Here is a 54,926-nt window from a genome sequence, read left to right as displayed (position 1 = left end):
GTTCCGCCACAATGATATCGAGGCGCTCGAAAAGCGGCTCAGGCGCCTGCCCGCCGATGCGGGCAAGCTCGTCGTGCTCGAGGGCGTCTATTCGATGCTGGGCGACATCGCCCCGCTCAGGGAAATGATCCGCGTTTCCAAGGAAGCGGGCGCGATGGTGCTCGTCGACGAGGCGCATTCGATGGGCTTTATGGGGCCCAATGGGCGTGGCGTGGCGGAAGACCAGGGCGTGCTCGACGATGTCGATTTCGTCATCGGGACCTTCTCCAAGAGCGTCGGCACCGTTGGCGGCTTCTGCGTGTCTAACCACCCCAAGTTCGAAATCCTGCGGCTTGTCTGCCGCCCCTATGTCTTCACGGCCTCGCTGCCGCCCAGCGTCGTCGCGACCGCGGCGACCTCGATCCGCAAACTGATGCACGGCGGCAACAAGCGCGCGCACCTCTGGGAAAATTCCAAGCGGCTGCACAAGGGGCTGAAGGAGCTCGGCTTCCAGCTCGGCACCGAAGAGCCACAATCGGCGATCATCGCGGTGATCATGCCCGATCTCGAGCGCGGCGCCGCGATGTGGGAAGCGCTGCTCGCCGAGGGGCTTTATGTAAACCTCGCGCGCCCGCCCGCGACGCCGGCGAACATGACGCTGCTGCGCTGCTCGCTCTGTGCCGAGCATTCGGCGGAGCAGGTGGAGCAGATCCTGGGCATGTTCGCGGCAGCAGGCCGTAACGTCGGCGTAATCGCCTAGGCTTTCTGGTGTTTCCATGACCGCAGGGATTTGTTAATTCTTCACGCATGGCGGTCGAGGAAACCGACTTCGGGGGTGAAGAAAGCACACAGTCTGGCTGGCAACGCTGGCTGGGCTGGATCAGCGCGGGCATCGTCGTATCGATCCTCGTCGCGCTGATCGCGATGCTCGCGCTGTCGAGCCGCCAGCGTGACACCGCGCTCGAACAGCAGCAGCGCAGCTTCGAGGTGATGATCGCAGTGCGCGCGATCGAGGGGCAGATGGCGCAATCCGAGGCGACTCTCGGCCGCGCGGTGATCGCCTCCGACAAGGACGTCGCGCGCCAGTTCTATGACAATTGGCGCCGCACCGGCAGCATGATCACGCGGCTGCAGCGCATCACGCGCGGGCATCCGCAGCAGGCGGCGCTCGTGCGCGATCTTCAGTCGCTCTACAAGACGCGCAGCGAAGAGCTCGAGGAAGCTGCGCTACGGCTCAACTACGATCAGAAGCAGAACGCGCTGTCGGTCTATTTCAATGCGGGCAAGTCCGAGACGCTGGATCGGACCAAGGCAATCTTCCGCGAGATCGTCGCCAACGAACAGGCGCTGCTTGCCGCGCGAACCGGCCAGGCCAAGGGCTTCATGGCGCGATCCAACAAGCTGGCGGCGACGCTCTCGGTTCTCGGTCTGCTGCTTGTCGTCGGTGCGATCGGGCTCGGCTGGACCGCGATCGAGGCGATGACGCAGCGCCGCCGTGCGCGCCGCGCAGCGGATGTCGAGATGCAGCGCGCCGAGCTGCTGGAGGCGGCGGTCGCCGAACGCACGACCGAGCTGCGCCTCGCCAACCAACGGTTGCTCGCCGAGGCGAGCGAACGCGCTCACGCCGAGGCGCAGCTGCGCCAGATCCAGAAGATGGAGGCCGTCGGCCAGCTCACCGGCGGCATCGCGCACGACTTCAACAACATGCTCGCGGTCGTGGTCGGCGGGCTCGAACTCGCCAAGCGCAAGCTGCACGACCATGCGAGCGATGCCGAGCGACATCTCGACAATGCGATGGAAGGCGCCAATCGCGCAGCCGCGCTGACGCGCCGGCTGCTCGCCTTCGCGCGTGCCGAGCCGCTGCTGCCCCAGGCGGTCAATCCCGACTCGCTGGTGCGCGGTATGAACGACCTGATGGATCGCACGCTCGGCGAGCGCATCCGGCTCGAGGTCGAAAGCGTCGCCAAGCCGTGGAGCATCTGGGTCGATCGCCACCAGCTCGAAAACGCGATCCTCAACCTTGCGGTCAACGCGCGCGATGCGATGGAGGGCGAAGGCAAGCTGACCATCCGCACCTCCAACACCTCGCTCGTCGCCGATGAGATCGGAGAGTCGCTGCCCGGCGACTATGTCCGCGTCGACGTCACCGACACCGGCTGCGGCATGCCGAAGGAGGTGCTTGATCGCGTGTTCGAGCCCTTCTTCACCACCAAGCCCGTTGGCAAGGGCACCGGCCTCGGCCTCAGCCAGATCTTCGGCTTCGTCCGCCAGTCCGGCGGCGAGATCAGCATCGCGTCGGCCGAAGGGCTCGGCACCACCGTCTCGCTCTATCTCCCGCGCCATCATAGCGCGCAGGACGAGGATATGGGGCACCCGCAGCCCGAAGCGGCAGCCGCGCCGGCGCCCCAGCCCTCGCTCGCCAGCCGTACCGCGCTTGTCGTGGAGGACGATGCACGCGTGCTCGCGGCAACATCAGGCGCGCTCCAGGAGCTCGGCGTGACGACGATCTGCGCCGCGTCGGCCGAAGAGGCGATCGCGATCCTCGAACGCGACAGCGCGATCGACATCATCGTCAGCGACGTGATCATGCCGGGCATGACCGGCCCCGAATTCGTCGCCAAGGTCGCGCCGCTCTACCCCGGCGTCGCGATCCTGTTCGTGACGGGCTATGCCGATGTCGACGATGCCGAGGCCTTTGGCGGCCACGCGGTGCTGAGAAAGCCCTTCACGATCAGCGCGCTCGAAAACGCGATCGAGGGTGCGCTGAGCTCTGCGCCTAGCGCACGACCCCGCGCGACAACAGTCGTGGCAGCAGGATAAGCGCGCCGAGTATCGGAAAGCGCCGCTGCCAGGGGCGGATCTCGATCGCGGTGCCGGCATGGCGATTGATCTTCCACGCCAGATAGTCGATCCCGCCCGCAAAGGTCAGGCTCGCCTTGGCGAGCCGCAGCAGTGTCAGCAGCTTGCCGTTGCGGCGAAGGGCACGCCAGCGCCGATCGAGATCGGGCAGCTTCGCCGGGGGCGCAGCCGCCAGCGCCGCCGACAGCCGCGCATAATGTTCGGGATCGAAATCGACGATCGAGCCCGAACGGTCGCTCCGCTCGGCGCGCAGCTCCGCGCCATAGGTGAGCGCAAAACCACGCCGCCACATATCGAGCGGGTCGTTCGACGCCGTGCCGGGCGTCAGCGCCGCTAGCGTCACGGGGGCAGTGGCGATGGCGCGGATCACAGCCTCGCGCGCCGCTTTGTCCGCCACCCAGACCAGCCGCGAAGGCTGCGCGAAACGCGCCCACACCGATGCGCTGCTCGCCTCGGGCCGGCACAGCGCGGCGAAGTCGGCTTCGCTGAGCACCGCATATTTGGCGGCGAGCCCTTCATGCGCGAAGGGAAAGACATTGGGCGGGATCAGCCGGTTGGCCCTCGCCAGCCAGCTTCTGCCATAGGCCTCGCGATAGTCGGAGACGATCAGATAGAAATCGAGCATCTGCCCGTCGAGTTCGGCGGTACGCAGGCACGATCCGTAGAACAGTACCGCGCGCGACGCCGCGCCGTACTGCGCCGCGATCGCCTGCGCCATCGCCACGACGCGCGGGTCGGCCGGCACCGTAAGCTCGGCCGCGATCAGCGCTTCGAGGTTGGTCACGCCGCGAGGCGCAGGAAGGGCACGGGCGCGGTCGAGGTCAGCACGATCGGGTGATCGCGCTCGGCGCGGAAGGTCTCGCCGTCGAGGATGACGCTCGAGCCCTCACCCTCGATGCGGACGAGGTCGCCGCGCTCGAAATGGACGCCGCTCAGCTTGTCGCGTCCCAGCCGTCCGAAGATCGCCCCGTAAAGCGCGCGGATCAGCGCGGGGAAGGTCAGCTCGACCGCCATGAACTTCATCCGGCCTGGCACATGCGCCCCGCTATCGGCGCGCGTCGCCAGCAGCATCTTTTCAAGTGTGGTGACGATGAACACCGAGAAATAGCCGAGCGGCTGCCCCTCGCGGACGAGCGAGATGCGCACCGGACTGGGCCTGGGCGGCAGGAAACGGCTACGGATACCGAACAGCGCGGACACGAGCACCGCGAGCGCGGTCAGCACATGGCTCATCCCGTTGGGCAGGCCGAGCGGATAGATCTTGGTGCGGCAATAGAGGATCGAATCGGCAAGCCCCGCGCCGCCGAGGAACATACCGAGCGTCGACCGGCCTTCCGCGCTGCCGTCCGACAGCGCGATGAGCTCGCGTGCGACGATATGATCCGAAAGATCGGCCTTGCTCAGCTCGATCACGCGCTCGAGCGCCTCGAGCGGATCGCCCGCCGCGCCGAGATCGAGCGCGATCAGGTTGGTCTTGCCATTGGGCAGCACCGCGACGGGCGGGGGCGAATCCCCGAAATGGCCGCCATGATAGAGTTCGGTCAGCGCCGCCTGGACGGTGCCATCACCGCCGTTGATGACCAGGATCTTGGGTTTCACGCGCGCGATGGTGCGCAGTGCTTCGCCGATCTGGCTGACGCTCTCGACCTCATAGTGGAAAATGTCGGGCCGCCCCGCGCAAAAGCTCCGCACACGCGGCAGCAGCGAGCGGTTGCCCGTTGAGCGCGGATTGGAGAGGAGCGCGACGCAGGCCATGGCGATCCTATGCACCCACCGGTTTGAACGAAAGGCCCTGAACATAGTTCAGCGTGATCGGGACGAGACGCGCGCCATTGCTCACCGCGAAGACCACCTTGGCCATGTCTGGCTTGCGCTTGAACGCGAGGTCGCCGATCGAGACGCTGGGATTGCCCGAAAAGCCGCCGCCATCGGCGCGGCTGGTCTTGCCGTTGCCGTCGAGATCGTGCCGCACCGAGATCGCATAGCGCCCTGCCTTGGGCACGGGCACGCAGATGTCCATCGCGCCGCTGCGCGTGGCGGGCACGTCGACGCGCTCGATATACTGCTTCTTTTCGAGGAAGGTCGCCTTGTTGTCGGCGTAGAGCTGCACCCGGATCACGCCGGTGCGTGCCTTGAGGCCGCTCACGCGCGCGATCACCGCGGGTCCGCCATTCTGGCACGACGCCGCATGCGGCCCGAGCGTCGTCGCCTGGGCGGCTGCAAGAGGGATTGCAAAGGGCATCGCGGCCGTCACAAGGCCGGTGATCGCGACACCGGAAAGTTTCAACATGACCTCATCACTCCTGGACGCTATATCCATGCCCGTTGCTGGACATGGACGGCCCTGTTCGCCCCCGTGTCCTCCTAAAGATCGGCTGCGTTTGCGGCCAAATCATGGTCATGGGACGACTGAATTCTGAAAATGCTCACGTCCACCGACCGTTATCTCGCCAGGCTGATCGCCCTCCCGCTGTTCGGCACGCTGGTGATCGCCGCGATGCTGCTCGTGCTCGACAAGATGCTCCGGCTGTTCGATTTCGTCGCCTCGGAAGGCGGCCCGGTCAGCGTGGTATGGCGGATGCTCGCAAACCTCATCCCCGAATATCTCTCGCTGGGCATCCCGATCGGGCTGATGCTCGGCATCCTGCTCGCCTTCCGCAAGATCGCGACCTCGTCCGAACTCGACGTCTTCCGCGCGGTGGGCATGAGCTATGGCCGCCTGCTGCGCGTGCCCTATATGTACGCGATCGCGCTCGCGCTGGTGAACCTCGCGATCGTCGGCTTCGTCCAGCCCTATGCACGCTATGCCTATGAAGGATTGCGCTTCGAACTGCGCTCGGGTGCGCTCGGCGCCTCGATTAAGGTCGGCGAGTTCACGCGACTGGGATCGAAGATAACGCTCAGGATCGAGCAGAGCCGCAAGCAGGGCCGCGAGCTTTCGGGCATTTTCGTGCGCGCCGAGAACCGCAACCAGCAATCGGTGTCCGCCACCGCCAAATCGGGGCAGTTCCTCGCCACCGACGATCCCGACACGATCATCCTGCGCCTCACCAACGGCGTGCTCATCCACGACGCGCCCAATTTCAGGACGCCGCGCGTGCTTGGCTTCTCGAGCCATGACCTGCCGATCGACCTTCCGAAGATCGAAGCATTTCGCGGCCGCGGCGGTGCCGATCGCGAGCTGACGATCCCCGAGCTGGTCCGCGTCGGCCAGGATGCAAAGGCATCGCAGGAACTCCGCAACGAATCGCGCGCCAACTTCCACTTCCGCATGGTCGAGGTGGCGATGATGCTGCTGCTGCCGCTGCTCGCGGTGGCGCTCGCGGTGCCGCCCAAGCGATCGACCTCGGCGCTGGGCGTCTTCCTGTCGATCGCGATGGTCGTCACCTATCACAAGATCAACGAATATGGCGAAGGGCTGGGCGCGCTCGGCCTTGTCCACCCGATCATCGCGCTCTGGGTACCCTTCATCCTCTTCGCCGCGCTGATCCTGTGGATGTACCACACGCTCGCGCGCGTCCCCGGGGGCCAGCCGATTGGCACGCTCGAACGCGCCTTCTCGGGGCTTGGCAAGTTCGTCAGGCAATGGTTCCGCTTCGGGCGGCGCAGGCTGGAGGCAGGCGCGTAAATGCAGACCCAGTTTTTTCCGTCGCGTACCATGTCCATCTATATGGGGCGGATGTTCCTCGTCCGCAGTTTCGCGGTTCTCGCGGCGCTGGTGCTCGTCCTCCAGGCGCTCGACCTGCTCGGCGAGGCCGACAAGATCCTCGCCTATCCGGGCAATGGCAATGCCGAGCTGTGGACCTATGTATCGCTGCGCGTGCCGCAGATCATCGCGCGCTTCCTGCCCTTTTCGGTACTGCTTGGCACGCTGATCACGCTGATCACGCTCAACCAGAACAGTGAAGTGATCTCGATGAAAGCGTCGGGGCTTTCGGCGCATCAGGTGCTTGCACCGCTGATCCTTGCCAGCCTGCTCGTCGCGGGCGTGTCCTTCGTCTTCAACGAGCGCATCGTCGCGCGCGCCTCGGACACGCTGGACCGATGGGAAAAGGCCGATTTCGGCCCGCTGCCCAAGGACAAGGCGCTGCAGACCAATGTCTGGGTGCGCGACGGCAACAACCTTGTCCACGTCGCCGAGGTGCGCGGCCGCGGCGCAAACACACGGCTCGACCATGTCACCCTTTATGACCGCGAGAGCGATACGCTGCTGCAGATCATCGAAGCGCCGTCGGGGCAGTTCTCACCGCAGGGCTGGACGCTCACCAACGCCACGCGCTTCAACGTCGCCGCGGGCAAGACCGAACCGATGGGCACGATCACCGTGGGCAGGGACATCCGCCCCGACCAGTTCACGCTGGCGCAGGTCGATCCCGATGGCCTGTCCTTCGTCGGGCTGCGTGAGGCGATCAGCGACCTCGACGCCGCGGGCCGCCCAACCGCCGCGCTCAAGGCCAATTTGTGGCACAAGATCGCGGGGCCACTCTCCTCGGTGCTGATGCCGTTGCTCGGCGCGGTCGCAGCCTTCGGGCTTGCGCGTTCGGGCCAGTTGTTCCTGCGCGCGGTGATCGGCATGGCACTGGGCTTCGCCTATTTCGTCGCCGACAATTTCGGGCTCGCCATGGGTAATCTGGGTGCCTATCCGCCCTGGCTCGCCGCCTGGGGCCCCTTCCTACTGTTCTTCCTGATCGGGGAGACGGTACTGATCCGTACCGAGGAATAAGGCCCTATCCCGGCCCCATTTGTGCCGTATTGCCCCTGCAGTGCGTGCTCCTATATTGCTTGGTCTGTGCTCGGAAAGCGCGGCCGGGCACTAGTGAATCGAGGGTACGCACGTGAAAACCGCTGAAACGGCGCCGACCGGCTTCTGGAAAAAATCGCATCATCTGGACAAGATGACGCTCAAAGAGCTGTTCGTCGCCTACTTCCAATATCCCGCGATCATCGCCTATCTGCTGCTCGCGGCGGTCTCGGTCGGGCTCTGGGCATGGCGTCCCGCGCCGATCGTGCAGACGCTTGCCGCGATCGCGATCGCCATCTTCGTCTACCCGCTCGCCTGGTATCTGCTCCACCGCTGGGTGCTGCACAGCCGGTGGATGTGGAAGCACAAATGGCTCGCTCCCACCTGGAAGCGGATCCATTACGATCACCATCAGGACCCCAATCATCTGGAGATCCTGTTCGGTGCGCTGCACACCACGCTGCCGACGATCGTTATCGCCACCGCGCCGCTCGGCTATCTGATCGGCGGGTTCGGCGGCGCCGCGATCGCGACCGCGACGGGGCTGCTCACCACCTGCTTCTACGAATTCTGCCACTGCATCCAGCATCTGGCGTACAAGCCCAAGAGCAAGTTCATCCTCATGATGAAGCAGCGCCACATGGCGCATCATTTCCATGACGAGACGGGCAATTTCGGCATCACCAACTATTTCTGGGACCGCCTGTTCGGCACGCTCTATGACCGCGTTTCGGAGCGGCAGAAGAGCCCCACCGTGTTCAATCTCGGCTACACCCCGGAGGTTGCGGAGAAATATCCCTATGTCGCCGATCTTTCGGGCGGCGTCGCCACCGGCCATCCGGTCGAGCGGCTCCGGGCCAGGATGAAGCAAGGCTGACACGAAATGCCCCGGTCCTCCGGGGCATTTTTCTTTGGCGCTCTGGACCCCTGATCCCGACGCGGTAAAAGCCCCGCAAGCCAAGGGGGAATTCGAAAGCAACATGACGAGCAGCATCACCATCCGGCCTGTCGAGACCGCGGCGGATCGCAAGGCCTTTGTCGATCTCGCTTTCCGGCTCAATGCGGACAATCCCAACTGGGTAGCCTCCTTGAAGGGCGAGGTTCACGGCCTGATCACGCCCGGCAAGAACCCCTGGTTCGGACATGGCGAGGCGCAGCTCTTCCTTGCCGAGCGCGACGGCCGCGTCGTCGGCCGCATATCCGCGCATATCGACCATCTCGCGCTCACCCAGCCCGTCGAACAGGGCATGGGACCCGGCACGGGCAATTGGGGCATGATGGAGGCCGAGGACGAAGCCGTGTTCCAGGCGCTGGTCGCGCGCGCCGAACAATGGTTGCGCGACAAGGGCATGCATCGTTCGCTCGGCCCCCTGAGCCTCTCGATCTGGGATGAGCCCGGCCTGCTCGTCAGCGGCTTCGACCATCCGCCGACGGTGATGATGGGGCACAACAGCGCCGCCTATCGCGGCTGGGTCGAAGCAGCGGGCTATAAACCCGCCAAATCACTGTTCACCTACGATCTTGACATAGCCCAGGGCTTCCCGCCGCTCGTCCAGCGCATTGTCCAGTCGGGCGAACGCAACAGCCGCATCGTCATCCGCCAGGTCGACAAGAAACACTTCGACCGGGAAGCGGCGCTGATCCTCGGCATCCTCAACGATGCCTGGTCGGACAATTGGGGTTTCGTGCCCCTTACCGACGATGAGATCGCCTATGTCGGGAAGAAGCTGAAGCCTATCGTCCGCGAGGACCTGATCATGGTCGCCGAGGTCGAGGGCGAACCCGTCGCCTTCATGATCGTGCTACCCGACCTCAATGAAGTGCTGAAGCCGCTCAAGGGCTCGCTCCTGCCCCTTGGCTGGGCGAAGCTGCTCTGGTGGCTGCGCAAGCCCAGCGCGCGCACGATGCGCGTGCCGTTGATGGGCGTGGTCAAGAAGCTCCAGTCATCGCGCCTCGCCAGCCAGCTCGCCTTCATGATGATCGAATATATCCGGCGCAACGCGGTCGCGCATTACGGCTCCAGCCGCGGCGAGATCGGCTGGATCCTCGACGACAACCAGGGCATGCGCGCGATCGCCGAGACGATCGAAAGCACGATCAACCGCGAATATGTGATCTACGAAAAGGGGCTGTAAGGGGCGGGCAGCCAGCCCGTCACGCCCAGGCCCCGTCGGCCAGCGAGAGCGCGTGATCGCGCACGCCCACCGGCCACGCCGCAATCAGCGTGCGGAAACGCTCCGCGTCGCCCGCATAGAGCGCGCGGATCGCTTCCTCATAGCCGGGCTTGTCGCCCGCGATCGCCGACAGGAAATGATAGGTCGCATCGCGTGCGCCGCGGGGATCGCGGTCCTGCGCCCTGCGCGCCTCGTCGATCAGCCGCCTGAGCGTCACCGAGGCGCCGCCGCGCTGTGCGCGCAGCCATTCCCAGTGGCGCGGGAGCAAGGTCACCTCGCCCGAAACGACGCCCAGCCTGGGGCGCCCGCGCGACCGTGCGGGCTGGTCGGCGCGCATGTCGAGATCGATCTGCCGGCCCGTGACATCGTCGAAGACGAGCAAGGGCCCCGCGTCGCGATCATTACCGAGCAAACGCAGCGTCTCGCGCACCTCGTCGGGCGCGCCGCTTGCGATCCAGATATCGCCCGAAAAGGCGGTGCAGCTGTCTTCCATGGGCTTCATCCTTTCGGACGCCCATATATTACCCGGGTAAAATAGAGTCAATATTACCCGGGTAATAACGTCTATGCGTCGCGTAGCACCGCCCATGCCGCGGCGTGGTCGCTCGCCTTTTCGCGGCCGCGATGAGCCTTGTCGACATTGGCGTCGACCAGCCGGTCGGCGGCCCGCGGGCTCAAGAGCAGGTGATCGATGCGGAAACCGGCATCGCGCTGCCAGCCGCCCGCCTGATAATCCCAGAAGGTCCAGATGCCGCCGCCCGGATGCCGCGTGCGGATCGCGTCGGTCCAGCCCTGAAAGCACAGCGTACGGTATGCCGCGCGGCTCTCGGGCTGCATCAGCGCGTCGTCCTGCATCGCCTGCGGGTTGAAGATATCGTCGTCATGGGGGATGACGTTATAGTCCCCCGCAAGCACCGCGGGCACCTCCTCGGCGAGCACCGCGCGCGCGCGTTCCTGCAGCCGCTTCATCCAGCGCAGCTTGTAGTCGAACTTGGGCCCCGGCTGGGGATTGCCGTTGGGGAGGTAGATCGACGCGACGCGCAACCCGAGCACATCGGCCTCGATATAGCGGCTGTGGTCGTCCTCGGGCTCGCCGTCGAGACCCTTGCGCACCTCGACCGGATCGACGCCTTTCGCGAGAATCGCGACGCCGTTGAAGCCCTTTTGCCCGTGCCACACCGCGCCATAGCCCGCGCCCCGGATATCGGCCTCGGGAAAGGTCTCGTCCGAACTCTTGAGCTCCTGGAGGCAGACGATGTCGGGGCTCGTCTCGGCGAGCCATTCGAGCAGGCGCGGCAGCCGCGCTTTGATGCCGTTGACGTTGTATGTCGCGATTTTCATGGGGCTGGATTAACGCCTAAACTTGCCTCCGTCATGCTGAACTTGATTCAGCATCCATGAACGCAGACCGCGCAAATCCTGCAAATTTCGTGCTCATGGACCCTGAACCAAGTTCAGGGTCACGCTGTGCGTCAGATCGCGAAGCTCGATCCGCAGCCGCAGCCCGAGGCGGCGTTGGGATTGGTCACGCGGAATGCCGATCCGCCGAGCGATTCGACGTAATCGACCGCCGAGCCGCGCACCAGATCGAGACTGACGGGATCGACGACGAGCTGGACGCCGTCGCGCGACACCGTGATGTCGTCACCCTCTACTTCATCGGCAAGGCCGAAACGGTACTGGAAGCCCGAACAGCCGCCGCCCTCGACCGCAAGCCGCAATATCGCGGGTTTGCCCTGACGCGCGGCGATCGCCGCGACGCGCGCCGCGGCGGAAGGGGTGAGTTCGATGGGAAGAGGTTCGCTCATGCAAACCCAGATAGTAAGCGGTGGGGCCGGCTGCAACGGGTTGCGCGCCGCCCCCAATCCTCTCCGCTTACTCCTTGTCCGGCCCGCCCATCGCAACGCGGGTGGTGCCGGCGTTCTCACGCTGCTGCAGGGCAACGAGATAATCGGACGACTGGAGGAAGGGCATCGGGTTGACCGCGCGCCCGTCCAGGCGAACTTCATAATGGAGGTGGCTGCCCGTCGAGCGGCCGGTCGAGCCCATGCGCCCGATCAGCTGGCCGCGCTTCACGCGCGTGTTGGCCGCAACGAGGATCGCCGACATATGGCCATAACGCGTCTGGATGCCCTGGCCGTGCTCGATCTCGACATAATTGCCATAGCCGCCCAGGCGCTGGGCGCGGCCTACGACGCCGTCGGCAGTGGCGTAGATCGGGGTGCCCATCGGGCCCGGAATGTCGACACCCGCGTGCATCGCGCGGCTGCCGCGGAACGGATCCGAACGGAAACCGAAATTGGAGGTGAAGGTCAGCAGGTCGACGGGACGCTGCGACGGTATAGAGACGCTGCCCTGCGTGCCGACCTGGTCGAGCTTCTTCCACGACAGGAAGAGCGAACGATACTGCGGATCGGCGGCAGACTCGCGTGGCGCGGCGCGTTCAAAAACGCCCCCGGTGGCGGGGGCGGACGCAGCTGCGACGGCAGCATTGGCGCTGGCGGCGGTCTCGGTCTCGGCGTGCGCGGCGGGCGCAGCGACGATCGCGGCAGCAATCGCAAGAATTTCGGGGATGCGCGCACCAGTACGGAACCCGCCCACAGCAAATACGTTCTTGAAATACATACTCACGCCCATGCGACCCCCAGAGATCGGCCTTGTTACGCCGATCGCGACCAGCGTGTGTTCGATGATTCCTGCACCGGGCTTGCCCCACCCTTTGTGATGCCCAGCCTTTCTGAAAAGCCCGGCCGGCTTCTACAAGTCATAAGTAGAAATCTTGCGTTAAACCGGCTGCGGCCCGCGCCGAGTTGTTGAATGGCGGCTTCAGCACACCGCGAAAATGGCGGTTTACCAGTGTTTTCCATTTGTTAACCGGGTCCGAATCGTTGCGTTCGCACGCCCAGCTGAACCAGCGCGTGCCCGCGGAGACATGCCGAATCTCGTCGGTCATGATCCGCTGGAGGATACGCGCCGAGGGCTCGTCGCCGGCACCACGAAAGCGCTCGATCGTCGTCGGTGTGATGTCGAGCCCGCGCGCCTCGAGCACCATCGGGACCACAGCGAGCCGTGCCATCGCGTCGTGCGCGGTCTCCTCGGCCGCCTCCCACAAGCCGTCATGCGCGGGATGCGCGCCGTAATGGCTGCCAAGCGTTCGCAACCGCCGGTCGAGCAGCGCGAAGTGCATCGCCTCGTCGGCGCCGACCTTCATCCAGTCATCGACGAAACCGCGCGGAAATCCGGCGCCAAAGCGTCCCGCCATGTCGAAGGCAAGGTCGATCGCCACGAACTCGATATGCGCCAGCGCATGGAGCAGCGCGATCCGCCCGCGCTCCGAACCGCCCTTGCCGCGCTTGGGCATGCGGTTGGGGGGCAGCAGTTCGGGGCGATCGGGGCGCGCCGGCCGATCAGGCAGCGCCACCGAAAAATCATGCGCCAGCCGGCCCAGCCGCCATTCGCGCGCGGCACGTCGCGCCAACCGCACCTTGTCTGCAGGCTCATCGGCCAGCAGCACGCCGCGGATCGCAGCAGTCAGGCTTTCCATGCTTCAGCCCAGCGCCCTCACCGCCTCGAGCACCTCTTCGGCATGTCCCTTCACCTTCACCTTGCGCCAGATCTGGGCAATCCCGCCCGCTTTGTCGATCAGGAAGGTGGCGCGCTCGATTCCCATATAGCTGCGGCCATACATGCTCTTTTCGACCCAGGTGCCAAAGGCTTCGCACACGCTGCCATCGGCATCGGTCGCGAGCGCGACCTTGAGATCGTACTTGGCGATGAATTTGCCGTGCTTGACGGGCGTGTCCTTCGACACGCCGAGCACCGCCGCGTCCGCCGTCCCGAAATCGCCGATCAACGCGGTGAAGGCCTGCGCCTCTGCGGTGCAGCCCGCCGTGTCGTCCTTGGGGTAGAAATAGAGCACGAGCGGCGCGCCCCGCCAATCGGACAGCTTTCTCGTGCTGCCGTCGGGCATGGTGAGCATCACATCAGGTGCGGCATCGCCGGCGTTCAACATCAATCGACCTCCTCGGTTTCGGAAACGACGCGGTGCCAGCTCTGGCTGACCGCGGCGCGCGCATCGGCATAGGCATCGAGCAGCGCATTCCAGCTTTCCTGCCGGCAGGCGCGCGCCACGAGGCGCTGCGTCGCTTCAGCGGGCTCCTCGCATGAGGGCGACACCAGCCGCAGCGTCACCAGCATGCGCGCTAGCAGCTCATAGGCTTCGGTCAGCGCCTCGGGCAAATGCCCTTGCGCGATCAGCGCGGCAAGCGCGCGGCGAAGCTGGGGGTCAAAACCCATGCGATGGCGCAACTGCGTCGTATGGATGCAGAATTCGAGGTCGACCAGCCCGCCCTCGATCAGCTTGACGTCGAACGGCCCGCAGGCGGGTTTGTGCCTGGCCATCTCGGCGCGCATCGACACCGCATCGGCGAGCAGCTTGGCGGGATCGTGCGGCTGTTCCAGAATGTCTGCGATGCTGGCCGCCAGCGCCGCACGCGCATGCTCCGAGCCGAAAACGGGCCGCGCGCGGCACAGCGCCATATGCTCCCAGGTCCAGGCGCTTTCGCGCTGGTAGCGCTCGAACCCGCTGAGCGACACCGCGAGCGGCCCCTGCGCCCCCGACGGCCTGAGCCGCGTATCGACCTCATAGAGCGGCCCCGAGGCGGTGGGCACCGAGAGCGCGGCGCTGATCCGTTGTGCCAGCCGGTTGTAATACTGGACCGCACCCAGCGGCTTGGCCCCGTCGGACTCGGCCTCGTGGCTGCCCGTAAAGACATAGACGAGGTCGAGGTCCGAGGCATGCGTCAGCGCGCCGCCGCCCAGCCGCCCCAGGCCGATGATCGCCATCTCGCTGTCGGGCACGCGACCATGCGCCGTCTGGAACTCGGCGATCGCGGCCTTGCCCAGCACGTCGATCGCGGCCTCTGCAACGCGCGCATAGCCCCCCGCCACCTCGATCGGGTCGCCCGCGCCCTCGACGATCTGGACACCCAGCGCAAAGCGTCGCTCATTGACCTTCTGCCGCACCGAATCGAGCATCTGCTGGTAATCGGCGCCCCGCTCGCAGCGCGCCAGTTCGGCGGCAAGCTGTTCGACGGGGGGCGCCGGATCGAGCGCGCTCGCATCGATCAGCCCGTCGAGCAGCTCGGGGCGACGCCCCAATTGTTCGGCCAGTGCGGGGGCGTGGCTCAATATGTCGCCCAGCAACCACGCCAGCGCCGGGCGCGCGTCGAGCAGCCGGAACAGGTTTATCGCGCTCGGCAGCTTGTGGATGATGTCGTCGAGCCGGTTGAGTGCCGCGTTGGGATCGGGCGACTTCCCGAGTGCTGCGACCAGCCCCGGCAGCACCGCCTCGAGCGCCGAGCGTGCTGTATCAGTCCTGAGCGCGCGGATCGAGCCGTCGCGCCATTTCTGGATGCGCGAAAGCGCCGCCGGCGGATCGGGAAAGCCCGCTTCGCCCAATTGCCGCTCGAGTTGGTCGGAATCGCCCGGAAGCGCGCGCATTTCCTCGCCGTCATCGTCGAGATGGTCATAGATCCGGCCCACCGTCTCGACCGGCCCCGCGAGCATGTCGACCAGTTCGGCGCCCTCCGCAAGGCCGTGCAGCCGCGCGACATTGTCGAGCGCGGCGGCGTCGCGCGGCAGGCTGTGCGTCTGCTGGTCGTCGACCATTTGCAGCCGGTGCTCGATCGTCCGGTAAAGCCGGTAGGAGCCGGAGAGCACATCCTCGACGTCTCGTTCGATGCGTCCTGACTCGCCAAGCGCGGCAAGCGCGTCGAGCGTCGCGGGCACCCGCAGCGTGGTTTCGCGCCCGCCATAAATGAGCTGGTGGATCTGCGCGAAGAACTCGACCTCTCTTATGCCGCCGCGCCCGCGCTTCAGGTCGTAGCCGGGGCCGAATTTCTGGCCCTGGACGTGATGGTCGCGAATCCGGCGCGAAATGCCGCGGATCTCGGCGATCGCGCCATAATCGAGGCCGCGCCGCCAGACGAAGGGGCGGATCGCGTCGAGGAATTCGGTGCCGAGTGCCTTGTCCCCTGCCGCCGCGCGCGCGCGGATGAAGGCGGCGCGCTCCCACGGGAGCGCGCTCGATTCATAATAAGAGATCGCGGCATTGAGCGGCAGCGCGATGGGCGTTGCCTCGGGAGAGGGGCGCAGCCGCAGGTCCACGCGGAACACATAGCCGTCGGCATCGCGCGTTTGGAGCAGCTCGACAATGCGTCGTCCGATCCGTACCGCGGCTTCCACCGGCTCCTCGCGCGCGCGACGCGGCAGCGTCTCGGGATCGAAGATCAGGATCGGGTCGATATCCGACGAATAGTTGAGTTCGCGGCTGCCGTGCTTGCCCAGCCCCAGCACCGCGAACCCGCGTGGCTCGGCATCTGGCGTTCGCTCGGCGATCGCCGCGGCAATCGCACGATCGAGCGCGCGGTCGGCGAGGTCGGACAGCTCGGCCACGACCTCTTCGAAGCTCAGCACGCCGGCAAGGTCTCCGATCGCGAGCGCCAGCGCCAGTCCCTGGCGCTCGATGCGCAGCGAACGCGCGACATCGGGCTCGGCCACGGCCTTTGCGCGCGCCAGCGTCATTGCCGCGGCGACGCCGTCGGTCCGCAGCACATCCGCCACATCGGCGTTGCGTTCGATCATAAGTCTCAGAAACGGCGCGTGGTTTTCGGCACGCCGCAGCGCTTCGGAAATGGCATGTGTGGCATCCATGCAACTGCCTTACCGATACCGCATGGCAAAAGACACCCGCCACGCAACCAGCCGCGCATCGCGGCGTTATGACCGCATGCACGACAGGAAGAATCAGGACTGCAACGTGAACGAGCGCCCGGTGCTGGTGTCGCGTCCCCGGCGCGCCGACGGCGTGGGAGATGCGTTGCGGGCCGCCTTTCACGAACGGCTGGGTCAAGCACCGGCAGAGATGCGCGCGCTGCTTGACCGGTTGCGTTGAGCCAGCGGCCGCTCAGCGGTCGCGGCTGAGTTCGTCGACCTGCTCCATGATCGTCTCGAGCGCCGAACGGCCGCTGTCGCCGTCCTGCGTATGGCGCGGCGTCAGCACATTTTCTTCCATAATCTGCTCAAGCGCAACGCGACCGCGCGCCACGCGGCTCTTGATCGTGCCGACCGCGACGCCGCAGATTTCCGCGGCTTCCTCATAGGCGAAGCCGCCCGCGCCGACCAGGATCAGCGCCTCGCGCTGCGGTTGCGGGAGCAGCATCAGCGCACGCTGCATGTCCGCGAGCTCGACGTGGCGATCCTGGCTGGCGGGCGCCGCCAGAATCTTGTCGGCGGCAAGGTCGTCCCACTCGCCCTTGAAGCGGGCGCGGCGCATCTGCGAGAGATAAAGATTGCGCAGGATGATGAAGGTCCACGCACGCATGTTGGTGCCCGCCTGAAAGCGCTTACGCGCCGCCCAGGCCTTCATCAGCGTTTCCTGGACGAGGTCGTCGGCAAGGTCGGCATTGCCCGACAGCGACCGGCCAAAGGCGCGCAGATGCGGGATGACCGCGGCCAACTCGGCCTTGAATGCGTCATCGGCCAGCGGCACGTGCGGCACGAAACTCGGATCCGGACCGTCGTCCTCCGGGGCTTCCGACGATGTGTGAGGTAAGTCCTTGCCCATCATGTCCCCAGCCCGGCCAATTCTCCGAATCGCCGCCTTCGCAAGTGCAAAATTAGCACTCCGCCGCGCCAGCGGCCAATGAAATCCCCGGAATGTGCAAGATCAAAGCAGAACGACGAATGCAAACAGCACCACTACCGCCACGAGTGAGATGCCAAGCACATAGCGCGTCACATGGGGCGTCCAGCCAGCGCGCGCATCTTCGGCTTCGATATGGATTTCGTCTTTCCTTGCCATGCGACTGGGACCCTGCATTTTTTCGTAACTTCAACGAAACCAACGCAGAAACCCGGCCGCAGTTCCGCAGGCGTGCGATTGTGGCTCAAGCCGGAACCGTCGCCTGATCGAAAAACAGCGCCTGCGCGATCGCCGCCTTCACGGTCGAGCGCTGGAAGGGCTTGGTGATCAGGAAGGTCGGCTCGGGGCGCTCGCCCGTCAGCAGACGCTCGGGGAAGGCGGTGATGAAGATCACCGGCACGCTGAATTCGCGCAATATGTCCTTGACCGCGTCGATGCCGCTGCTGTCGTCGGCGAGCTGGATATCGGCAAGGACAAGACCCGGGCGACGCGCCTTGGCGAGCGCGACCGCTTCGTCACGCGTTACCGCCACGCCCGTCACATCATGTCCCAGATCGCGCACGATCGTCTCGATATCCATCGCGATGATCGGTTCATCCTCGATGATCAGCACATCGGCGCGTGTCTGGCGCTCGATTTCGGCGAGCGCGTCGGCGACAAGCGTGTCTACCTCCTCGGGCTCGGCATCGATCAGAAAGGCAACATCCTCGGTGGTAAAGCCTTCCATCGAGGTGAGCAGCAGTGCCTGACGCGACAAGGGCGTGATCTGCGCCAGCCGCGCCTGCGCAATCGATTCGGGGCGCCCCGTTTCCGCGGGCACCGCCTCCCCGTCGACATTGCTCGACGACCAGATCGCCTGAAAGGTCCGGTAGAGCCCCAGCCGCGGGTCGACTTCGCGCGGGAACTGCTCGGGGGCGTCGACAATCGCTTCCAAAGTGGCGCGAACATAGGTGTCGCCATGACCCTGACTGCCCGTGAGCGCACGCGCGTAGCGGCGAAGGAAGGGAAGATGCGGCGCCAGTTGCTGACCAAGCGTCATTGATGCGAAGCTCCCGTGAAAGCGGTTCTTGTGCGGCGTGCGCGGGATCATGACAAGCCTTTCCCAACCACGCCAAAGGCGGATACAGATGCGTAACAGTCTGGAACAAACCAGCGAGTTTTTTGTTTCATCCAGCAATCATCAAAAAAGCCGCGCGCGTCTTGCCATTTGATCGGCGAGGGGTTTTCGGCCAGAGAGGTGCCTGTGTTCGGGCTTTGCAAGTAGCTGTGCAGGGGGATTCACCGCCGGTGTCGACAAAAGATAAGGTAAAAAAGTCGGCCCCGTCTTCCGCGAGCGCCAAGAAGGACAAGCGCGCAGGCCATGCCCGCCAGGCCAACCCCCGCGATGTTGGTCAGGCGCTGCGTTCCATTTACCAGAAAACCGTCGATGAGGCCGTTCCCTCCGAAATGCTCGATCTTCTCGGCAAACTCGGCTGAGGCCCCGTGATGCCGCGCGGATCCGGCGCTGAAGCAGCCCGTCCGGCGGCGCGCGAGCCGCGCCTCGCGCATCTTTCCACGGGCTTCAAGCTCTTCCTGATCCTCAGCCTCGCACTGCTGCCGCTGGGGCTCATCGCCTTTTTCGCGACGCTCCAGTCGAGCCGCACCGCGGACCTCGAAAATCAGGCGCAGATGCGGATCGCGCTCACCGAAAGCTCGCGCAAGCTCGCGGCGACGATCGCCTCGGACATTTCGGCGACGCGTGTCGTGATGGAAACGCTGGCGGAAAACCCCGACGACCCCGCGGTTTGCGCACGCCTGTCGGGGATAATGTCGGCGCAGGGTGGTTCGGCGGCCCCCTTCGCGATTTTCGGACCAGCCTCGGCGTCGGTCTGCGCAACGCCGGGCTTTGCCGTGCTGCGACCAAGCACGCTCTCGCTGCAGCCCGGCGGCTCGCCGCAAATCGAGCTCAGCGACGGGCGGCTGGAGATCGTCGTCGGCGGCAGCGGTGGCGCTTTTGTCGGGCTGATCACCTATTCGCGTGAGACGCTGGCCGCGGTCGGCGCGCCCGGCGGTTTCGTGCCCGATTACGCGCTTTCGCTGATCGCGCCCGATGAAACGCTGCCGTTGATCGAATATCCGGGCAGGATGGGGCTGACGGGGCGCGACACGCTGTCCGCGCCCGTCGGCGCCACCGGGCTGTCGGTGGAGATGACCGTCGCGCGCGAACCCTTCAGCACCGCCGAGATCGTCGCTATCCTTTTGCCGCTGGTGATGTGGGCCTCCGCCGCCGTGATCGGCTGGCTGGTCGTCGATCGCCTGCTCATCCGGCCGCTGCGCCGGCTCGAGCGCGAGGTCTCGGCCTATCAGCCCGGCGAGATCCTCGACCCCGTCAGCGAGCCCACTTCGGCGCAGGAACTGCGCCAGCTCGGTTCGACCTTCCATACCATCACCGAGATGATCTCGAAGCACGAGTCCGAGCTCGCCGAAGGGCTTGTGCGCCAGACCCGGCTCACGCGCGAGGTCCATCACCGCGTCAAGAACAACCTCCAGGTCGTCGCCAGCCTGATCAATCTGCACGCACGTGGCGCCGACGCCCCCGAAGCCGCGCGCGCCTATGCCTCGATCCAGCGCCGCGTCGACGCGCTTTCGGTGGTGCACCGCAATCACTACGCCGAACTCGAGGAAAATCGCGGCGTCGAACTGCGCAAGCTGATCGGCGAACTCGCCCAGAATCTGCGGGGCTCGGTGCCCGAAGGCGAGCTCGGTCCGGTCATCACGCTCGATCTCGCCACATGCAACGTTTCGCAGGACGTCGCGGTCCCCGTCGCCTTCCTGCTGACCGAACTGATCGAACTCGCAATGATCGGCGATCCCAAGGCACGGATCGTCATCACGCTGCGCCCCGTCGGGGAGGGCGGCGCCCGCCTCTCGGTGCAGTCAGCCGCGCTCGCGGGCACTACGGGGATAGAGCCCCGGCTCCGGGATCGCTTCGGCCGCGTCATCGAGGGATTGTCGCGCCAGCTGCGTTCGCCGCTCGATCGCGACGCGGAAGCCGGCGAACTTTCGCTGATCCTGCCGACCGTCGCTGCGGAGCGCGGCTTCTAACCGCCGCAATCCAAAAGCTTTCCCGCGATTTACGTCCCTCCCAAAAAAATTTGCCCTGCGCGGAACCAAAGCCTGCACGAGCCGTTTTGAAGCTTGGATAGTGACCTTTTGCCCCCCCGCTCTCGCTATCCAAGACAAGGGCCCGGACATGCCAACCCCCTCCCCCCCGGTGGCATGTTCGGGCCTCATTTTTTGTCGCGGTTCGTTACGGAACCGAATCCGCTCTCCAGACATTGAATCGCCGACGCTGCCAGCAGAGCAGCCTCATTGGAGAAGATCGATGATCCGCAAGTATCTGGCGTTGATGATGATCGCGAGCGGCCTGCTCGTATCGGCCTGCAACACCGTCCAGGGGGCCGGTCAGGATATCAAGTCGGTCGGCGAAGCCGGCGAGGACGCCATCGACTGACGGGACGAAGGTGGCCGTGTCGTTGCTGACGCACGGCCGCCTTCAGTCTTCCGACGCGCTCACCTGTCGCGCGCGGCGCCGCTCGGTGAACCATATCGTCACCAGCGTCATCTCGTAGAGCAGCACCAGCGGCACCGCGAGCATCAGCTGCGAGACGACGTCGGGGGGCGTGAACACCGCGGCGATCACGAACGCCACGACGATCATATAGCGCCGCGCGCCGACGAGTTGCTGTCGCGTGACGATTCCGGCGCGCTCGAGCAGCATCAGCAGGACGGGCGTCAGGAACGCGATGCCGAACGCCATGATGAACTGCATGATGAACGAGAGATAATTGCCGACCGCGGGCAACGCTTCCTGCTCGATTCCCCCCAGATCGCCCTGGAAGCTGAGCAGGAAGCGCAGCGCGACGGGGACCGCGAAGAAATAGGCGAGCGACGCACCCGCGAGGAACAGCACCGGAGTCGCGACCAGGAAGGGCAGCAGCGCCTTCTTCTCCTGGCGATAGAGGCCCGGCGCAACAAACTGCCAGAGCTGCGTAGCGATCACGGGGAAGGCGATCATCATCGCCGCGAACAGCGCGACCTTGATCTGGACGAAGAACGCCTCGAACACCTGGGTGTAGATGATCTTGCCCTGCCCCGCCGCGACCAGCGGCTGGACGAGGAAGGAAAAGATCGGCCTGGCGAAATAGAAGGAGATCACGAACGCGACGCCGAGCGCGGCGACCGACCAGAGCATCCGTTGCCTGAGCTCGATCAGATGCTCGAGCAGCGGCGCGCGCGTGTCGTCGATGTCCCTCATTGCGGCTTGTCCGCGTCGAGCCCGAAATCAAGCTGCCCCGTCGCTGACCCCGCCGGCTTCTGCTCCGGCCCGGGCTCGGCGGCCGCGGGTGCATCGATGATCTCGGGCTGCGGCGTCATCTGCGCGGGGGAATCGGCATCGCTCTCCGCCGCGACGGGATGCTCGCGCATGATACGCTCATTCTCCTCACGCCACTTCTTTTCCATTTCCTCGAGCTCGGCCTCGCGCACCATCGTGTCGAAGCCCGCGCGGAAATGGCGCGCGATCCCGCGCGCGCGACCGACCCAGTGGCCGACCACGCGCATTGCCTTGGGCAGGTCCTTGGGACCGATCACCAACAGCGCGACGATCGCGCACAGCAGCAATTCGGTCGGTGCGATATCGAACATGCGAGCGCGCTAATCCCGTGCGTGCTTGGTGGCAAGCGCCGCCGGCTCAGTTGGCAGGACGATCCTCGCCGACGGGGCGGGCCTGCGGCTCGACGGTCGGCTCGACGGTCTTCTGCGTTTCGATTCGCGGGGCAGGCTTGGCCGGCTCTTCATCCTCGGCCATGCCCTTCTTGAAGCTCTTGAGGCCCTTTGCGACGTCACCCATCATGTCCGAGAAGCGGCCTTTGCCGAAAAGCAGCAGGATGACGACACCGACAACGAGCCAATGCCACAGGCTCAGTCCACCCATTATATTCTCTCCTCGAAGCAGGATCGGTCGAAAGCGACGCGGCGCTTTGCGGCAGGATCATGCAAAAACGATGACAATCACCGACTCTATCTAGTCGCTATCGTCGGGGCTTTCCAGTTCAAGCTCCGCGAACGCCAGATCGACGGGATCGAGCAGCCCCGCAGCACGCAGATCGTCGATCCCCGGCAGGTCGCGCCGGCTCTCAAGGCCGAAATGCGACAGGAAATCGGGCGTCGTCGCATAAGTGAGCGGTCGCCCGGGCACTTCGCGCCGTCCCGCGGGCCGCACCCAGCCCGCCTCCATCAGCACATCGAGCGTACCTTTTGAAATCTGCACACCGCGGATCGCCTCGATCTCCGCGCGGCTGACGGGCTCGTGATAGGCGATGATCGCCAGCGTCTCGATTCCCGCGCGCGTCAGCTTGCGCGGTTCCTCGCGCTCGCGGCGCAATATGTGCGCGAGGTCGGCGGCGGTCTGGAAGTGCCAGCGCCCGCCACGCTCGACCAGTTCGATCCCGCGCCCCGCATAATCCTGCTGCAATTGCGCCAGCGCGGCCTTCACATCGGCGGCGGGACCGACATGCGACTGGATATCGGCAATCGTCAGCGGCGCCCCGGCAGCGAAAAGCGCGGCCTCGACCGCGCGCTGCGTATCGTCGGGCGGATTCACTGCGTACCCCTGATATAGAGCGGGGCGAAGGCGGCTTCCTGCTTCAACGCCACGCGCCCCTGCTTGGCGAGCTCGAGCGCCGCGACGAAACTCGACGCCAGCGCCGAGCGCCTGAGTTCGCCGCCGAGCCCGTCGGGGAGGAAGCTTCCTATCTCGGCCCACTCGATGCTCTCACCGATGAGCCGCTCGACGCGTTGCAAAGCCTCTTCGAGCGTCATCACAGGGCGACGTTGCACCTGGTGCCAGGCAGGCTGCGTCCTGGCCTTGACCACGCCATAGGCGGCTATCAGCTCGTAGAGATCGGCATGCCACAGACTCTTTCGGATCGTTCGCAACCCCTCGGGCGCGCCGCGCATGAACACGTCGCGCCCCAGCCGGTCGCGCCCGACGAGCCGCGCGCCCGCCTCGCGCATCGCATTCAGGCGCTGGAGCCGCAGCTGGAGCCTCAGCGCCAGCTCCTCAGGGCTCGGATCGGCCTCGACATCGCGCGGCAGCAACAGGCAGGATTTGAGATAGGCGAGCCACGCCGCCATCACCAGATAGTCCGCCGCGATCTCGAGCTTGAGCGCCTTGGCCTCGTTGAGGAATTCGAGATACTGTTCGACGAGCGCAAGGATCGAGATTTCGCGCAGATCGACCTTCTGCACGCGCGCCAACGCGAGCAGCAGGTCGAGCGGCCCTTCCCAGCTTTCGAGGTGGAGCGTCAGCCGCTCCCCCGCTACCTCGGGCGCCTCATCCTCGAAGAACAGTTCGTGGTTCATGCATAGGCGAGAAGCGCATCGCGCTTCTCGACCAGCGCCGCGAAATCGCCCTTGGGCTCCGCCGCGATCGTCGCCATCGCGCGATCGAGCCGCGCCCGCGATTCCGGGCGAATCTCGCCCAGCGCATTGGCAATGTCGATCATCTCGTCCATCCGCGCCCAGCAATCGAGCGCGATGTCGCATCCCACGGCCACCGCGGCAGCGGCTTTTTCGCCGCCGGTACCCGACAGCGCCTTCATGTCGATATCGTCGGTCATCAGCAGTCCGTCGAAGCCGATGCGCTTGCGGATGATCTCCTCGATCACGATCGGCGACAGCGTCGCGGGACGTTCGGGATCCCACGCCTTGTAGACGATATGCGCACTCATCCCCATCGGCGCGTCCTTCAGCGTGCGGAAAGGCGCGATGTCGGATTCGAGCTCTTCGTCGCTTGCCTCGACGACGGGAAGCGCGTGATGCGTGTCGACCATCGCGCGGCCGTGGCCCGGCATATGCTTGACCACGCCGACGCAGCCGCCGCGCCTGAGGCCGTCGAGTACCGCGCGCCCGAGTGCGGCCACGCGCATCGGGTCGCTGCCGAAGGAGCGGTCGCCGATGACGTCGCTCGCGCCCGGCTGGCGCACGTCGAGCAGCGGCAGGCAGTCGACGGTGATCCCGACCTCGGACAGCGTCAGCGCGATCGCCTCGGCATTTGCACGCGCCGCCTCGATCGCCGAAGCGGGCGCCTTGTCGTAAAGAGCGCCAAAGGGCGCGCCCGCGGGGAAGCTCGGCCAGACCGGCGGCTGCATCCGCGCGACGCGTCCGCCCTCCTGGTCGATCAGGATCGCAAGCTCATCGCGTCCCGCGATCGACCGCAGATCATCGGTCAGCCGCCGCAACTGCTCGCGATCGGCGACATTGCGCTTGAACAGGATATAGCCGGCGGGATCGGCCTCCCTGAAGAAACTCCGCTCGTCGTCGGTCAGAACCGCGCCCGACAGCCCGAAAATCACCGGCTTCATAGGAACGCCGCCCCCCCTAGTTGCTGGCGATGAGACAACTTTCCCCCGCCACCTTGAGTTTGCCGCAAAGCTCGGCCGCCTGTCCACTCGATCCTGCATTCACCCGCAGGCGGTACAGCGTGTTTTCGCCAACCTTCACCGGCACGATCGAGGTGGGGAGGTCCGCGAGGAACCTGAAACGCTGGCTCATCCGCTTCCACGCCGCATTGGCCAGTGCCTCGCTGCCATAAGCGCCGAGCTGGATGAGCGAGCCGCCGGGGCCGGTGCCGACGGGGCGCGGCATCGTCGACGCCGCCGCCCTGGGTGCAGGCAGCTCACCGCCCTCGGCCACCTTGGCCGCCGCAACGGGGGCCGGCGCGCGCTCGGTGCGCTGCGCGGGCTGCTTCACCACCTGGCCCTGCACCGGCGCCTCGGCCACGGCGTTCGTGTCGATCTTGCCCGTCGCCTCGGCGCCTTCGCTCGTCGCGAAGCTGGTATCGCCCTGCCCCTCGACCTTCATCCCGCCGGGCGCCTCGGGCTTGACCTTGTAGTCACCCGCCGGCGCCTGGATCAGCGAGCCGTCGCCCTCGGTCCCGGTGTCGCGGTTGCGGAACCACGACACGCCCGCGATCACGATGCCGAGCGCCGCCAGCGCCGCGACGACGCCGCCCACGAGCTTCATCGAAGAGACCGTCGGGCGATCCTCGCCGACATCCTCGACCGGCTCGAGCCAAGGCAACCGGTCCTCCTCGCGAAGGTCCAGCCCGCCGCGCCCGTAATCGCTCATCACTGCATCTCCTCGACGGCGGCCACCCCCATGATCGCCAGCCCGTTACGGACAATCTGCCCGATCGCGTTGGCAAGGAAAAGCCTCGCGCACGTCGTCGCGGGATCATTCGCCACGAGGAAGCGGCGCTCGGGCGAGTCGTTGCCCATGTTCCAGAGCGCGTGGAAAGCCGCTGCCAGATCGAAAAGGTAGAAGGCGATGCGGTGCGGCTCGCGCGCCGACGCCGCGCTTTCGACGATGCGCGGGAACTGCGCCGCCAGCTTGACCAGCTTCAGCTCCTCGCCGTCGAGCAGCGACAGGTCGGCGCTTTCGCACACGATACCCGCCTCGGCCGCCTTGCGGTTGACCGAGCGTATCCGGGCGTGCGCGTACTGCACGTAGAATACGGGATTGTCCTTCGACGCCTCGACCACCTTGGCGAAGTCGAAATCCATCTGCGCGTCGGCCTTGCGGGTCAGCATGGTGAAGCGGACGACGTCCTTGCCGACCTCGTTCACGACATCGGCGAGCGTCACGAAATTGCCCGCACGCTTGGACATCTTGACGGGCTCGCCGCCGCGCAACAGCCGCACCATCTGGACGAGCTTGACGTCGAAGCGCGTCTTGCCCTCGGTCAGCGCCTTCACCGCCGCCTGGATGCGCTTGACCGTGCCCGCATGGTCGGCGCCCCAGATGTCGATCAGCTCGTCCGCCGACTGCGCCTTCTGGAAGTGATAGGCGAGGTCGGCACCGAAATAGGTCCAGCTCCCATCGGATTTCTTGATTGGCCGGTCCTGATCGTCGCCAAACTGCGTCGCGCGGAACAGCGGTAGCTCGACGGGCTCCCAGTCCTCGGGGGTCTCGCCCTTGGGCGCCTCGAGCACGCCGTCATAGACGAACCCCTTCTCGCGCAACCACTTTTCTGCCGCCTCGGGCTTGCCCGCGGCCTGCAGTTCCGCCTCGGACGAGAACAGGTCGTGATGGATGCCGAGCAGCGCGAGGTCGGCCCTGATCATCTCGAGCATCGCCGCGACCGCGCGCTCGCGGAACAGCCTGAGCCATTCGCCCTCGGGCGCCGCGGCATACCTGTCGCCAAACTCGCTGGCGAGCGCCTGCCCCACCCGCACCAGATAGTCGCCCGGATAAAGCCCCTCGGGGATCGCGCCGATGTCCTCGCCCAGCGCCTCGCGGTACCTGAGATGCGTCGAACGCGCGAGCACGTCGACCTGCCCGCCCGCGTCGTTGACATAATATTCGCGGATCACCTTGTGCCCGGCATATTCGAGCAAGGAAGCGAGCGCGTCGCCCACCACCGCGCCACGGCAATGCCCCATGTGCATCGGCCCCGTCGGATTGGCCGAGACATATTCGACATTGACCGTATGACCCTCGCCCATCTTCGAACGGCCATAATCATCGCCATCGTCGACGATCGCCGAAAGCTCACCGCGCCAGCTGTCGTCGGTAAGCCGCATGTTGATGAAGCCCGGTCCCGCGACCTCTACCGCCGCCACCTCGGCGATCGCCTGCAGTCCCGCCGAGATCTTTTCGGCGAGCGCGCGCGGATTGGTCCCCGCGGGCTTGGCCAGCACCATCGCGGCGTTGGTCGCGAGATCGCCATGCGACGTATCGCGCGGCGGCTCGACCGTCACATTCTTGCGATCAAGATCGGCGGGCAGGTCGCCCGCGGCAACAAGCTGGTCCAGCACCGCGTCGATATGCGCGGCGAAACGGGCGTAAAGGGTCACGTCGAACTTCCGGATCAAGAGCGGGAAAGGCGGCGCTTTAGACCATCGGCCGGCGGATTTGAAGCGCGCCGCCGCAGATTCGCGATCCGACGCTTTACATTATCGCAATCGTCACTGCGCGCTTTGCGTTCGCCCGCATTGTTGCAGTGCAGCATAATGCGCTCAAGAAGGCAAAGCCTCGGGGGACCTGATCGGCATTCTGCAAGGGAGAACACCATGCGAATGCTGCTTATCATTTCCGCTGCCGCCGCCGTACTGGCCGGCACACCCGCCATCGCCGGAGAAAGCGCCGAAGCGCGCTTCGAGCATGACGGTTACACCTATGTCTACAAGACCGCGGAGACCGGTCGGCGCAAGGTCATCACAGGCCACCGCTTTCCGGGCAACGCGACGTTCCGCCTCGTCGTCAGCGGCAATCGCGTCAGCGGCGTCTCCAACGGCAGGCCCGTCTCGTTCAAGCTGAGCGACGTCGAGCGGTTCGACGCCACCAAGCAATTGGCGTCACGCTGACCCAGGATGGTCCGCCCGTATTTCTCACGGGCGGGCCTCTCCTTCAGCGCAGCCCGATGAAGAGCGCGGTTGCCAGCAGACAGGCGATCCTGCGCACATGGTTCCAGAAACTCCATTCGCGCACATAGCGCGTCCACAGTTCCACGGTCCCGTTCGACGCCGGATTGGCGCGGTCGAGCAGGTTGTTGCGCGGCACGTTCGCCCACATCGTCACGCCGAAGGTGCCGATCAGATAAAGCAGCGACGCCGCCAGAAGGCGCGGCGATTCCGGTCCCCACGCGATCGCCGCATAGCCCGCGATGCCCACGCAGAGCGCCGCCGTCCCCAGGAAGACGGGCAGGAAGGTGGAGCGCAATATGATTCGGTTGATCGCCTGCATCGCGGCCGCCCCTTCGCCGGCGGGCCGGCTCGCCAGCGATTGCATCACGAAGGTGGAAAAGGCGAAGAACGTGCCCGCGATCAACGCGCATTCCAGCGCCGCGACGAGCTCAATGATCGAAAGCCAGGTCATGGTTGATCCCCGAAGCCTTTGTCGGCAAGAGGTTAAGGCCAAGGACCACCGCTTGCGCAAGCGGCTTTCGACAAGCGCAATGGCTCAGGCGCTGATCTCAAAACCCTTCGGGCGGGTCGACCGGACCCACCAGCTCGCGATAGCGCGTGATCGCATAGCGGTCGGTCATGCCCGCGATGAAGTCGGCGATATGGCGGCTGCGCGCGGGCTCTTCGGCGGGCAGTGTCTCGCGCCAGCCTTCGGGCAACCGGCCAGGATCGGCATCATAGGCAGCGAACACCCCCGCGACGATGCGCCGCGCAAAGTCCGCGGCGGCGAGCTGGGCGGGGTGGTGATACAGATTGGCATACATGAAGCGCTTGAGCCCGCGCTCGGCATCGCGCATCTCGTCCGAAAAGCCGACCAGCGCGCGGCCGGCGGCGCGAACATCCTCGACGCTTTCGACGCGCGCGTCGGCGATGCGACGCTCAGTCTCCGCGATCAGGTCGTTCACCATCAACCCGATCTGCGAGCGGATCAGTTCGGACCGCAGCCGGTTGGCGCTGCACCCTTCACAGCGCGCGGTGACATCGGCCCACCCTCTGGCCACGAGCGGCACCTGCATCAACTGGTCGACCGTCAGCAGCCCGGCGCGAACGCCGTCGTCGATGTCGTGGTTGTCATAGGCGATATCGTCGGCCAGCGCTGCAACCTGCGCCTCGAGCGACGACCAGCCCGTGAGTTCGAGTGGAAATTCGGCGTCGGCCTCGGCGAGCGCCCAACCGGGCTTGAAGACGGGGCCGTTATGCTTGGCGAGCCCTTCGAGCGTTTCCCAGCTCAGATTGAGCCCGTCCCAGCGCGGATAGGGGGTCTCGAGCTTCATCAGCGTGCGCAGCGTCTGCGCATTGTGATCGAAGCCGCCAATCTTGAGCATAGCCGCTTCGAGCGCATCCTCGCCCGCATGGCCGAAGGGCGGATGGCCGATATCGTGCGCAAGGCAGAGCGCCTCGGTCAGATCCTCGTTCAGCCCCAGCGCGCGCGCGATCGTGCGGCCGATCTGCGCCACCTCGAGGCTGTGCGTCAGGCGGACGCGGAAATGGTCGCCGTCGGGCGCCATGAACACCTGCGTCTTGTGACGCAGCCGGCGAAAGGCGATCGAGTGGATGATCCGGTCGCGGTCGCGCTGAAAGGCGTCGCGCGGGCCGCGCGCCGCACCCCCCGGCTCTTCGTGCAGGCGCCCTCGGCTGCGGTCGGCATGGCTGGCATAGCGTGCCAGCGTCATTTGAGCGGCAGCTTCTCGACCGCCTCGCCCGCGGCGCTCGTCCAAGCAAAGCCCGTGACCCCGGCTTTGCCGAGGAAATCTTGCGCCTGTTTCTGGCTGGTGAAGGGTCCGACGAGCAGCCGCCGCGACGACCGATAGGGTGCGGTCCAGACGGTCTTGCCCTTGAACGCGGCGGGCGCCTTCTTGACCATCTTCTGATAGTCGCGGCCGAGCGCCGCCTTGTCGCCGCCCGTCGCGATCTGCGCCCAGATGCGCGAAGGCTCGGCCTTTTTCGGATCGACCTTGGCCGCCTTTTTGGGATCGGGCTTTTTCGCGTCCGTCTTTTTGGAATCGACCTTCTTGGGATCGAGTTTCTTGGGATCGGCCTTTTCAGGCTCGGTCGCCTTGCCCGGTGCGGCGGGCTTGGGCTCTGTCGCCACCGCGGCCTTGCGCGGCGCAGGCACCGGCGGCGGAACGACGACCGCCTCTTCCAGCTCGAGCCGGCCAACGATATCGGCCAGGATCGAGCGCGCCGGCGCGGCTGCGGGGGCCGGTGCCACCGCCGCGACCGGCGTAGTGGCCGGGGAGACGGCTGCGGCAACCGGCGTGCTGTTGGCAGTTGATGGCGATGGCGCGCCGGACGGCGGCGGCAATGCGGTCATGCCCGCGACGCGGACGGGCTTCGCGGCGGCCGCGGTGAAGGGCTGCGTTGCATTGGGAGGCGGCGGACCGATGCGCGTGTCAAGCCGGCCGCCCACCCTCTTGGGCTGCGAAGTGTCGGCGACATTTGCGATCACCGCCTGACTGTCTGGCGCCGCCGCGGGCCGTTTCATGGCGGCGGTGGCGGCGGGAGCCGCGCTCACTGCGGCAAGTTGCTGGGTCTCACCCGAACCCGGCCGCCGCCGCGGCTCGCGCGAGGGCTTGGCCGCAATCGGCTGATCCGCCGCACGCGTATCCAGCGGCTCGGTGACAGGGGCCTGCGCATAGACCAGCGCCTCCGAACGGCCGTCCGACGGCATTTGCCCGTAATGCACGGCTGCCGCCTTCTGAGCGGGAGAGAGCCCGCCCAGCCTGCTGAAGAAATAGCCCATCGGCCGTGCAAGGTTCCCCGGCATCACCTGCCGCGCCACCCCGTTGGCGCCGTCGACATCGCCAGTCATCGCGAGGATGAAGGCGCGCGCGCGCCAAGCTGCCTTGTCCTGCTTGTAGAGCAGCGGCGTCAGCGTCCTGATTGCCGTTTCGCGGTCTCCCGAAATGCCCAGCGATAGCGCCATGCGGCGAGTCACCTCGGGATCGTCGCCGCGGCGCATCGCCAGCGCATAGTCGCGCTGCGCACGCTTCTGGTCGCCGCGCAGGTCGTAGGCGAGCCCGCGGTCGCGCGCGACCTCGATCTCGGACACGCCCAGGCCTGTCGCCTGATCGAACAGCTTGAGCGCCTCGCGCGGTCTTTCCAGCATCAGCAGCGCGCGCGCGAGCCCCGCCTTCACCCGCCCGTTGCGCGGGTCGATTTCGTCGGCACGGCCGAAAAAGCCGATCGCGCCATTGGGATCGTCGAGCGTCAGCGCCGCATCGCCCGCGCCGATCAGCGCGCGGACATTGTGCGTGTCGATCGCCAGCGTGTTGAGATTTTCGGAAAGCGCGCGCCCCGCGGCGCTGCGATCACCGGCCTGCGCAAGCGCGGGCATCGGCAGCGTCCAGAGCACCGCCGCTGCGGCCAGCAGGGTCCAGCGTGAAGAGGATCTTGTAAGGGTCATGACAGGTCGATCTGCATTGCTTGATCGATGAAGCCCGGCTGAATGGCAAGCCTCCACAACGGCGAAACGGTGCCAACCGGGGTTAAGCCGGCGGCACCGTCTCGTTGATCGGATAATGATTACTGGTTGTTCTGGCGGTTCAGAAATCGGGGGATATCGAGCGGATCGGGCTTGCCGTTCGCGTCCTCTTCGTCCTTGCGTGCCGCGCCGCGCGCGATGTTCGACATCCGTTCGAACAGCGTGCCGCCGCCCGTCGAGACGCGCGGTGCGCGGTGCTCGTCGTCGCTGGCGCCCAGCCATTCGGGCTTCTCTTGCGGTGCCTCGACCTGGAGGTCGAGCGGTTCCTCGGCGACCGGTTCGTCGACGATCCGGCCCGCATCGAGCACCAGCTCGTCGGCCGCCGCCGTAACCGCATCATCCTCGAAGCTTACCGCCTCGGCCTCGGCCTCGATCGGCTCGGGCGCCTCGAGCACCGGTGCAGGCGCCTCCTCGATCACGGGCTTCACCGGCTCGACCTTCTCAGCAACCGGCTGGCGTGCCGTGGGGAAAGCAAAGACGCGAGCGGGCTCGGCCTGCGTCGCGGCTTCAGCCTCGATGCCCGTCGCCACGACCGAGACGCGGATCTTGCCCTCGAGATCGTTGTTGAACGCCGAACCCCAGATGATGTTGGCATCGGGATCGACCAGCTCGCGGATATGGTTGGCGGCCTCGTCGACCTCCATCAGGCGCATGTCCTCGCCGCCGGTGATCGAGATGATGACGCCCTTGGCGCCCTTCATGCTCACACCGTCGAGCAGCGGGTTGGCGATCGCCTTCTCCGCGGCCTCGATCGCGCGGCCGTCGCCCTCGGCTTCGCCGGTGCCCATCATTGCCTTACCCATCTCGCCCATCACCGAGCGGACGTCGGCGAAGTCGAGGTTGATGAGGCCAGGCATGACCATCAGGTCGGTGATGCCGCGCACGCCCTGCTGCAGGACCTCGTCGGCCATCTGGAACGCTTCCTTGAAGGTCGTGTTCGCATTGGCGATCAGGAACAGATTCTGGTTGGGAATGACGATCAGCGTGTCGACATGCTTCTGCAGCTCGGCGATGCCCGCATCGGCGGACTTCATGCGGCGATTGCCCTCGAAGCTGAACGGCTTGGTGACGACGCCGACGGTCAGGATCCCCCGATCCCTGGCCGCCTTCGCGATCACGGGCGCAGCGCCCGTGCCCGTGCCGCCGCCCATGCCGGCCGCGACGAAGCACATGTGCGCGCCGTCAAGCGCGCGCTCGATCTGCTCGGCAGCCTCTTCGGCGGCCGCGCGGCCGATCTCGGGGCGCGAACCTGCGCCCAGGCCCTGCGTGATCTTGAGGCCGAGCTGGATCCGCCGCTCCGCGGGTGACGCGTTGAGCGCCTGCGCGTCGGTGTTGGCGACGAGGAAGTCGACGCCCTGAACCTGGCTCGCCATCATGTTCGCGATCGCGTTGCCGCCCGCTCCGCCGACGCCGATGACACTGATCCGCGGCCGAAGTTCGTCGACTTCGGGCGGCATGAATTCGATGCTCATTTTACTGTCTCCCCAAGCTTCGTCATGGGCGAAGCAGTTGCCCCTGAACACTTGTGCACTACTGGATTCACCGAATCACCTAAAAAGTTAACGCGCAAGCAAAATTTCTTAACTTCTGCCATTTTTCAGCTCAGTAACCATCAATATCCCGCCTTGAAAGCCGCCATCAGCCGCTCGATCAACCCCGTACCCTGTACGCGGTGGACCATCTGGTGGGCTGGCACGATGGTCCGAAGATCGGCCGGGTTGCTCGCGGCATATTGGACCAGTCCGGCCAGCGTGCAGAAGCCCGGACCGCTATGCGCATCAGGCAGGCCATTGAGCCCGCGCGGGCGCCCGACGCGCACCGCGCGGCCGAGCGCGCCCTGCGCATAATCGGCAATGCCCTTGAGCTCGGCGCCGCCGCCGGTCAGCACCACCTGCCGGCCAACCGGCCCGGTAAAGCCAAGCTCGTTGAGCGCCTTGCCGATCTCACCGACCAGATGCTCGAGCCGCTGCCGGATGACCGCGATCAGCTGCGCGCGCGTGATCCGCGCACCTTCCCCCTGATCATCATCGGCCGAGATCGGCGCGACCTCGATCATGTCGTGATTGTCGCGCGGCGTCGCGGTCGCCGAGCCATAGAAACATTTCATCCGCTCGGCATGGTTGCGCCGTGTACCGAAGGCCGAGGCGATGTCGTCGGTGATGTCGGCCGCGCCGAAGGGGATCGAGGTCAGCCCGACCAGCATGCCGCCCGCGAACAGCGAGACGTTGGTCACCCCCGCGCCCAGCTCGACCAGCGCGACGCCCAGCTCGCGCTCCTCGTCGGACAGGCACGCCATCCCCGTCGCGACGGGCGAGGCGACGATCGACTTCACCTCAAGGTGGGCCGAGCGCACGCACAGGTCGAGATTGCGCACCGGCGAGCCGTCCGCGGCGACAACGTGGATGTCGACGCCCAGCCGGTCGGCATGGAGCCCCAACGGCTTCTTGACGCCGCGCAGCCCGTCGAGCGTATAGAGCGTCGGCTGCGCATGGAGCACCATGCGGCCGTCGGGATCGATCGAGCTCCGCCCGGCGGCCAACAGCTCGTTTATGTCCTCCTGCTCGATGCGATGCCCGCCCAGCTCGACCTCGACCGACGCGATGTCGCTCACCAGCCCGCCCGCCGAGAAGCTCACCCAGACATCCTCGATATTGGTGCCCGCGATCCGCTCGGCCTGCTCGACCGCCTCGCGCACCGCCTTTTCGGTCGAAGGCATGTCGGCGATATAGCCGCGCTTGACGCCTTGGCTCTCGCGCTGCCCGGTCGCAAGCACGTTGAGCTCGCCGCCCGCCCCGCGCTCGGCGATGAGCGCGGAAACCTTCCACGAACCGATATCGAGTGCAGTGATCAGACCGTCACCCCGCGCTTGTGCCATCCCCGTCTTCCTTCCCCGTTTCCGCTTGACCGCTTGCCGCCCCCGGCACGGCAGTCGCTTCGTTCACAACCGGCTTTTTCGCTCCCTGCGGCGGCACGCGCACCACGAACCTGTCGGGCAGCCGCATGTCAAACTTGAGGAAGCCACGTCCAAGCAGCCGCTCCATCCCGTCCATCCGCGCGAACTTGACCAGCGCCGCGGCGGCTTCCTTCTCGCCCTCAGGCAAGGCCAGTGTCTCGCCCGACTGGAAGCGAAGATCCCAGCGGCGATTGCCCACCCAGGTCGCGCCCGCCATCATAGGCTTCAGTGAGGGTGCCGCCTCCATCAGCGCGGCCAGCGCCTGCGCCTGCTTGTTGGCGTCCGCGCCGATCAGCAGCGGCAGATCGGGCATCGCCTCGATCTTGACGGGTTCAAGCACGACGCCGTCGCGGTCGATCAGGTTGAGCGTTTGCGCATTCTGCCATATCGCCGCGGGCTGGCGCTCGACGATATCGACCACCAGCGTGTCGGGCAGTCGCCGGGAAACGCGCGCGTCCTTGATCCAGCCATAGTGCAGCAGCTCGCCGCGCACCTTGTCGAGGTCAACCAGCGGCATTGCCATCGAATGCTGGTCGAGCGCGACCGCATAGACGGTCAGCCGGTCCATCCGGTCGATCCCCGTCACCTCGACGCGCTTCACCTCGAAGCCCGCGCGACCGACCATCTCGGCGACCGCCACTCCGCCCATCTGCGGCAACCCCATGAAGGTCGCGGCGGTGCCCGCAAGCCCCACGCCGACCACGACGACGCCATAGCCGAGCCAGCGCTGGATCGTCTCGACGCCGACGGGCAGGTGCTCGGCCAGTCGCTCGAGCAGCCCCTTCTTCTTCGGCGCGACCTTGCGTCGCCCGCTGCCCACTTTGGGCCGGGCGCGCGCGGGCTGGCCGCGGCGGATGGTAGCCGTACTCATAAGGCGTCCCTCACGATCCGGTCGCACAGCTCGGCATAGGAAATGCCGCAATATTTCGCCTGCTCGGGCACGAGACTCAGCGGCGTCATGCCGGGCTGGGTGTTGACCTCGAGCAGGTAGAGGCCCGCCTCGCCCTGTTCGTCATCCCAGCGGAAATCCGAACGCGACGTGCCCTTGCAGCCGAGCAGCCGGTGCGCCTTCAGTGCCATCTCCATCGCCGCCGCCGCGATATCCTCGGGGATCTCGGCGGGGCAGACATGCGTGGTCAGCCCGTCGGTGTACTTGGCATCGTAATCGTAGAAGCCGCTCTTGGGCTTCAGTTCAGTGACCGCGAGCGCGCGGTCCCCCATCACCGCCACGGTCAGCTCGCGCCCCCGGATGAAGGGCTCGGCAAGCAGCCGGTCGAAATGCTTCCACGGTCCTTCGGACTCGCGTGCGATCGGAGAGCCGTGATTGCCGCCTTCGGTGACAATCGCGACGCCCACCGAGGAACCCTCGTTGACGGGCTTGAGCACATAGGGCCGCGCGATCGGATCGGCTGAATACAGACTCTCGCTCTCGACGATATGGCCCACGGGCATGCGGATGCCGTGCGGCACCAGCACCATCTTGGTGAGTTCCTTGTCGATCGCGATCACCGAGGTCTCGACGCCCGAATGCGTATATTTGAGCCCCATCAGGTCCATCATGCCCTGCACGGTGCCATCCTCGCCGGGCGTACCGTGGAGCGCGTTGAACACGACGTCCGCCTTCGCCTCGGCCAGCCGCTGCGCGACATCGCGGCCCATATCGATCCGCGTGACCTTGTGGCCCATGCTTTCGAGCGCATCGGCAACGCCGTTGCCGCTCATCAGCGACACCTCGCGCTCCGCCGACCAGCCGCCCATCAGAACCACAATGTGCAACGGGTCGCTCACGCCTTCACTCCAATACGCTGGATTTCCCATTCGAGCTCGACGCCCGACTTCGCTTTCACCCGCCGCCGCACTTCCTCGCCCAGTTCCTCTATCTGCGCCGAACTGGCGCTGCCGAGGTTGAGCAGGAAGTTGCAGTGCTTTTCGGACACCTGCGCGTCACCGATCTGCAGCCCGCGGCAGCCCGCCTCGTCGACCAGCCGCCAGGCCTTGTCGCCCGACGGGTTCTTGAAGGTCGATCCCCCCGTGCGCGAGCGCAGTGGCTGCGAGGCCTCGCGCTCGGCGGCGATGCGGTCCATCTCGGCGCCGATCGTGGCAGGGTCGCCGGGCACGCCCTCGAACAACGCCTCGACGACGACCGCGCCCTCGGGCAGTTCGGAATGGCGATAGGTATAGCCAAGGCGCGCGGCGGGCCAGGTCTCGACGGTACCGTCGCGCAGCACCAGCGTCGTCTCGATGAAAATGTCCGAAGCCTCGCGCCCATAGGCGCCCGCGTTCATGCGGATCGCGCCGCCGACCGTTCCCGGAATCCCGCGCAGGAATTCAAGCCCCGCAAGCCCCGCATCGCGCGCCGCGCTCGCCACGGTGATCCCCATCGCCGCGCCACCCGCGCGGACGCGGTTGCCGGGCTCGATGCTGACCCTGGCGAAGCTCTTGGGCAGGCGCACCACAACGCCGGGCACGCCGCCGTCTCGGACGATCAGGTTCGACCCGACGCCCACGGGCAGCACAGGCACGGAGGGATCGAGCGCGGCGAGGAACTGGCTCAGGTCCTGGACGTCCTTGGGCCGCACCAGCCATTCGGCGGGCCCGCCCGTGCGGAACCAGATGAAATCGGCAAGGCTCCCGCCCGCCTCGGCGCTACCGGCAAGCGCGGGGATACCGTCGAGCGCCTGCACCGCCGCGCTCATCGGACGCCCCACAGGCTCATCCAGCTCTTCCACAACTCGACATTGGCCTTCGCCGCCTTTGCCGATGCTTCCTGCGTCGCGACGGCCTTGTCCAGCGCCTGCTGCGCGGCCTTCACCTGCGCCTGCTGCGCATCGAGCGCCTTGTGCGAAAGATCGAACCAGATCGCGAAGGGGTCGTTCACGCCGCCACCTCCTGACGCGCCACGCGGATCGCATCGGCAAGGCCCGCCGCCCATTTGGTGATGTCGCCCGCTCCGAGGCAGACGACCATGTCGCCCGTACGCACGGTCCCCGCGAGCGCCTGCGCCAGCGCCTCGGCGCCCGCGATCTCGCTCGCCGCGCGATGCCCGCGCACCTTCAGTCCTTCGACCAGCGCCGCCGCATCGACGCCCTCGATCGGTTGCTCGCCGGCGGGATAGACGGGGGCGACATAGACGATATCGGCGTCGTTGAAGGCCTGCTGGAAATCGTCCATCAGGTCGCGCAGCCGCGTGAAGCGGTGCGGTTGGACGACCGCAATCACGCGGCCGGCTACGCCCTCGCGCGCCGCGGCCAGCGCCGCGCGGATCTCGACCGGATGATGGCCATAATCATCGATGATGGTGACGCCATCGACTTCGCCCGCGCGCGTGAAGCGCCGCTTGACCCCGCCGAACTTGTGGAAACCCTCGGCGACCTTTGCGTCCTCGATTCCCATTTCGAGCGCGACGCCGATTGCGGCGAGCGCGTTCTGGACATTATGCCGCCCCGGCATGGGCAGTTCTACGCCCTCGATACGGCGCAAATTGCCGTCGAAGTCGCGGACGACCACGTCGAAGCGGTTGCCGCCCGGGATCGGCGTCACATTCTCGGCGCGGATATCGGCCTGCGCGGAGAAGCCATAGGTCACGATACGGCGATCGCGGATCTTGGGGAGGATCGCCTGCACCTCGGGATGATCGAGGCAGAGCAAAGCCGCGCCATAGAAAGGCACGTTCTCGACGAACTCGACGAACGCGTCCTTGACCGCGTCGAAGCTGCCATAATGGTCGAGATGCTCGGGATCGATATTGGTGACGACCGCGATCGTCCCGTCGAGCCGCAGGAAGCTGCCGTCGCTCTCATCGGCCTCGACGACCATCCAGTCGCCCGCGCCGACGCGCGCGTTCGAACCATAGGCATTGATGATGCCGCCATTGATCACCGTCGGATCGAAGCCGCCCGCATCGAGTAGGCAGGCGACCATCGAGGTGGTCGTCGTCTTGCCGTGCGTGCCCGCGATGGCGACGGTCGACTTCAGCCGCATCAGCTCGGCGAGCATCTCGGCGCGGCGGACCACGGGAATGCGCTTCTCGAGCGCCGCCTCCACCTCGGGATTGCCGCGCTGGATCGCGGTCGAGGTGACGACGACGCGCGCATCGCCCAGATTCTCGGGCCTGTGGCCGATCATCACGTGGATGCCGCGCTCGCGCAGCGCCTGGACAACCGCGCCCTCGGCCGCATCCGAACCCTGCACCTTGTAGCCGAGATTGGCCATCACGCGCGCAATGCCCGACATGCCGATGCCGCCGATGCCGATGAAGTGGACAGTCCCGATATCGGTGGGCACACCCCTCATGCGACCGCTCCCTGCCCGCCCATCACGGGCGCGGCGGCGGGGCGCATGCGGATCGGCTCGCCGCCCACGGGCTGCGGGCCGATATTCTCGACGAGATCGGCGAGGTCGCGCCCGGCATTGGGACGGCCGCAATTCCAGGCGCGCTTCGCGGCATTGGCGAGCGCGCCGGGTTCGAGCGCGAGTTTCTGCATCTGTTTGGCAAGCTCCACGGGCGTGAAGGCCGATTGCTGGATGGCGCGCGCGCCCCCGGCGTCGACCATCTCGCGTACATTGTAGGTCTGGTGGTTGTCGGTCGCCGAAGGCAACGGCACGAGGATCGCGGGGCGCCCCGCCGCCGTGAGTTCGGCGATGGTCGACGCGCCCGCGCGCGCGATCACCAGATGCGCCCAGCCGAGCCGCTCGGGCAGGTCGGGCAGGTAGGTGGCGAGGTCGGCGGGAATGCCGAGGCCGGCATAGGTCGCGCGCACGCGGTCGATATCCTCGACGCGGCATTGCTGCGTCACCTGCAGCCGACGGCGGAAATTGAGTGGCAGCAGGCCCAGCGCCTCGGGCACGACGTCCGACAGCACGGTCGCCCCTTGGCTTCCGCCCGTCACGAGCAGGCGGAAGATGCCGTCCTCGGACAGTGCGGGGAAGGGTTGCTCGCGTAAGCTCAGCACCTCGTCACGCACAGGGTTGCCGAGCAGGTGCGTCTTGGCGAGCCAGCCATCTTTCAGCCGCTGGACATCGGGATAGGCGGTGACGATCGCATCGACCCTGCCCGCAAGGAAGCGGTTGACGCGCCCCAGCACCGCATTCTGTTCGTGGATCGCAGTCGGGATCCTCGCGCGCGTCGCCGCGAGCAGCGCGGGCAGCGCGGGATAGCCGCCGAAACCGATCACCGCGCTCGGCTGGAAGCTCTCATAGAGCCGCGCGGCCAGCGCACGTCCCGACAGGATCGACCGACCTGCCCTCAGCCAGCCCAGCGGCCCGCCCGCAAGCCGTCCGGCGGGCATGACATGCGTCTGCGCGCCCTCGAAAAGCCCCGGAATCCGCGCTCCGCGCTCATCGGTGATCAGCGCCACGCGATGCCCACGCTCCATCAGTTCGGCCGCGAGCGCGTGCGCGGGGATCATGTGACCCCCGGTGCCTCCCGCGGCGAGAACGAAATGACGCACGATCCTCATCGACCGCTCCATTTTACAACATAAGGCGAGCGGAGGAGATAGGGGTTTCGGCGCGTAAAGGCGAGCAGCAGACCGAAGCCGACTGACAGCGCGAGCATCGACGAGCCGCCATAGCTGATAAAGGGCAGGGTCATGCCCTTGGATGGCGCAAGCTGTGTGTTGACCGCCATGTTGATCATCGCCTGCAACCCGAACTGCGTCGCGAGGCCCGCCGAGGCGAGCAGCAGGAACAGATCCTCCTCGTCGAGCAGCTTGACGAACACGCGCACCACGATCGCGACATAGAGGCAGGCGATCGCGAAACACGCGATCAGCCCGAACTCCTCGCCGATCACCGAGAAGATATAGTCGGTATGCGCCTCGGGCAGGCGGAACTTCATGCTGCCGCCCCCGGGGCCGGTGCCGAGCAGGCCCCCGGCCGTAAGCGTCGCATGCGCCATGTCGGTCTGATAGGTATCCCCCGTCTGGAACAGGAAGTCATTGATGCGCTTGGTCGCGACGTCATAGAAGAGATAGGCGCTGACCACCGCCGCGGCCCCCGCCGCGCCGAGCCAGACGAGGATGCGCATGCTCAGCCCCGAAAGCAGGAGAAGCGTCAGCCAGATGGAGCAGAAGATGACGGTCTGGCCGAAATCGGGCTGGCGCATCAGGAACAGCGCAACCATCGCGGTCACCATCGCCGAAATCGGCACGACGGGCAGCGACTTGTCGTGGACGCGCAGCGACAACAGCCACGCCATCCCGACGACGAAGCAGGGCTTCAAAAATTCGGAGGGCTGGAACTGCGCAAAACCGAAGCCGATCCAGCGCTTGGCACCGTTCACCTCGGCGCCGATCACGGGAACGACCGCAAGGCAGAGCGTGAAGATGGCCGCGCCGAACAGCGCGAGGCGGCGCGCCAGATCCTTGGGCATCGCCGAAACCATCAGCATCACGGGCACCGAAAGCACCACCCAGGCGAGCTGGCGCCAGAAATAGTGGAGCGGATCGAAACGCACCGCGCCGTCCGAATAGCGTTCGGCGGCGGCGGGCGAGGCGGCCGCCACCGCGATCAGCCCGATCGAAATCAGCAGCGTCACGAAGAGCAGCAGGACGCGGTCGATCTCCCAGAACCATATGCTCATCGGCGAGTGATTGTCGCGGCCGAAGCGCGACAGCACCTTGGCCTTCTTCGCCTTCTTTGCCTTGGGACGCGGAACCGGAACGGGGCTCGGGATCGATGCCATCAGGAAAGCGCCTCCACCGCAACGCGAAAGGCATCCCCCCGCGCCTCATAATCGCTGAACTGGTCGAAGGATGCGCATGCCGGCGAGAGCAGCACCGTCTCCCCGCTACGCGCCACATCCGCAGCGCGCGCGACCGCGGTCTTCAGGTCGCGGCATTCGCTGACGGCCATATGCGGCGCGAGCAGCCGCGCATACATCTCGCCCGCCTCACCGATCGTATAGGCCGCGCGGACATGGCTGAAGAAGGGAGCGCACGCATCGAGGTCGTCGGTCTTGGCGCGCCCCCCGACAATCCAGTGGATCGCTGGATAGGCCGCCAGCGCAGGCGCAGTCGACGTCGGGTTGGTCGCCTTGCTGTCGTTCACATAGAGCACGCCATGCTTCTCGGCGACGCGCTCCATGCGATGCGGCAGGCCGGGATAGGTTTCGAGCGCGCGGAAAATGAAAGCATCGTCGATGCCAAGCACGCGTGCCGTGGCGATGGCGGCAGCGGCGTTCTGCGCATTGTGCGGCCCCTGAAGGGCGGGCCAGCGCGATTGGTCCGAGATGCTCTGACTGTTGAACTGTTGGACGTGCTCCCAGCGGCCAAACTCATGCTCTAGCTGATAGACCACCTCATCCGCTTCGCGATCGTCTTCGGCGATAAGAGCGACGTTGTCACGCGACTGCATCAGGAACAGTCGCCGCTTCGACGCGACATAGCCCTCGAACCCGTCATAGCGGTCGAGATGATCGGGCGTGATGTTGAGCAGCACCGCAACGTCGCAGTCGAGGCTGAAGGTCAGGTCGATCTGATAGCTCGACAGCTCGAGCACATAGACCCCGCCCTCGGGCAGCGGGTCCTGCCCCAGGATCGGCAACCCGATATTGCCCCCCAGCGTCGTGGGCTTGCCCGCGGCCTTGACGATATGATGGATCAGCGCGGTCGTGGTCGACTTGCCGTTGGTGCCCGTGATCCCGACCACCTTGTGCGGCGGCAGGCCGCTGCGCGCCTGCGCGAACAGCTCGATATCGCCGATCACCGGAACCCCCGCCTCGCGCGCCTTGGCTGCGATCGGATGGCGATTGAGCGGCACACCGGGCGAGACGACGACGCCGGCGAAACCCGTCAGGTCGATCGTCAGCGGATCGGCGATGCTAATTCCTCCCCGGAACGGGGAGGGGGACCGCCCGAAGGGCGGTGGAGGGGTTTCCTCGGTGCCAGCCCCTCCACCATGCTTCGCATGGTCCCCCTCCCCGTTCCGGGGAGGAATTTTCAGGCGGGCTTCCTCGCGATCATCCCACGCCACCACCTCTGCTCCGCTTGCGACCAGCGCGCCGACGGTCGCAAGGCCCGAGCGCGCGAGGCCCAGCACCGCATATTTCTTGCCCGCAAAGGCCGGGGAGACGATCACCGCAGTTTCAGCGTCGACAGGCCGGCGAGCGCCAGCACGATGCTGATGATCCAGAAGCGGATGACGACGGTGGGCTCGGACCACCCCATCTGCTCGAAATGGTGATGGATCGGCGCCATCTTGAACACGCGTTTGCCCGTGCGCTTGTAGAAGAACACCTGGATGATCACCGACATCGCCTCGACCACGAAGAGCCCGCCGATGATGCCGAGCACGATCTCGTGCTGCGAAGCCACCGCGATCGTCCCAAGCGCGCCGCCGAGCGCGAGGCTGCCCGTATCGCCCATGAACACCGCCGCTGGGGGCGCGTTGAACCACAGGAAGGCAAGGCCCGCGCCGATCATCGCGCCGCACAGGATCGTCAGGTCGCCCGCCCCCGGAATGTGCGGGATGCCGAGATAGGTCGCATATTTCACGTTGCCGACCAGATAGACGATCAGCATGAACGCGAGGCTTGCGATGATCACCGGGAAGGTCGCGAGCCCGTCGAGCCCGTCGGTCAGGTTGACCGCATTGCCGAACGCCACGATCGTGAAAGCGGCGAAGACGATGTAGAACCAGCCGAGGTCGAGCGGCGGATAGTTGATGAAGGGCACGTAGAGATGCGTGCCGACCTGCGAGATGATCATCCAGCTCGCCAGCCCCGCGATCACGAACTCGCCCGCGAGCCGCACCTTGCCCGAAACACCCTTGTGGCTCGCCTTCCTGACCTTGTCATAGTCGTCGAGGAAGCCGATCGCACCGAAACCCAGCGTGACGAACAGGCACGCCCAGACGAACATGTTGCTGAGGTCCATCCACAACAGCAGCGAGACTGCGACCGAGGTCAGGATCATCAGCCCGCCCATCGTCGGCGTCCCGCGCTTGGCGAGGTGGGTCTGCGGCCCGTCGGTGCGGATCGGCTGGCCCTTGCCCTGGCGCACGCGCAGCCAGCCGATGAATTTCGGCCCGATGATGAGCCCGATCAGCAGCGCCGTCGCCACCGCGCCCCCGGCACGGAAGCTGAGGTAGCGGATCAGGTTGAGGATACCGGGAAAGCCAAGCTGTTCTGCGATTAGATAGAGCATCAGTCCGTCCTGCCCCCCAGCGCGCCGGAAATCAAAGAGTCGACGACGCGGGAAAGCCCGATTGCATTAGACCCCTTTATGAGGACCGCGTCACCCGGTTCGATAATCTTGGAAAGTCGCTCCAGCGCACCCGCGGCGTCGGGCCTCTGCACGAACTCGATCCGCCCTTCAAGCGCCTTTGCAAGCGGGCGCATCTCGTCGCCGACGAGCAGTGCGAAATCGACGCCCGCCTCGGTGAGCGGCTGCGCCAGATCAACGTGATAGCGATCGCTTTCCTGCCCCAGCTCGCGCATCGCCCCCAGCACGACGATACGTCGGTCGGCGTCTTCCTTGCCGAGCTGGCGGATCGTCGCCGCCATCGAGGCGGGGTTGGCATTGTAGCTCTCGTCTATGACGAGCGCGGTGCCGTCCTTCACGGGCACGCGGTGGCGGGCGCCGCGCCCTGCCAGCCCCTCGAGATCGGCAAGCGCCAGCCCAGCCTGCGCGAGATCGCCTCCCAGCGCCTCGACCGCCGCCAGCACCGCGAGCGCATTGGAGACCCAGTGCTCGCCCGGAAAGGCGATGGTGAAGCACAGCTCGGCATCGGGAAAATTGGCGGTGACGAGCGATCCGCCATTGACCGCGCGCACCACGTCGCGCGCGCACACATCTGCGCCCTCGCCATGCCCGAAGGTCAGGATACGCGCGGCATGCGGCCCGGCCGCGGCTATCAGCCGGTCGCGATAGGGACTGTCAAAGGGGATGATCGCGGTGCCATCGGGCTCGAGCCCCTGGAAGATCTCGCCCTTGGCGTCGGCGATCGCCTCGATGCTGTCGAAATAGGCTTGGTGCGCGGGCGCGATCGCGGTGACGATGGCGACGTGCGGGCGCACCATCTGCGTGAGTTGGGCGAGTTCGCCCGCCGCGCTCATGCCCATCTCGAACACGCCGAAACGCGCGTCCTCGGGCATGCGCGCGAGGCTCAACGGCACGCCGGTATGGTTGTTGTAGCTCTTGACCGAACGGTGGGCATGGCCGGGGGCGAAGCGGTCGAGCGCGGCATGAAGCGCTTCCTTCGTCCCCGTCTTGCCCACCGACCCGGTCACGCCCGCGATTCTGGCGGACGATCTGGCCCTGGATGCGATCCCAAGGGCACCCAGCGCCGCGGTGGTGTCCGCGACGCGGATATGCGGATAGTCGGTGGCCTCGCTCACGATCGCGCCCGCCGCGCCGCTCGCAAAGGCCTGGTCGACGAAGCGGTGACCGTCGGTCGTCTCGCCCTTCATCGCGATGAAGAGGCTGTCCGGTCCGATCTCGCGACTGTCGAACGCCACCCCTGAAACCGAAAAATCCGCCGAAGCGGATCCCCCCGTCGCGATCGCGATGGCCTCGGATGTCCAGAGTGGACTCATGCCGCGCACTCCCGCGCGACCTGCACGTCGTCAAAGGGTAGCACCATGTCGCCGACGATCTGCCCCTGTTCGTGCCCCTTGCCCGCCAGCAGGACGAGGTCGTCGGGGCCGGCCTCGGCGATCGCGGCGGCGATTGCGTCGCGCCGCCCGCCGATCTCGGTCGCGCCCACCGCGCCCTCGAGCACCTGGCGGCGGATCGCGGCAGCGTCTTCGGTCCGCGGATTGTCATCGGTCACGATCACATGGTCGGCCATCCCGACCGCGACCTTGCCCATGGCCGGCCGCTTGCCCTGGTCGCGGTCACCCCCCGCCCCGAAGACGAGGATCAGCCGCCCCTTGCAGTGCGGACGCAGCGCCTCCACCGCCGCCGCGATCGCGTCGGGCGTATGCGCATAGTCGACATAGACCGGCGCCCCCGCGCGCGTGATGACCGCGCGCTCGAGCCGGCCACGCACGCCCTGAACGCGCTGCAGGTTGGACAATGTCTGCTCGATATCGCCGCCCGTCGCGATCACCAGCCCCGCGGCGGTCAGCGCATTGGCGGCCTGATAGGCTCCGATCAGGGGAAGATTGAGGCGGTGGGTCTTGCCCGCCGCCTCAACCGTCAGGACCTGACCCAACTGGGTGGGAGAACGTGAGATGAGCCGGAGCGTATCGCCACGCTCGCCCACACCCAGCACTCGGAGCCCCCGCTCTCGAGCCAGATCGAATACTTTCGGGGATTCGGGATCGTCCGCCCAGATGACCGCGGCGCCGTCGTCGTTGATCACCTCGGAAAACAGCCGCAGCTTGGCGGTGAAATAGGCCGCCATGTCGCCATGATAATCGAGATGGTCGCGGCTGAGATTGGTGAAGGCGCCCGCCGCGACGGGCAACCCTTCGGTGCGGTATTGCGACAGGCCATGCGAGGATGCCTCGAAGGCAAGGTGCGTCACGCCCTCGCGCTTGAGCCCCGCGACATTGGACAGGAAGGTGACGACATCGGGCGTGGTCAGCCCGGTCGTGACCTGATCGTCGGCGGTGGTGACCCCGAGCGTGCCGATCGAGGCGGCATTGTTGCCCGTCATCCGCCACAGCTGGCGCGCCAGCTCGACCGACGACGTCTTGCCGTTGGTCCCCGTCACCGCGACGACCGTCTCGGGGAAGGGCGCGAAGAATCTGGCGGCCAGCTGCGCGAAGGTGGCGCGCGGCTCGTCGGCGACGATGTGGATCGCGCCATCCACATGCGCCGCGCGCCGCGCGACCACCGCCACCGCCCCCGCGGCCACGGCCTGATCGATGAAATCCTCGCCATTGAAGGCCGCGCCCTGGAAGGCGCCGAACACGGTACCCGGCGCAACCTTGCGGTGATCGATCGCGAAACCCGTGACGATCGAATCCTCATTCCCGCCGGTCAACGCACCAAGCCGCATCATTCCTCCTTGTCGGATTTCTGGATCAGCGGCGCGAGGTCCGCCAGGTCGACATCTTTATGAGCATCGGGGATGACACCGAGCATCGGCCCCGTCCGCGCGATCACCTTGGACACCACGGGCGCCGCGGTCCATGCCGCCGAGGTGAAACCGAACGTGTCTGCGGTTCCTTTCGGCGCATCGAGCATCGCGATCACGACGTAGCGCGGACGGTCCATAGGGAAAGCCGCGGCAAAGGTCGAGACGTTGACGCTGCGCGAATAGCCGCCCACGCCCGGCTTCTCGGCGGTGCCCGTCTTGCCGCCGACGCGGAAGCCCGCGGCATCGCCGCGCCGGCCGGTACCGTCCCTCACCACCAGCCGCAGCAACTGGCGCATGCGCAGGCTCGTCGCCTCGGTGAAGACACGCCGTCCCTTGGCCGCCGCGCCCTTCTCTACCTTCATCACCGTCGCGGGGCGCCAGATGCCGCCATTGACCAGCGCGGCATAGGCGCTTGCCAGATGCAGCGGCGTCACCGCGATGCCATGCCCATAGGAGGTCGTCAGCGTGGTCGAGCGGCCCCAGTTGTGCGGCCACAGCGTGCGTCCCTTTTCCTTCAGCTCGATATGCGGCGGTTCGTTGAAGGCGAGCTTGCGGAACAGATCCTCCATCCGCGCCTGCCCCATTTCATCGGCGATGCGCGCGGTGGCGATATTGGAGCTGTGGATCAGCGTTTCGGGCACGTTGATCCAGCGGCCGAGCGGGTGATCGTCCTTGATCCGGAAGCGGCCGATCGCGAGCGGCGCCGTCGCATCGTAACGCTTGGCCATCGAGGTCACGATCCCCGTATCCATCGCCTGAGCGATGGTCAGCGGCTTGAAGGTCGAGCCGAGTTCATAGACGCTCTGCGTCACATTGTTGCGCAGCGCCTCGGGGGGCGACTTGCCCTGCTTGTTCGGGTTGAACACGGGCAGCGATGCCAGCGCGACCACCTCGCCGCTATCGACGTCGAGCACCAGCCCGGTCGCGCCCATCGCGCTGTGCTTGGTCATCGCCGCGAACAGTTCGCTCTCCATCGCGGCCTGCACACGGCTGTCGATCGAAAGCGCCACCGGCTCGGCGCGCCTGGCGGGGTCGGTCAGTTGCGCATCGAACAGCCGCTCGATGCCCGTCACGCCGCGCCCGTCGAAATCGGTATAGCCGAGTACATGCGCGGCAAGCGTCGTCTGCGGATAGAGCCGCTCGGGCTCGCGAGCGAACGCCATCGCCGGCTCGCCCAGCGCGTTCACCGCGGCGACAAGCTCGGGCATCGCGCGGCGGCGCAGATAGGTGAAGCTGCGCTTCGAGCGCAGGATTTCGAGATATTCCGCCTCGCTGCGCTCGGGCATCAGCGCCGCCAGCCTGGGCGCGAGATCCTCGGGGTCGCCGAGCAGCCGGCCGGGATGCACGCCCACCGACCAGGCATCCATCGTGCTCGCCAGCGTCACGCCATTCCGGTCGACGATGTCGCCGCGGATGGGGACGAAGCTTGTGCCCGTATAGGTGCTCGCCGGCGGATCGCCGAATACCGCGAGCCAGGTCAGGCGCAGGCCGATCAGGCTGCCCACGCCAAGAAAGACGAGCATCAGCACCATCAGGCGCAGATGAGCGGTCACAAGCCACTGATATCGCTGCCCGGCGTCGCGAACGCGATTGGGCCGGGCGACGAGGGTTGTCATTGGCGGCGTCTCCCGCCCTCGGCGCGCGCCTTCTTCGCCAGCTCGCCCATCAGGCGATCATCGAGCAGCTTGTCCTCGAGCCGCGCGAGCTTCTTTTCCTTTTCGGCCTTTTTGGGATCGGCCTTCTTTGGATCGACTTTGGGCTTGTCAGCGCGCGCGAGTTCCGGCCTCCGCTCAATGTACCCCGGCGAAAGCCGGGGTACAGGAGTCTCCGCGCGCTGGGCTCCGGCTTTCGCCGGAGCACTTTCTGGCCGTTCCTTCGCCGCAACCTTCTCGCCCTTCTCTGCCTCCACCGCGGCGCTCGCCGCCGGTGACAGCGCCTCATCCGGAATCGTGACCATCGCTGTCACCATCGTCGTCGGCGCATAGCGCGGCCCCGGCATGATTCCCGAACGGTCGAGCGAGGCAAGCTGCACCTCGCCCGACAGGAACTGGTCGGCATCGGGCGTGGTCAGCGCGAGCACGTCGCCGTTCCAGCGCTCGAGCTGGCGCAGGTTGGCGCGCGTCGCCAGCTCGGTGTGGAGCCGCCGAATATCCTTCTTGGCAGCCACGATCTGGCGGTTGACGCGTTCCAGCTCCGTGCGCTCCGCCGCGACCTGCGAGGTGATGAGATACAGCGCCATCGCGGCGACTGCGCCGCCGAGCACGCGACCTACCGATTTGAACCTGTTGGCGATCATGCCGCCCCTCCCTTCGGCGCTGCCGCGGTGCGGTGCGCCACTCTCAAGGTTGCCGAGCGCGCGCGGGGGTTACGCGCGACCTCACTTTCCCCCGCACGCGCCGGCTTCGCGACCCGGTCGAAAGTCGGCGCCTGCCGCTCCTTCGACACTCCGGGCAAATGGCGCGAACCCTGCGGCGTTGCGCCGCTTCGATCGCGCAGAAAACGCTTCACCAGCCTGTCCTCGAGGCTGTGAAAGGTGACGACCGCAAGCCGCCCACCGGGCTTCAGCACGCGCTCGGCGGCCTGGAGCCCGTCCTCGAGTTCGCCCAGCTCGCGGTTCAGATGGATGCGGATTGCCTGAAAGGTCCGCGTCGCCGGATCCTTCTTGTCATGCGGCTTGTAGCCCAGCGCCTTGCGGACGACGTTCGCCAGCTCGCCGGTGCGCGTGATCGGGCGTGCGGCCACGATCGCGCGCGCGACGCGACGCGAACGCGGTTCCTCACCGAAATGATAGAGTATGTCGGCGATCTCGGCTTCGTCGGCGTTGTTCACGAAGTCCGCCGCGGTTTCGCCCTCCTGCTCCATCCGCATGTCGAGCGGACCGTCGGCCTGGAAGGAGAAACCGCGATCGGCGCGGTCGAGCTGCATCGACGATACACCGATGTCGAGCGTTACGCCGTCGACCGCGCCGACCCCCCGCTGAGCCAGCGCTTCTGCCATGTTCGAAAAGCGCTCGGGGACGAGGCTGAGCTGTCCTTTCGCCTCGTCCACGAGCGCCTGCCCTTCCGCGATCGCATCGGGATCGCGGTCGAAGGCGAAAACCCTGGCACCTTTCGCCAGCATCGCGCGCGTATAGCCGCCCGCGCCGAAGGTGCCGTCGACATGCACTTCGCCGGGCTGGATCGCGAGCCCCTCGATCACTTCGTCGAGCAGGACAGGAATGTGCGGGACGTCGTTCATTTGACGCCCTTTTCTTCGAGCAGGAACTGGACGAGCTCGACGAGCATCGGCGGCACGCCGTCGGCCTTCAGCAGGATATGCGGGTTCCAGATCTCGACGATGTGGCCCGAGCCGTGGAAGAAGGCGAGGTCTTCCAATTGGCCGAGCTTGCGCATGAAGGGCGGGATGACGAGCCGGCCGCTCGCGTCATAGGGCACATCCTCGACCACGCCAAAGGCCATGCGGTTGAGGTTCTCGCGGCTGAGTTTGGCGCCGCTTTCCTGCTCCGCCATTTCCTGGGCGAGGACGTCGGGCAGCATGTCGGCAAAGGGCACATCATAGCCGGTAAGGCAGGGCGAGGTCCGGCTGCGCGAAAGCGCAATCACGCGTTCGTTGGCGGAGTTGAACTCGAGCGTCGCGCGCAGCTTCGCGGGAATGGCGACGCGGCCCTTGCCGTCGATGCCACTCAGCCCGAATCCGCGATATGTCCGCCTCGTGTTCACGCCCTTGTTGTCCGCCCCATTCCAGGCATGCGCTTCCCCGGTCCGAAAATCGGCCTTCGCCGAATCTTTTCGGATTCGCGATTTGCAGTGGGAAACGCCCGCCTTTGCGCCTCTTTAGGTATCAGGGGAGCCGCGGGGAATAAAGGGGTTTTATGGGGATTTTTGGGGACGAGCTATAACATACTGATTTTACACGATATTTTATGACGCGATTCTCCGCAAAAACCGCGCCGCGCAAGGTAGTTCATATTATGTTCCAAAGTCGTGATGCAAGTCCCCCGGAGTCGCGGCAAGTCAAACGCGTGATCGCCGACGAACAAATGCTACGAGAAACGCAAGTGAAAGGCTGATGAGCCCCGGTGCCGCCCCCGCCAGCAAGGGTCCCGGCGACATGCCCGACCTCCCGATCCAAGGCACCCATTCCCCCGTCCTGTCCCGTGAAATCCCCGCCAGCTCATCCAGCAGGATTCCGACGACCACCGGATTGTCGGCGATACGGTCCTCGGGTGCCGCGCCATTGCCGCGCTCGACCACCCAGAGCGTATCGGCCATCAGGTCGGCATCGGCGATCAGCACCGCCCTGCCCCTCCCGATCGCGCAGCGCGCCAGCAGCCCGTCATGCGCGGGCTTGCACGCCTTGCGCGTCGCGGCGAAGCGCCCCGGCGCCGACACCGCCAGCCGCCATTGCCGCCCCGCGGCACTGATCTCGATCGTCCGCAGGTCGCGCGCGCCGTGCAGTTCGAGCAGGTCGAGCCGCAGCCCCCAGTGATCGAGCAGCGGATCCAGCAGCGACACCGCGGGCGGTGCGCGCGGATCGGTGGGGGGATAGAGGCTCGGCCAGCGCAGCGAGGGATCGGCCAGCACCAGGACCCGGCCGCCGCGACGCACCCATTTGTCGATCGCGACCAGTTCCTCGGGCGCAAGCGCGCGTGGTTGCGCAAGCAGCAGCAGCGAATGCGCCTCCAGCGCGGCAGTATCGATCCGGTCGAGCACCGACAGCGCGAAATTGCGGTCGAGCCAGCGCCAGGATTCGGTCGGGCGGCGCTTGCCGCTCAACATGCCGCGGATGTCGCCCTCGCCCCAGATGAGCGGAAGCCCCGTTACCACCGCCAGCGCCGGACGCAGCGCCGCGTTCTCGACCGACGCCTCGCTGCGTCCGGTCAATGCGACGGGCTCGATCTCGAGCGCTACGACCGCCGCCGCCGCGCAGAGCGCGGCGATCAGCCCGCCCGCCCTGAGCCAGACCAGCTGCCCGACCTGGACCATAAGGTCGAGTGCGAGCAGCATGAGCAACGCCGCGCCCGCCTGCCGCAGCAGCTCGGTGGCCGAGGGCGCCGCGTCGAACGCGCCGAGCAGCAGCGCCTCGCCCGCCACTGCGAGCAGCATGCCGAGCACGCCCACGCTCCAGCGCAACCGCCAGAATTCGGCGCGCATCATGAAGACGAGGATCAGCAGCAGCCAGGGCCGCGCCACCAGAAAACCGCCGGGTTCGGCGCGGCCGTGCGCGATCGGGCCGGTCAGGATGCCCGCGAGCAGCTCGGCGAGCGCCAACAGCCCCGCCCAAAGGAGAATGCGCGGAAGCGCGTGCCGGATCAGGGGCCCTTGCCCGTCGCGTCGGCGTTGACGCCGCTTTCATTGGTCGTGGTCGACGGCGCGACGCCCAGCTCGGCGAGCGGCTCCTGCGGCAGCGGCTCGCGCGCGAGGTCGTTGCCGACGATATCGGGCAGCCCCATCGGCGCCTCGACATTCGCTTCCTGCTGCACGGGGGATTCGTCGCTCGCCGAATTGATGATCGCGCCCGCGCTCAGCACGACAAGGAACACCGCCGCCAGCCCCGTCACGCCGATGCGCACGCGCTGCAGCCGCTCCTGCCTGTCATTCTGCTGCGGACCCAGATTCACGCCTTCCTTAGTAGCGCGCACGACCGGCTTTGTCGAATTTTTAGGGATGAAGCGCCGGTCGCGGGTGCGCCCGTGCCGCTAGACCTTGATCGTTTCAGGCTGAATCAGCCTGAAACGTGAATCAAGGTCTCAACCGTTAGAATAGAGCCTGATTCACGGCATCGGCGGAAGCACGAAGTGCTTCCCCCTCAACCGATCAGGATCTAGGCCACCTTCAACGAAGCCGGCACCCTCAGCCCCTTCGCCGCCAGCCATTCGGCATTGTAGAGCGTCGAAAGATAGCGGAACCCCGTGTCGGCGAGGATCGTCACGATCGTCTTGCCCGGCCCCATCTCCCGCGCGAGACGGATCGCGCCCGCGACGTTGATCCCGGAGGAGAGCCCGAGGCACAGCCCCTCCTCCTCGAGCAGCCGGTGAACCCATTCCAGCCCCTCGGCGTCGGAGATGCGGAACTGCGTGTCGATCGGCGCGCCTTCGAGATTGGCGGTGATCCGCCCCTGCCCGATCCCTTCCGCGACCGAGCTGCCCTCGGCCTTGAGTTCGCCGCACGCATAATAGCTGTAGAGCGCCGCGCCATGCGGATCGGCCAGCGCGATCACCACATCCTCGTTCTTGGCCTTGAGGCCGAGCCCGACACCCGCGAGCGTCCCGCCCGTGCCCACCGCGCACGTAAAGCCGTCGACCCTGCCGCCGGTCTGTTCCCAGATCTCCTCGGCGGTGCCCAGGATATGCGCCTTGCGGTTGGCGATATTGTCGAACTGGTTGGCCCAGAGCGCGTTGTCGGTTTCGTCGGCGATGCGGCGTGAGGTGTGGACGAAATGGCCGGGGTTCGAATAGGGCGCGGCGGGGACGAGCACCAGTTCCGCTCCCAGCGCGCGCAGCGTGTCCATCTTCTCGCGGCTCTGCGTCTCGGGCATGACGATGATCGTCCGGTAGCCCTTGGCATTGGCGACGAGCGCAAGCCCGATGCCCGTATTGCCTGCGGTCCCCTCGACGATCGTCCCGCCCGGCCCGATCAGCCCGCGCTCCTCGGCGTCCTGCACGATGTAGAGCGCCGCACGGTCCTTCACCGAGGCACCGGGATTGGCATATTCGCACTTGGCGAGGATCTCGCAGCCGGTTTCGGCGCTAGGCCCTTTCAGGCGGACGAGCGGCGTATTGCCGATGAGCGAAAGCGTATCGGGTGTGATCGTCATGGCGCATAGCTAGGCCCAAAGCCGGCAAACGCCAAGCAAGCGATTTTGACGCGGGGCGTAGTGTGGGTTTGAGGACGCGGGCGCGGTTCACCGTATGCCCGTCGCGCCCGGCCAATGGGCCGCGACGGGCGTCCCCGCGGATGCATCGGGGGTCAGCAGCGGCGTCGCCAGCAGCACGATGGCTGTCCCCACAAAGCCGATCGCCGCACGGCCGGTCATTGACCGGGTCAATTTCGCGAATTTGCTCATTTCGGTCGCTCCAAAAAAGCTCAGCAAGCCCTCGCCACCGGAGACCCCGGATCGCATGCGATCACATCGTCATTGCAGCGCGGCTTGCACGATTCGTTCAAGCACGCGTCTATTTGCACCGATCGGGGCACCCGATCATAGGATGGAAGCGACCCTTGCGACGGACGGGGTTCGAAACCCATCGGCACCGCGCGAAATGACTCCGCAGGCGCCGAAGCAATCTACCCTTCGCGCGCGTCCGTTGCGGTGCGGCCCTCCGCGGCGTCGGGTACGAACTCCAGAATGTCGCCGGGCTGGCACGACAGCGCAGCGCAGATCGCTTCGAGCGTCGAAAAGCGGATGGCGCGCGCCTTTCCCGTCTTGAGGATCGAAAGGTTGACGATCGTGATGCCGACGCGCTCGGCAAGTTCGGTGAGCGTCATGCGCCGCGCGTACAGCACGTCATCCAGCTTCACGACGATCGCCATGCTCAGATCGTCGCTTCCAGCTCTTCGCGCATCAGCGTGCCTTCCGCGAAGACACGCGCGAGGACGAAGGTCAGCAGCACCGCGAGCCAGCCGCTGACCGAAAAGCCCGCATCGAGGTGTATCGGAAGCGCCCGGGTCGATATCGCCTCGCCGATCGCGCCGATGACCATGCTGAGCAGCTGGAGCACGAGCAGCACGCAGGCGATGGTTTGCAGGCGGTACGCATTGGCCGCGACAAAGGGATCGCCCCTGCGCACCGTATCGACGATCGCGAGCAGCCGCCTGAGGATCGAATCATAAAGCGGGACGGCGACCAGCCCGAGCGCGGCAATGGCGCGCAGCGGCATGATCAACCGGCGGATCTCGGACGACGGACCGATGCCGAGCGCGGTCATCGTCCATTCCTCGGCGACGATCGTCGCCACCAGCAGAGCGAAGATCGCCGCGCCGGAAAGCCAGTTCACTACGACGAGGATACGCAACAGCACATATGCGCTCGGCAGCGCGGGCGAAGGGCTTCGGGGCATCAAACCTGCTCCAGCGGCTATTCAATATCGATAAACGATAAGACAATTATCGAAAATCGTCAATACCGCATCCGGAGTGGGCGCTTGGCGGCGGCGAAATGGCCGGGAAAGCGGATGCCCCCGACCAACACCGACAAGGTCGGGTGGACAATAGTCCTTAAGTCGTCATTCCGGGGCCCAGGCGAACCCGGAAAACCGAAGGTTTTACGCTGGTTCGACTTGGAACCCGGAATCCATGAACACCGCAGCCGTTCCGTCAAGCACCGCGTCCATGGATTCCAGATAGCTCGATTTTCTATCCAAATCAGAGATTTGGAGAAAAGCGGCTTCTGAAATGACGATAATTGTCCACGCGGCCTAGCACTACTTTGGCAGAAATGTGATTTTTGGGATTCCCTTGGCGCGAAATGCGTGATTCATGGGGAGCCAGCTGT

Annotated in this window: 58 protein-coding genes (1 of these 58 running past the window's edge); 11 read left to right on the top strand and 47 right to left on the bottom strand. The window is 66.2% G+C overall.

Annotated elements, in window-relative coordinates; all coding sequences use genetic code 11:
- Together spt and AC3WJD_RS07360 are read left to right on the top strand one after the other, a co-directional pair.
- Nucleotides 1-739, top strand: the 3' portion of a protein-coding gene (spt, locus tag AC3WJD_RS07365; RefSeq protein WP_492745900.1) for a serine palmitoyltransferase. The gene continues 464 nt to the left of window position 1, outside the view; only the last 739 of its 1,203 coding nucleotides appear in the window; its start codon lies beyond the left edge, outside the window; its stop codon occupies nucleotides 737-739.
- A 47-nt stretch (nucleotides 740-786) separates the two neighbouring features.
- Nucleotides 787-2,799, top strand: coding sequence for an ATP-binding protein (locus AC3WJD_RS07360; protein WP_492745898.1), 2,013 nt, complete (start codon nucleotides 787-789; stop codon nucleotides 2,797-2,799).
- Here AC3WJD_RS07360 and AC3WJD_RS07355 read toward each other — a convergent pair.
- The 3 genes from AC3WJD_RS07355 to AC3WJD_RS07345 are packed head-to-tail and all read right to left on the bottom strand — an operon-like array spanning nucleotide 2,756 to nucleotide 5,128.
- Complete coding sequence (locus AC3WJD_RS07355; RefSeq protein ID WP_492745896.1) at nucleotides 2,756-3,622, bottom strand: hypothetical protein; 867 nt, start codon at nucleotides 3,620-3,622, stop codon at nucleotides 2,756-2,758. The two genes, AC3WJD_RS07360 and AC3WJD_RS07355, sit on opposite strands and share 44 nt — an antisense overlap.
- Nucleotides 3,619-4,593, bottom strand: a complete 975-nt coding sequence (locus AC3WJD_RS07350) for a diacylglycerol/lipid kinase family protein (RefSeq protein WP_492745894.1) — start codon at nucleotides 4,591-4,593, stop codon at nucleotides 3,619-3,621. Before AC3WJD_RS07350 ends, AC3WJD_RS07355 begins: the two co-directional genes overlap by 4 nt.
- 7 nt (nucleotides 4,594-4,600) lie before the next feature.
- Entirely contained in the window at nucleotides 4,601-5,128 is a 528-nt protein-coding gene (locus AC3WJD_RS07345; protein ID WP_492745892.1) for a DUF2141 domain-containing protein, read from the bottom strand.
- Between the two features lie 132 nt (nucleotides 5,129-5,260).
- Here AC3WJD_RS07345 and lptF point away from each other — a divergent pair, with 132 nt between their 5' ends.
- From lptF to AC3WJD_RS07325, 4 genes are all read left to right on the top strand, one after another.
- Complete coding sequence (gene lptF, locus AC3WJD_RS07340) at nucleotides 5,261-6,466, top strand: LPS export ABC transporter permease LptF (protein ID WP_492745890.1); 1,206 nt, start codon at nucleotides 5,261-5,263, stop codon at nucleotides 6,464-6,466.
- Nucleotides 6,467-7,561 carry an LPS export ABC transporter permease LptG gene (gene lptG, locus AC3WJD_RS07335; RefSeq protein ID WP_492745889.1) on the top strand — a complete coding sequence of 365 codons (1,095 nt, stop codon included), beginning with the start codon at nucleotides 6,467-6,469 and terminating at the stop codon, nucleotides 7,559-7,561.
- A gap of 97 nt (nucleotides 7,562-7,658) precedes the next feature.
- Entirely contained in the window at nucleotides 7,659-8,456 is a 798-nt protein-coding gene (locus AC3WJD_RS07330; protein WP_492745970.1) for a sterol desaturase family protein, read from the top strand.
- A gap of 103 nt (nucleotides 8,457-8,559) precedes the next feature.
- The gene (locus AC3WJD_RS07325) at nucleotides 8,560-9,714 is read left to right on the top strand and encodes an N-acetyltransferase (RefSeq protein ID WP_492745887.1); all 1,155 of its coding nucleotides are present in this window, start codon (nucleotides 8,560-8,562) and stop codon (nucleotides 9,712-9,714) included.
- Nucleotides 9,715-9,733: 19 nt separating this feature from the next.
- Here AC3WJD_RS07325 and AC3WJD_RS07320 read toward each other — a convergent pair whose 3' ends face one another.
- The 7 genes from AC3WJD_RS07320 to AC3WJD_RS07290 form a co-directional block, all read right to left on the bottom strand.
- A complete protein-coding gene (locus AC3WJD_RS07320) occupies nucleotides 9,734-10,246 on the bottom strand; it encodes a DUF2239 family protein (protein WP_492745885.1) in 513 nt (170 codons plus the stop codon).
- Nucleotides 10,247-10,317: 71 nt separating this feature from the next.
- Nucleotides 10,318-11,094, bottom strand: a complete 777-nt coding sequence (gene xth, locus AC3WJD_RS07315; protein ID WP_492745884.1) for an exodeoxyribonuclease III — start codon at nucleotides 11,092-11,094, stop codon at nucleotides 10,318-10,320.
- Nucleotides 11,095-11,225: 131 nt separating this feature from the next.
- Nucleotides 11,226-11,561, bottom strand: a complete 336-nt coding sequence (gene erpA / locus AC3WJD_RS07310) for an iron-sulfur cluster insertion protein ErpA (RefSeq protein WP_492745882.1) — start codon at nucleotides 11,559-11,561, stop codon at nucleotides 11,226-11,228.
- Nucleotides 11,562-11,628: 67 nt separating this feature from the next.
- Complete coding sequence (locus tag AC3WJD_RS07305; RefSeq protein WP_492745881.1) at nucleotides 11,629-12,390, bottom strand: M23 family metallopeptidase; 762 nt, start codon at nucleotides 12,388-12,390, stop codon at nucleotides 11,629-11,631.
- A gap of 127 nt (nucleotides 12,391-12,517) precedes the next feature.
- Nucleotides 12,518-13,297, bottom strand: coding sequence for a ferritin-like domain-containing protein (locus AC3WJD_RS07300; protein ID WP_492745879.1), 780 nt, complete (start codon nucleotides 13,295-13,297; stop codon nucleotides 12,518-12,520).
- Nucleotides 13,298-13,300: 3 nt separating this feature from the next.
- Nucleotides 13,301-13,765, bottom strand: a complete 465-nt coding sequence (locus tag AC3WJD_RS07295; protein WP_492745877.1) for a peroxiredoxin — start codon at nucleotides 13,763-13,765, stop codon at nucleotides 13,301-13,303.
- Nucleotides 13,765-16,467: a bifunctional [glutamine synthetase] adenylyltransferase/[glutamine synthetase]-adenylyl-L-tyrosine phosphorylase gene (locus AC3WJD_RS07290; protein WP_492745876.1), complete on the bottom strand. Its 2,703-nt coding sequence runs from the start codon at nucleotides 16,465-16,467 to the stop codon at nucleotides 13,765-13,767. The genes AC3WJD_RS07295 and AC3WJD_RS07290 overlap by 1 nt, the downstream gene beginning before the upstream one ends.
- On the opposite strand from AC3WJD_RS07290, the gene AC3WJD_RS07285 reads away from it, so the two are divergent.
- Nucleotides 16,466-16,708, top strand: a complete 243-nt coding sequence (locus AC3WJD_RS07285) for a hypothetical protein (protein WP_492745875.1) — start codon at nucleotides 16,466-16,468, stop codon at nucleotides 16,706-16,708. The two genes, AC3WJD_RS07290 and AC3WJD_RS07285, sit on opposite strands and share 2 nt — an antisense overlap.
- 12 nt (nucleotides 16,709-16,720) lie before the next feature.
- On the opposite strand, the gene AC3WJD_RS07280 is transcribed toward AC3WJD_RS07285, so the two are convergent.
- From AC3WJD_RS07280 to AC3WJD_RS07270, 3 genes are all read right to left on the bottom strand, one after another.
- Entirely contained in the window at nucleotides 16,721-17,380 is a 660-nt protein-coding gene (locus tag AC3WJD_RS07280; protein WP_492745969.1) for a sigma-70 family RNA polymerase sigma factor, read from the bottom strand.
- Nucleotides 17,381-17,482: 102 nt separating this feature from the next.
- Nucleotides 17,483-17,617: a hypothetical protein gene (locus AC3WJD_RS07275; protein ID WP_492745873.1), complete on the bottom strand. Its 135-nt coding sequence runs from the start codon at nucleotides 17,615-17,617 to the stop codon at nucleotides 17,483-17,485.
- 85 nt (nucleotides 17,618-17,702) lie between these two features.
- Nucleotides 17,703-18,497, bottom strand: a complete 795-nt coding sequence (locus AC3WJD_RS07270; RefSeq protein WP_492745967.1) for a response regulator — start codon at nucleotides 18,495-18,497, stop codon at nucleotides 17,703-17,705.
- Nucleotides 18,498-18,745: 248 nt separating this feature from the next.
- Here AC3WJD_RS07270 and AC3WJD_RS07265 point away from each other — a divergent pair, with 248 nt between their 5' ends.
- The 3 genes from AC3WJD_RS07265 (at nucleotide 18,746) to AC3WJD_RS07255 (ending at nucleotide 20,951) form a co-directional block, all read left to right on the top strand.
- A complete protein-coding gene (locus tag AC3WJD_RS07265; protein ID WP_492745871.1) occupies nucleotides 18,746-18,934 on the top strand; it encodes a NepR family anti-sigma factor in 189 nt (62 codons plus the stop codon).
- A gap of 9 nt (nucleotides 18,935-18,943) precedes the next feature.
- Nucleotides 18,944-20,542 (top strand): sensor histidine kinase, encoded by a 1,599-nt coding sequence (locus tag AC3WJD_RS07260; RefSeq protein ID WP_492745869.1) that lies wholly within the window; start codon nucleotides 18,944-18,946, stop codon nucleotides 20,540-20,542.
- A 280-nt stretch (nucleotides 20,543-20,822) separates the two neighbouring features.
- Complete coding sequence (locus tag AC3WJD_RS07255; RefSeq protein ID WP_119763691.1) at nucleotides 20,823-20,951, top strand: entericidin A/B family lipoprotein; 129 nt, start codon at nucleotides 20,823-20,825, stop codon at nucleotides 20,949-20,951.
- Between the two features lie 42 nt (nucleotides 20,952-20,993).
- Here AC3WJD_RS07255 and tatC read toward each other — a convergent pair whose 3' ends face one another.
- The 8 genes from tatC to argS all read right to left on the bottom strand — a co-directional run bounded on the left by tatC (nucleotide 20,994) and on the right by argS (nucleotide 27,357).
- Nucleotides 20,994-21,755, bottom strand: coding sequence for a twin-arginine translocase subunit TatC (gene tatC, locus AC3WJD_RS07250; protein WP_492745865.1), 762 nt, complete (start codon nucleotides 21,753-21,755; stop codon nucleotides 20,994-20,996).
- On the bottom strand, nucleotides 21,752-22,144 hold the full coding sequence (gene tatB, locus AC3WJD_RS07245) for a Sec-independent protein translocase protein TatB (RefSeq protein WP_492745863.1): 393 nt from the start codon (nucleotides 22,142-22,144) through the stop codon (nucleotides 21,752-21,754). Before tatB ends, tatC begins: the two co-directional genes overlap by 4 nt.
- A 46-nt stretch (nucleotides 22,145-22,190) precedes the next feature.
- Entirely contained in the window at nucleotides 22,191-22,433 is a 243-nt protein-coding gene (locus tag AC3WJD_RS07240) for a twin-arginine translocase TatA/TatE family subunit (RefSeq protein ID WP_492745861.1), read from the bottom strand.
- Between the two features lie 90 nt (nucleotides 22,434-22,523).
- Nucleotides 22,524-23,102 carry an SMC-Scp complex subunit ScpB gene (gene scpB, locus AC3WJD_RS07235; RefSeq protein ID WP_492745859.1) on the bottom strand — a complete coding sequence of 193 codons (579 nt, stop codon included), beginning with the start codon at nucleotides 23,100-23,102 and terminating at the stop codon, nucleotides 22,524-22,526.
- The gene (locus AC3WJD_RS07230; protein ID WP_492745857.1) at nucleotides 23,099-23,863 is read right to left on the bottom strand and encodes a segregation and condensation protein A; all 765 of its coding nucleotides are present in this window, start codon (nucleotides 23,861-23,863) and stop codon (nucleotides 23,099-23,101) included. Before AC3WJD_RS07230 ends, scpB begins: the two co-directional genes overlap by 4 nt.
- Nucleotides 23,860-24,864: a beta-N-acetylhexosaminidase gene (gene nagZ, locus AC3WJD_RS07225; RefSeq protein WP_492745856.1), complete on the bottom strand. Its 1,005-nt coding sequence runs from the start codon at nucleotides 24,862-24,864 to the stop codon at nucleotides 23,860-23,862. The genes AC3WJD_RS07230 and nagZ overlap by 4 nt, the downstream gene beginning before the upstream one ends.
- A gap of 16 nt (nucleotides 24,865-24,880) precedes the next feature.
- Nucleotides 24,881-25,630: an SPOR domain-containing protein gene (locus tag AC3WJD_RS07220; protein ID WP_492745855.1), complete on the bottom strand. Its 750-nt coding sequence runs from the start codon at nucleotides 25,628-25,630 to the stop codon at nucleotides 24,881-24,883.
- Complete coding sequence (gene argS / locus AC3WJD_RS07215) at nucleotides 25,630-27,357, bottom strand: arginine--tRNA ligase (protein ID WP_492745854.1); 1,728 nt, start codon at nucleotides 27,355-27,357, stop codon at nucleotides 25,630-25,632. Before argS ends, AC3WJD_RS07220 begins: the two co-directional genes overlap by 1 nt.
- Before the next feature lie 216 nt (nucleotides 27,358-27,573).
- Here argS and AC3WJD_RS07210 point away from each other — a divergent pair, with 216 nt between their 5' ends.
- Nucleotides 27,574-27,867: a hypothetical protein gene (locus AC3WJD_RS07210; protein ID WP_492745853.1), complete on the top strand. Its 294-nt coding sequence runs from the start codon at nucleotides 27,574-27,576 to the stop codon at nucleotides 27,865-27,867.
- Nucleotides 27,868-27,910: 43 nt separating this feature from the next.
- On the opposite strand, the gene AC3WJD_RS07205 is transcribed toward AC3WJD_RS07210, so the two are convergent.
- The 26 genes from AC3WJD_RS07205 to AC3WJD_RS07080 all read right to left on the bottom strand — a co-directional run bounded on the left by AC3WJD_RS07205 (nucleotide 27,911) and on the right by AC3WJD_RS07080 (nucleotide 54,492).
- Nucleotides 27,911-28,378 (bottom strand): anthrone oxygenase family protein, encoded by a 468-nt coding sequence (locus AC3WJD_RS07205; protein ID WP_492745851.1) that lies wholly within the window; start codon nucleotides 28,376-28,378, stop codon nucleotides 27,911-27,913.
- A gap of 97 nt (nucleotides 28,379-28,475) precedes the next feature.
- On the bottom strand, nucleotides 28,476-29,639 hold the full coding sequence (locus AC3WJD_RS07200) for a deoxyguanosinetriphosphate triphosphohydrolase (protein WP_492745849.1): 1,164 nt from the start codon (nucleotides 29,637-29,639) through the stop codon (nucleotides 28,476-28,478).
- A complete protein-coding gene (locus tag AC3WJD_RS07195; RefSeq protein WP_492745847.1) occupies nucleotides 29,636-31,372 on the bottom strand; it encodes a tetratricopeptide repeat protein in 1,737 nt (578 codons plus the stop codon). The genes AC3WJD_RS07200 and AC3WJD_RS07195 overlap by 4 nt, the downstream gene beginning before the upstream one ends.
- Nucleotides 31,373-31,491: 119 nt before the next feature.
- Nucleotides 31,492-32,922, bottom strand: coding sequence for a cell division protein FtsZ (ftsZ, locus tag AC3WJD_RS07190; RefSeq protein ID WP_492745845.1), 1,431 nt, complete (start codon nucleotides 32,920-32,922; stop codon nucleotides 31,492-31,494).
- A 140-nt stretch (nucleotides 32,923-33,062) separates the two neighbouring features.
- Nucleotides 33,063-34,325, bottom strand: coding sequence for a cell division protein FtsA (gene ftsA, locus AC3WJD_RS07185; protein WP_492745843.1), 1,263 nt, complete (start codon nucleotides 34,323-34,325; stop codon nucleotides 33,063-33,065).
- Nucleotides 34,306-35,274 (bottom strand): cell division protein FtsQ/DivIB, encoded by a 969-nt coding sequence (locus AC3WJD_RS07180; protein WP_492745841.1) that lies wholly within the window; start codon nucleotides 35,272-35,274, stop codon nucleotides 34,306-34,308. The genes ftsA and AC3WJD_RS07180 overlap by 20 nt, the downstream gene beginning before the upstream one ends.
- On the bottom strand, nucleotides 35,271-36,191 hold the full coding sequence (locus tag AC3WJD_RS07175; protein ID WP_492745840.1) for a D-alanine--D-alanine ligase: 921 nt from the start codon (nucleotides 36,189-36,191) through the stop codon (nucleotides 35,271-35,273). The genes AC3WJD_RS07180 and AC3WJD_RS07175 overlap by 4 nt, the downstream gene beginning before the upstream one ends.
- On the bottom strand, nucleotides 36,188-37,099 hold the full coding sequence (gene murB, locus AC3WJD_RS07170) for a UDP-N-acetylmuramate dehydrogenase (RefSeq protein ID WP_492745838.1): 912 nt from the start codon (nucleotides 37,097-37,099) through the stop codon (nucleotides 36,188-36,190). The genes AC3WJD_RS07175 and murB overlap by 4 nt, the downstream gene beginning before the upstream one ends.
- A complete protein-coding gene (locus AC3WJD_RS07165) occupies nucleotides 37,096-37,281 on the bottom strand; it encodes a hypothetical protein (RefSeq protein ID WP_492745836.1) in 186 nt (61 codons plus the stop codon). The genes murB and AC3WJD_RS07165 overlap by 4 nt, the downstream gene beginning before the upstream one ends.
- Nucleotides 37,278-38,696, bottom strand: a complete 1,419-nt coding sequence (gene murC, locus AC3WJD_RS07160; protein WP_492745834.1) for a UDP-N-acetylmuramate--L-alanine ligase — start codon at nucleotides 38,694-38,696, stop codon at nucleotides 37,278-37,280. Before murC ends, AC3WJD_RS07165 begins: the two co-directional genes overlap by 4 nt.
- A complete protein-coding gene (gene murG, locus AC3WJD_RS07155) occupies nucleotides 38,693-39,862 on the bottom strand; it encodes an undecaprenyldiphospho-muramoylpentapeptide beta-N-acetylglucosaminyltransferase (protein ID WP_492745832.1) in 1,170 nt (389 codons plus the stop codon). Before murG ends, murC begins: the two co-directional genes overlap by 4 nt.
- The gene (locus tag AC3WJD_RS07150) at nucleotides 39,859-41,088 is read right to left on the bottom strand and encodes an FtsW/RodA/SpoVE family cell cycle protein (protein ID WP_492745830.1); all 1,230 of its coding nucleotides are present in this window, start codon (nucleotides 41,086-41,088) and stop codon (nucleotides 39,859-39,861) included. The genes murG and AC3WJD_RS07150 overlap by 4 nt, the downstream gene beginning before the upstream one ends.
- Nucleotides 41,088-42,482 (bottom strand): UDP-N-acetylmuramoyl-L-alanine--D-glutamate ligase, encoded by a 1,395-nt coding sequence (gene murD / locus AC3WJD_RS07145; protein ID WP_492745828.1) that lies wholly within the window; start codon nucleotides 42,480-42,482, stop codon nucleotides 41,088-41,090. The genes AC3WJD_RS07150 and murD overlap by 1 nt, the downstream gene beginning before the upstream one ends.
- Nucleotides 42,479-43,549 (bottom strand): phospho-N-acetylmuramoyl-pentapeptide-transferase, encoded by a 1,071-nt coding sequence (gene mraY, locus AC3WJD_RS07140; RefSeq protein WP_492745826.1) that lies wholly within the window; start codon nucleotides 43,547-43,549, stop codon nucleotides 42,479-42,481. Before mraY ends, murD begins: the two co-directional genes overlap by 4 nt.
- On the bottom strand, nucleotides 43,549-44,940 hold the full coding sequence (locus AC3WJD_RS07135; RefSeq protein ID WP_492745824.1) for a UDP-N-acetylmuramoyl-tripeptide--D-alanyl-D-alanine ligase: 1,392 nt from the start codon (nucleotides 44,938-44,940) through the stop codon (nucleotides 43,549-43,551). Before AC3WJD_RS07135 ends, mraY begins: the two co-directional genes overlap by 1 nt.
- Nucleotides 44,937-46,352 carry a UDP-N-acetylmuramoyl-L-alanyl-D-glutamate--2,6-diaminopimelate ligase gene (locus AC3WJD_RS07130; RefSeq protein WP_492745965.1) on the bottom strand — a complete coding sequence of 472 codons (1,416 nt, stop codon included), beginning with the start codon at nucleotides 46,350-46,352 and terminating at the stop codon, nucleotides 44,937-44,939. Before AC3WJD_RS07130 ends, AC3WJD_RS07135 begins: the two co-directional genes overlap by 4 nt.
- Entirely contained in the window at nucleotides 46,352-48,049 is a 1,698-nt protein-coding gene (locus AC3WJD_RS07125; protein ID WP_492745822.1) for a peptidoglycan D,D-transpeptidase FtsI family protein, read from the bottom strand. Before AC3WJD_RS07125 ends, AC3WJD_RS07130 begins: the two co-directional genes overlap by 1 nt.
- The gene (locus AC3WJD_RS07120; RefSeq protein ID WP_492745821.1) at nucleotides 48,046-48,729 is read right to left on the bottom strand and encodes a hypothetical protein; all 684 of its coding nucleotides are present in this window, start codon (nucleotides 48,727-48,729) and stop codon (nucleotides 48,046-48,048) included. Before AC3WJD_RS07120 ends, AC3WJD_RS07125 begins: the two co-directional genes overlap by 4 nt.
- Entirely contained in the window at nucleotides 48,726-49,670 is a 945-nt protein-coding gene (rsmH, locus tag AC3WJD_RS07115; RefSeq protein ID WP_492745819.1) for a 16S rRNA (cytosine(1402)-N(4))-methyltransferase RsmH, read from the bottom strand. The genes AC3WJD_RS07120 and rsmH overlap by 4 nt, the downstream gene beginning before the upstream one ends.
- On the bottom strand, nucleotides 49,667-50,152 hold the full coding sequence (locus AC3WJD_RS07110; RefSeq protein WP_492745817.1) for a division/cell wall cluster transcriptional repressor MraZ: 486 nt from the start codon (nucleotides 50,150-50,152) through the stop codon (nucleotides 49,667-49,669). Before AC3WJD_RS07110 ends, rsmH begins: the two co-directional genes overlap by 4 nt.
- A gap of 294 nt (nucleotides 50,153-50,446) precedes the next feature.
- On the bottom strand, nucleotides 50,447-51,703 hold the full coding sequence (locus AC3WJD_RS07105; RefSeq protein ID WP_492745815.1) for a Gldg family protein: 1,257 nt from the start codon (nucleotides 51,701-51,703) through the stop codon (nucleotides 50,447-50,449).
- A gap of 41 nt (nucleotides 51,704-51,744) precedes the next feature.
- A complete protein-coding gene (locus AC3WJD_RS07100; protein WP_492745813.1) occupies nucleotides 51,745-52,053 on the bottom strand; it encodes a hypothetical protein in 309 nt (102 codons plus the stop codon).
- 203 nt (nucleotides 52,054-52,256) lie between these two features.
- Nucleotides 52,257-53,249, bottom strand: a complete 993-nt coding sequence (locus tag AC3WJD_RS07095) for a cysteine synthase A (protein ID WP_492745811.1) — start codon at nucleotides 53,247-53,249, stop codon at nucleotides 52,257-52,259.
- Nucleotides 53,250-53,336: 87 nt separating this feature from the next.
- Complete coding sequence (locus AC3WJD_RS07090) at nucleotides 53,337-53,498, bottom strand: hypothetical protein (protein WP_492745809.1); 162 nt, start codon at nucleotides 53,496-53,498, stop codon at nucleotides 53,337-53,339.
- A 221-nt stretch (nucleotides 53,499-53,719) separates the two neighbouring features.
- Complete coding sequence (locus tag AC3WJD_RS07085) at nucleotides 53,720-53,965, bottom strand: helix-turn-helix domain-containing protein (RefSeq protein WP_492745807.1); 246 nt, start codon at nucleotides 53,963-53,965, stop codon at nucleotides 53,720-53,722.
- Between the two features lie 2 nt (nucleotides 53,966-53,967).
- Nucleotides 53,968-54,492 carry a DUF2975 domain-containing protein gene (locus AC3WJD_RS07080; protein WP_492745805.1) on the bottom strand — a complete coding sequence of 175 codons (525 nt, stop codon included), beginning with the start codon at nucleotides 54,490-54,492 and terminating at the stop codon, nucleotides 53,968-53,970.
- Nucleotides 54,493-54,926 lie beyond the last annotated feature (434 nt).

Source organism: Sphingobium sp. FW306-1B-F04DB (assembly GCF_058781925.1).
The sequence above is the reverse complement of the archived record's forward strand: the minus strand, read 5'-3'. Positions and strand labels throughout refer to the sequence as shown.

Excerpts from the sequence above, each read along its gene's own strand:
- AC3WJD_RS07360 (WP_492745898.1), top strand. The coding sequence starts at position 787 with ATGGCGGTCGAGGAAACCGACTTCGGGGGTGAAGAAAGCACACAGTCT.
- AC3WJD_RS07350 (WP_492745894.1), bottom strand. The coding sequence starts at position 4,593 with ATGGCCTGCGTCGCGCTCCTCTCCAATCCGCGCTCAACGGGCAACCGC.
- AC3WJD_RS07345 (WP_492745892.1), bottom strand. The coding sequence starts at position 5,128 with ATGTTGAAACTTTCCGGTGTCGCGATCACCGGCCTTGTGACGGCCGCG.
- lptF (WP_492745890.1), top strand. The coding sequence starts at position 5,261 with ATGCTCACGTCCACCGACCGTTATCTCGCCAGGCTGATCGCCCTCCCG.
- lptG (WP_492745889.1), top strand. The coding sequence starts at position 6,467 with ATGCAGACCCAGTTTTTTCCGTCGCGTACCATGTCCATCTATATGGGG.
- AC3WJD_RS07325 (WP_492745887.1), top strand. The coding sequence starts at position 8,560 with ATGACGAGCAGCATCACCATCCGGCCTGTCGAGACCGCGGCGGATCGC.
- AC3WJD_RS07320 (WP_492745885.1), bottom strand. The coding sequence starts at position 10,246 with ATGGAAGACAGCTGCACCGCCTTTTCGGGCGATATCTGGATCGCAAGC.
- xth (WP_492745884.1), bottom strand. The coding sequence starts at position 11,094 with ATGAAAATCGCGACATACAACGTCAACGGCATCAAAGCGCGGCTGCCG.
- erpA (WP_492745882.1), bottom strand. The coding sequence starts at position 11,561 with ATGAGCGAACCTCTTCCCATCGAACTCACCCCTTCCGCCGCGGCGCGC.
- AC3WJD_RS07305 (WP_492745881.1), bottom strand. The coding sequence starts at position 12,390 with ATGGGCGTGAGTATGTATTTCAAGAACGTATTTGCTGTGGGCGGGTTC.
- AC3WJD_RS07300 (WP_492745879.1), bottom strand. The coding sequence starts at position 13,297 with ATGGAAAGCCTGACTGCTGCGATCCGCGGCGTGCTGCTGGCCGATGAG.
- AC3WJD_RS07295 (WP_492745877.1), bottom strand. The coding sequence starts at position 13,765 with ATGTTGAACGCCGGCGATGCCGCACCTGATGTGATGCTCACCATGCCC.
- AC3WJD_RS07285 (WP_492745875.1), top strand. The coding sequence starts at position 16,466 with ATGCAACTGCCTTACCGATACCGCATGGCAAAAGACACCCGCCACGCA.
- AC3WJD_RS07290 (WP_492745876.1), bottom strand. The coding sequence starts at position 16,467 with ATGGATGCCACACATGCCATTTCCGAAGCGCTGCGGCGTGCCGAAAAC.
- AC3WJD_RS07280 (WP_492745969.1), bottom strand. The coding sequence starts at position 17,380 with ATGGGCAAGGACTTACCTCACACATCGTCGGAAGCCCCGGAGGACGAC.
- AC3WJD_RS07275 (WP_492745873.1), bottom strand. The coding sequence starts at position 17,617 with ATGGCAAGGAAAGACGAAATCCATATCGAAGCCGAAGATGCGCGCGCT.
- AC3WJD_RS07270 (WP_492745967.1), bottom strand. The coding sequence starts at position 18,497 with ATGACGCTTGGTCAGCAACTGGCGCCGCATCTTCCCTTCCTTCGCCGC.
- AC3WJD_RS07260 (WP_492745869.1), top strand. The coding sequence starts at position 18,944 with ATGCCGCGCGGATCCGGCGCTGAAGCAGCCCGTCCGGCGGCGCGCGAG.
- AC3WJD_RS07255 (WP_119763691.1), top strand. The coding sequence starts at position 20,823 with ATGATCCGCAAGTATCTGGCGTTGATGATGATCGCGAGCGGCCTGCTC.
- tatC (WP_492745865.1), bottom strand. The coding sequence starts at position 21,755 with ATGAGGGACATCGACGACACGCGCGCGCCGCTGCTCGAGCATCTGATC.
- tatB (WP_492745863.1), bottom strand. The coding sequence starts at position 22,144 with ATGTTCGATATCGCACCGACCGAATTGCTGCTGTGCGCGATCGTCGCG.
- AC3WJD_RS07240 (WP_492745861.1), bottom strand. The coding sequence starts at position 22,433 with ATGGGTGGACTGAGCCTGTGGCATTGGCTCGTTGTCGGTGTCGTCATC.
- AC3WJD_RS07230 (WP_492745857.1), bottom strand. The coding sequence starts at position 23,863 with ATGAACCACGAACTGTTCTTCGAGGATGAGGCGCCCGAGGTAGCGGGG.
- nagZ (WP_492745856.1), bottom strand. The coding sequence starts at position 24,864 with ATGAAGCCGGTGATTTTCGGGCTGTCGGGCGCGGTTCTGACCGACGAC.
- AC3WJD_RS07220 (WP_492745855.1), bottom strand. The coding sequence starts at position 25,630 with ATGAGCGATTACGGGCGCGGCGGGCTGGACCTTCGCGAGGAGGACCGG.
- AC3WJD_RS07210 (WP_492745853.1), top strand. The coding sequence starts at position 27,574 with ATGCGAATGCTGCTTATCATTTCCGCTGCCGCCGCCGTACTGGCCGGC.
- AC3WJD_RS07205 (WP_492745851.1), bottom strand. The coding sequence starts at position 28,378 with ATGACCTGGCTTTCGATCATTGAGCTCGTCGCGGCGCTGGAATGCGCG.
- AC3WJD_RS07200 (WP_492745849.1), bottom strand. The coding sequence starts at position 29,639 with ATGACGCTGGCACGCTATGCCAGCCATGCCGACCGCAGCCGAGGGCGC.
- AC3WJD_RS07195 (WP_492745847.1), bottom strand. The coding sequence starts at position 31,372 with ATGACCCTTACAAGATCCTCTTCACGCTGGACCCTGCTGGCCGCAGCG.
- ftsZ (WP_492745845.1), bottom strand. The coding sequence starts at position 32,922 with ATGAGCATCGAATTCATGCCGCCCGAAGTCGACGAACTTCGGCCGCGG.
- ftsA (WP_492745843.1), bottom strand. The coding sequence starts at position 34,325 with ATGGCACAAGCGCGGGGTGACGGTCTGATCACTGCACTCGATATCGGT.
- AC3WJD_RS07180 (WP_492745841.1), bottom strand. The coding sequence starts at position 35,274 with ATGAGTACGGCTACCATCCGCCGCGGCCAGCCCGCGCGCGCCCGGCCC.
- murB (WP_492745838.1), bottom strand. The coding sequence starts at position 37,099 with ATGAGCGCGGCGGTGCAGGCGCTCGACGGTATCCCCGCGCTTGCCGGT.
- murC (WP_492745834.1), bottom strand. The coding sequence starts at position 38,696 with ATGAGGGGTGTGCCCACCGATATCGGGACTGTCCACTTCATCGGCATC.
- murG (WP_492745832.1), bottom strand. The coding sequence starts at position 39,862 with ATGAGGATCGTGCGTCATTTCGTTCTCGCCGCGGGAGGCACCGGGGGT.
- AC3WJD_RS07150 (WP_492745830.1), bottom strand. The coding sequence starts at position 41,088 with ATGGCATCGATCCCGAGCCCCGTTCCGGTTCCGCGTCCCAAGGCAAAG.
- mraY (WP_492745826.1), bottom strand. The coding sequence starts at position 43,549 with ATGCTCTATCTAATCGCAGAACAGCTTGGCTTTCCCGGTATCCTCAAC.
- AC3WJD_RS07135 (WP_492745824.1), bottom strand. The coding sequence starts at position 44,940 with ATGAGTCCACTCTGGACATCCGAGGCCATCGCGATCGCGACGGGGGGA.
- AC3WJD_RS07130 (WP_492745965.1), bottom strand. The coding sequence starts at position 46,352 with ATGCGGCTTGGTGCGTTGACCGGCGGGAATGAGGATTCGATCGTCACG.
- AC3WJD_RS07125 (WP_492745822.1), bottom strand. The coding sequence starts at position 48,049 with ATGACAACCCTCGTCGCCCGGCCCAATCGCGTTCGCGACGCCGGGCAG.
- AC3WJD_RS07120 (WP_492745821.1), bottom strand. The coding sequence starts at position 48,729 with ATGATCGCCAACAGGTTCAAATCGGTAGGTCGCGTGCTCGGCGGCGCA.
- rsmH (WP_492745819.1), bottom strand. The coding sequence starts at position 49,670 with ATGAACGACGTCCCGCACATTCCTGTCCTGCTCGACGAAGTGATCGAG.
- AC3WJD_RS07095 (WP_492745811.1), bottom strand. The coding sequence starts at position 53,249 with ATGACGATCACACCCGATACGCTTTCGCTCATCGGCAATACGCCGCTC.
- AC3WJD_RS07090 (WP_492745809.1), bottom strand. The coding sequence starts at position 53,498 with ATGAGCAAATTCGCGAAATTGACCCGGTCAATGACCGGCCGTGCGGCG.
- AC3WJD_RS07085 (WP_492745807.1), bottom strand. The coding sequence starts at position 53,965 with ATGGCGATCGTCGTGAAGCTGGATGACGTGCTGTACGCGCGGCGCATG.
- AC3WJD_RS07080 (WP_492745805.1), bottom strand. The coding sequence starts at position 54,492 with ATGCCCCGAAGCCCTTCGCCCGCGCTGCCGAGCGCATATGTGCTGTTG.